Annotated in this window: 53 protein-coding genes, 2 tRNA genes and 1 riboswitch (1 of these 56 running past the window's edge); of the genes, 26 read left to right on the top strand and 29 right to left on the bottom strand. The window is 45.2% G+C overall.

Annotated features, from left to right (window positions below; all coding sequences use genetic code 11):
• From JUB15_RS00275 to JUB15_RS00265, 3 genes are all read left to right on the top strand, one after another.
• Positions 1-239, top strand: the 3' end of a protein-coding gene (locus JUB15_RS00275; RefSeq protein ID WP_207510237.1) for a S9 family peptidase. Its footprint begins 2,143 nt before the window's first position; the window shows 239 of its 2,382 coding nt (coding positions 2,144-2,382); the start codon falls outside the window, past its left edge; its stop codon occupies positions 237-239.
• Between the two features lie 413 nt (positions 240-652).
• Entirely contained in the window at positions 653-2,494 is a 1,842-nt protein-coding gene (glmS, locus tag JUB15_RS00270; protein ID WP_207510236.1) for a glutamine--fructose-6-phosphate transaminase (isomerizing), read from the top strand.
• A 168-nt stretch (positions 2,495-2,662) separates the two neighbouring features.
• Entirely contained in the window at positions 2,663-4,903 is a 2,241-nt protein-coding gene (locus JUB15_RS00265) for a DUF4954 family protein (protein ID WP_207510235.1), read from the top strand.
• A 138-nt stretch (positions 4,904-5,041) separates the two neighbouring features.
• Here JUB15_RS00265 and JUB15_RS00260 read toward each other — a convergent pair whose 3' ends face one another.
• The 3 genes from JUB15_RS00260 to era form a co-directional block, all read right to left on the bottom strand.
• The gene (locus JUB15_RS00260) at positions 5,042-6,904 is read right to left on the bottom strand and encodes a hypothetical protein (RefSeq protein WP_207510234.1); all 1,863 of its coding nucleotides are present in this window, start codon (positions 6,902-6,904) and stop codon (positions 5,042-5,044) included.
• A 182-nt stretch (positions 6,905-7,086) separates the two neighbouring features.
• Complete coding sequence (der, locus tag JUB15_RS00255) at positions 7,087-8,403, bottom strand: ribosome biogenesis GTPase Der (RefSeq protein WP_207510233.1); 1,317 nt, start codon at positions 8,401-8,403, stop codon at positions 7,087-7,089.
• An 18-nt stretch (positions 8,404-8,421) separates the two neighbouring features.
• Positions 8,422-9,291: a GTPase Era gene (gene era / locus JUB15_RS00250; RefSeq protein ID WP_207510232.1), complete on the bottom strand. Its 870-nt coding sequence runs from the start codon at positions 9,289-9,291 to the stop codon at positions 8,422-8,424.
• Between the two features lie 511 nt (positions 9,292-9,802).
• Here era and JUB15_RS00245 point away from each other — a divergent pair.
• From JUB15_RS00245 to JUB15_RS00230, 4 genes are all read left to right on the top strand, one after another.
• Positions 9,803-9,874: transfer RNA gene (locus JUB15_RS00245), tRNA-Met, on the top strand.
• Positions 9,875-9,910: 36 nt separating this feature from the next.
• A complete protein-coding gene (locus JUB15_RS00240) occupies positions 9,911-10,165 on the top strand; it encodes a GIY-YIG nuclease family protein (protein WP_207510231.1) in 255 nt (84 codons plus the stop codon).
• 86 nt (positions 10,166-10,251) lie between these two features.
• Positions 10,252-10,506 (top strand): GIY-YIG nuclease family protein, encoded by a 255-nt coding sequence (locus tag JUB15_RS00235; protein WP_207510231.1) that lies wholly within the window; start codon positions 10,252-10,254, stop codon positions 10,504-10,506.
• Between the two features lie 86 nt (positions 10,507-10,592).
• Entirely contained in the window at positions 10,593-10,847 is a 255-nt protein-coding gene (locus JUB15_RS00230) for a GIY-YIG nuclease family protein (protein ID WP_207510230.1), read from the top strand.
• A 108-nt stretch (positions 10,848-10,955) separates the two neighbouring features.
• On the opposite strand, the gene JUB15_RS00225 is transcribed toward JUB15_RS00230, so the two are convergent.
• The gene (locus JUB15_RS00225; protein ID WP_207510229.1) at positions 10,956-11,663 is read right to left on the bottom strand and encodes a head GIN domain-containing protein; all 708 of its coding nucleotides are present in this window, start codon (positions 11,661-11,663) and stop codon (positions 10,956-10,958) included.
• 104 nt (positions 11,664-11,767) lie between these two features.
• Positions 11,768-11,874, top strand: a riboswitch (TPP riboswitch).
• Between the two features lie 113 nt (positions 11,875-11,987).
• Here JUB15_RS00225 and JUB15_RS00220 point away from each other — a divergent pair.
• Entirely contained in the window at positions 11,988-14,420 is a 2,433-nt protein-coding gene (locus JUB15_RS00220; protein WP_207510228.1) for a TonB-dependent receptor, read from the top strand.
• Between the two features lie 201 nt (positions 14,421-14,621).
• On the opposite strand, the gene JUB15_RS00215 is transcribed toward JUB15_RS00220, so the two are convergent.
• From JUB15_RS00215 to JUB15_RS00195, 5 genes are all read right to left on the bottom strand, one after another.
• Positions 14,622-15,422: a PASTA domain-containing protein gene (locus tag JUB15_RS00215; protein ID WP_207510227.1), complete on the bottom strand. Its 801-nt coding sequence runs from the start codon at positions 15,420-15,422 to the stop codon at positions 14,622-14,624.
• Positions 15,423-15,627: 205 nt separating this feature from the next.
• A complete protein-coding gene (locus JUB15_RS00210; RefSeq protein ID WP_207510226.1) occupies positions 15,628-15,942 on the bottom strand; it encodes a rhodanese-like domain-containing protein in 315 nt (104 codons plus the stop codon).
• An 18-nt stretch (positions 15,943-15,960) separates the two neighbouring features.
• Positions 15,961-16,758: a PASTA domain-containing protein gene (locus tag JUB15_RS00205; protein WP_207510225.1), complete on the bottom strand. Its 798-nt coding sequence runs from the start codon at positions 16,756-16,758 to the stop codon at positions 15,961-15,963.
• Positions 16,759-16,905: 147 nt separating this feature from the next.
• Entirely contained in the window at positions 16,906-17,892 is a 987-nt protein-coding gene (locus tag JUB15_RS00200) for a D-alanine--D-alanine ligase (protein WP_207510224.1), read from the bottom strand.
• 335 nt (positions 17,893-18,227) lie between these two features.
• Positions 18,228-18,575 (bottom strand): 4Fe-4S dicluster domain-containing protein, encoded by a 348-nt coding sequence (locus tag JUB15_RS00195; RefSeq protein ID WP_207510223.1) that lies wholly within the window; start codon positions 18,573-18,575, stop codon positions 18,228-18,230.
• A gap of 146 nt (positions 18,576-18,721) precedes the next feature.
• Between JUB15_RS00195 and JUB15_RS00190 the strand changes: the two genes are divergently transcribed.
• Both JUB15_RS00190 and JUB15_RS00185 read left to right on the top strand, forming a co-directional pair.
• Positions 18,722-19,729, top strand: a complete 1,008-nt coding sequence (locus JUB15_RS00190; protein ID WP_207510222.1) for an acyl-CoA reductase — start codon at positions 18,722-18,724, stop codon at positions 19,727-19,729.
• Positions 19,730-19,987: 258 nt separating this feature from the next.
• Positions 19,988-21,487: a trypsin-like peptidase domain-containing protein gene (locus JUB15_RS00185; RefSeq protein ID WP_207510221.1), complete on the top strand. Its 1,500-nt coding sequence runs from the start codon at positions 19,988-19,990 to the stop codon at positions 21,485-21,487.
• A gap of 84 nt (positions 21,488-21,571) precedes the next feature.
• On the opposite strand, the gene JUB15_RS00180 is transcribed toward JUB15_RS00185, so the two are convergent.
• Positions 21,572-22,843: an alpha-amylase family glycosyl hydrolase gene (locus tag JUB15_RS00180; RefSeq protein WP_207510220.1), complete on the bottom strand. Its 1,272-nt coding sequence runs from the start codon at positions 22,841-22,843 to the stop codon at positions 21,572-21,574.
• 201 nt (positions 22,844-23,044) lie between these two features.
• On the opposite strand from JUB15_RS00180, the gene JUB15_RS00175 reads away from it, so the two are divergent.
• Together JUB15_RS00175 and JUB15_RS00170 are read left to right on the top strand one after the other, a co-directional pair.
• A complete protein-coding gene (locus JUB15_RS00175; protein WP_207510219.1) occupies positions 23,045-24,274 on the top strand; it encodes a 4-hydroxy-3-methylbut-2-enyl diphosphate reductase in 1,230 nt (409 codons plus the stop codon).
• A 159-nt stretch (positions 24,275-24,433) separates the two neighbouring features.
• Positions 24,434-24,724 carry a hypothetical protein gene (locus JUB15_RS00170; RefSeq protein WP_207510218.1) on the top strand — a complete coding sequence of 97 codons (291 nt, stop codon included), beginning with the start codon at positions 24,434-24,436 and terminating at the stop codon, positions 24,722-24,724.
• Between the two features lie 46 nt (positions 24,725-24,770).
• Here JUB15_RS00170 and accC read toward each other — a convergent pair whose 3' ends face one another.
• The 5 genes from accC to JUB15_RS00145 all read right to left on the bottom strand — a co-directional run bounded on the left by accC (position 24,771) and on the right by JUB15_RS00145 (position 29,850).
• Entirely contained in the window at positions 24,771-26,108 is a 1,338-nt protein-coding gene (accC, locus tag JUB15_RS00165; protein WP_207510217.1) for an acetyl-CoA carboxylase biotin carboxylase subunit, read from the bottom strand.
• Between the two features lie 93 nt (positions 26,109-26,201).
• On the bottom strand, positions 26,202-26,699 hold the full coding sequence (accB, locus tag JUB15_RS00160) for an acetyl-CoA carboxylase biotin carboxyl carrier protein (protein ID WP_207510216.1): 498 nt from the start codon (positions 26,697-26,699) through the stop codon (positions 26,202-26,204).
• Between the two features lie 171 nt (positions 26,700-26,870).
• The gene (gene efp / locus JUB15_RS00155; protein WP_207510215.1) at positions 26,871-27,437 is read right to left on the bottom strand and encodes an elongation factor P; all 567 of its coding nucleotides are present in this window, start codon (positions 27,435-27,437) and stop codon (positions 26,871-26,873) included.
• 147 nt (positions 27,438-27,584) lie between these two features.
• Positions 27,585-29,432, bottom strand: coding sequence for a M56 family metallopeptidase (locus JUB15_RS00150; protein WP_207510214.1), 1,848 nt, complete (start codon positions 29,430-29,432; stop codon positions 27,585-27,587).
• Between the two features lie 52 nt (positions 29,433-29,484).
• Positions 29,485-29,850: a BlaI/MecI/CopY family transcriptional regulator gene (locus tag JUB15_RS00145; protein ID WP_207510213.1), complete on the bottom strand. Its 366-nt coding sequence runs from the start codon at positions 29,848-29,850 to the stop codon at positions 29,485-29,487.
• 163 nt (positions 29,851-30,013) lie between these two features.
• Here JUB15_RS00145 and JUB15_RS00140 point away from each other — a divergent pair, with 163 nt between their 5' ends.
• The 6 genes from JUB15_RS00140 to JUB15_RS00115 all read left to right on the top strand — a co-directional run bounded on the left by JUB15_RS00140 (position 30,014) and on the right by JUB15_RS00115 (position 35,067).
• A complete protein-coding gene (locus JUB15_RS00140; RefSeq protein ID WP_207510212.1) occupies positions 30,014-30,520 on the top strand; it encodes a TlpA family protein disulfide reductase in 507 nt (168 codons plus the stop codon).
• 111 nt (positions 30,521-30,631) lie between these two features.
• Entirely contained in the window at positions 30,632-31,561 is a 930-nt protein-coding gene (gene mdh, locus JUB15_RS00135) for a malate dehydrogenase (RefSeq protein ID WP_207510211.1), read from the top strand.
• 257 nt (positions 31,562-31,818) lie between these two features.
• A complete protein-coding gene (locus JUB15_RS00130; protein ID WP_207510210.1) occupies positions 31,819-32,607 on the top strand; it encodes a discoidin domain-containing protein in 789 nt (262 codons plus the stop codon).
• Positions 32,608-32,772: 165 nt separating this feature from the next.
• The gene (locus JUB15_RS00125) at positions 32,773-33,117 is read left to right on the top strand and encodes a YciI family protein (RefSeq protein WP_207510209.1); all 345 of its coding nucleotides are present in this window, start codon (positions 32,773-32,775) and stop codon (positions 33,115-33,117) included.
• Positions 33,118-33,160: 43 nt separating this feature from the next.
• Positions 33,161-34,420, top strand: a complete 1,260-nt coding sequence (locus tag JUB15_RS00120; RefSeq protein ID WP_207510208.1) for an RNA polymerase sigma factor — start codon at positions 33,161-33,163, stop codon at positions 34,418-34,420.
• 164 nt (positions 34,421-34,584) lie between these two features.
• A complete protein-coding gene (locus JUB15_RS00115) occupies positions 34,585-35,067 on the top strand; it encodes a peptidase associated/transthyretin-like domain-containing protein (protein WP_207510207.1) in 483 nt (160 codons plus the stop codon).
• A gap of 75 nt (positions 35,068-35,142) precedes the next feature.
• On the opposite strand, the gene JUB15_RS00110 is transcribed toward JUB15_RS00115, so the two are convergent.
• From JUB15_RS00110 to JUB15_RS00095, 4 genes are all read right to left on the bottom strand, one after another.
• A complete protein-coding gene (locus JUB15_RS00110) occupies positions 35,143-36,159 on the bottom strand; it encodes a glycosyltransferase family 9 protein (RefSeq protein ID WP_207510206.1) in 1,017 nt (338 codons plus the stop codon).
• Between the two features lie 18 nt (positions 36,160-36,177).
• Positions 36,178-37,398: an MFS transporter gene (locus tag JUB15_RS00105; RefSeq protein ID WP_207510205.1), complete on the bottom strand. Its 1,221-nt coding sequence runs from the start codon at positions 37,396-37,398 to the stop codon at positions 36,178-36,180.
• A 3-nt stretch (positions 37,399-37,401) separates the two neighbouring features.
• Positions 37,402-38,382: a DedA family protein gene (locus JUB15_RS00100; RefSeq protein ID WP_207510204.1), complete on the bottom strand. Its 981-nt coding sequence runs from the start codon at positions 38,380-38,382 to the stop codon at positions 37,402-37,404.
• Positions 38,383-38,525: 143 nt separating this feature from the next.
• Complete coding sequence (locus JUB15_RS00095; protein ID WP_207510203.1) at positions 38,526-40,034, bottom strand: dicarboxylate/amino acid:cation symporter; 1,509 nt, start codon at positions 40,032-40,034, stop codon at positions 38,526-38,528.
• Between the two features lie 199 nt (positions 40,035-40,233).
• Here JUB15_RS00095 and JUB15_RS00090 point away from each other — a divergent pair, with 199 nt between their 5' ends.
• From JUB15_RS00090 to JUB15_RS00080, 3 genes are all read left to right on the top strand, one after another.
• Positions 40,234-41,874, top strand: a complete 1,641-nt coding sequence (locus JUB15_RS00090) for an amino acid permease (RefSeq protein WP_207510202.1) — start codon at positions 40,234-40,236, stop codon at positions 41,872-41,874.
• Between the two features lie 266 nt (positions 41,875-42,140).
• Positions 42,141-42,863, top strand: a complete 723-nt coding sequence (locus tag JUB15_RS00085) for a YebC/PmpR family DNA-binding transcriptional regulator (RefSeq protein WP_207510201.1) — start codon at positions 42,141-42,143, stop codon at positions 42,861-42,863.
• A 253-nt stretch (positions 42,864-43,116) separates the two neighbouring features.
• A complete protein-coding gene (locus tag JUB15_RS00080) occupies positions 43,117-43,527 on the top strand; it encodes a thiol-disulfide oxidoreductase DCC family protein (RefSeq protein WP_207510200.1) in 411 nt (136 codons plus the stop codon).
• On the opposite strand, the gene JUB15_RS00075 is transcribed toward JUB15_RS00080, so the two are convergent.
• The 4 genes from JUB15_RS00075 to JUB15_RS00060 form a co-directional block, all read right to left on the bottom strand.
• The gene (locus JUB15_RS00075) at positions 43,528-43,830 is read right to left on the bottom strand and encodes a hypothetical protein (RefSeq protein ID WP_207510199.1); all 303 of its coding nucleotides are present in this window, start codon (positions 43,828-43,830) and stop codon (positions 43,528-43,530) included.
• Between the two features lie 10 nt (positions 43,831-43,840).
• The gene (locus tag JUB15_RS00070; RefSeq protein ID WP_207510198.1) at positions 43,841-44,632 is read right to left on the bottom strand and encodes a PhzF family phenazine biosynthesis protein; all 792 of its coding nucleotides are present in this window, start codon (positions 44,630-44,632) and stop codon (positions 43,841-43,843) included.
• A 61-nt stretch (positions 44,633-44,693) separates the two neighbouring features.
• Positions 44,694-45,059 carry a four helix bundle protein gene (locus JUB15_RS00065; protein WP_207510197.1) on the bottom strand — a complete coding sequence of 122 codons (366 nt, stop codon included), beginning with the start codon at positions 45,057-45,059 and terminating at the stop codon, positions 44,694-44,696.
• Positions 45,060-45,202: 143 nt separating this feature from the next.
• Positions 45,203-47,596: an alpha-ketoacid dehydrogenase subunit alpha/beta gene (locus JUB15_RS00060; protein ID WP_207510196.1), complete on the bottom strand. Its 2,394-nt coding sequence runs from the start codon at positions 47,594-47,596 to the stop codon at positions 45,203-45,205.
• Positions 47,597-47,821: 225 nt separating this feature from the next.
• Here JUB15_RS00060 and JUB15_RS00055 point away from each other — a divergent pair, with 225 nt between their 5' ends.
• The 3 genes from JUB15_RS00055 (at position 47,822) to JUB15_RS00045 (ending at position 50,159) form a co-directional block, all read left to right on the top strand.
• Positions 47,822-48,271 (top strand): DUF1573 domain-containing protein, encoded by a 450-nt coding sequence (locus tag JUB15_RS00055; RefSeq protein WP_207510195.1) that lies wholly within the window; start codon positions 47,822-47,824, stop codon positions 48,269-48,271.
• A gap of 13 nt (positions 48,272-48,284) precedes the next feature.
• Complete coding sequence (locus JUB15_RS00050) at positions 48,285-48,731, top strand: DUF1573 domain-containing protein (protein WP_207510194.1); 447 nt, start codon at positions 48,285-48,287, stop codon at positions 48,729-48,731.
• A gap of 234 nt (positions 48,732-48,965) precedes the next feature.
• Positions 48,966-50,159, top strand: coding sequence for a pyridoxal phosphate-dependent aminotransferase (locus JUB15_RS00045; protein ID WP_207510193.1), 1,194 nt, complete (start codon positions 48,966-48,968; stop codon positions 50,157-50,159).
• 171 nt (positions 50,160-50,330) lie between these two features.
• Here JUB15_RS00045 and JUB15_RS00040 read toward each other — a convergent pair whose 3' ends face one another.
• Positions 50,331-50,561: a hypothetical protein gene (locus JUB15_RS00040; RefSeq protein ID WP_207510192.1), complete on the bottom strand. Its 231-nt coding sequence runs from the start codon at positions 50,559-50,561 to the stop codon at positions 50,331-50,333.
• Between the two features lie 697 nt (positions 50,562-51,258).
• On the opposite strand from JUB15_RS00040, the gene JUB15_RS00035 reads away from it, so the two are divergent.
• A complete protein-coding gene (locus tag JUB15_RS00035) occupies positions 51,259-52,257 on the top strand; it encodes an ARPP-1 family domain-containing protein (RefSeq protein ID WP_207510191.1) in 999 nt (332 codons plus the stop codon).
• 243 nt (positions 52,258-52,500) lie between these two features.
• On the opposite strand, the gene JUB15_RS00030 is transcribed toward JUB15_RS00035, so the two are convergent.
• The 5 genes from JUB15_RS00030 to JUB15_RS00010 form a co-directional block, all read right to left on the bottom strand.
• The gene (locus tag JUB15_RS00030; protein ID WP_207510190.1) at positions 52,501-53,298 is read right to left on the bottom strand and encodes a helix-turn-helix domain-containing protein; all 798 of its coding nucleotides are present in this window, start codon (positions 53,296-53,298) and stop codon (positions 52,501-52,503) included.
• A 32-nt stretch (positions 53,299-53,330) separates the two neighbouring features.
• Positions 53,331-54,215, bottom strand: coding sequence for an oxidoreductase (locus JUB15_RS00025; RefSeq protein WP_207510189.1), 885 nt, complete (start codon positions 54,213-54,215; stop codon positions 53,331-53,333).
• Positions 54,216-54,309: 94 nt separating this feature from the next.
• Positions 54,310-55,056 carry an SDR family oxidoreductase gene (locus JUB15_RS00020; RefSeq protein ID WP_207510188.1) on the bottom strand — a complete coding sequence of 249 codons (747 nt, stop codon included), beginning with the start codon at positions 55,054-55,056 and terminating at the stop codon, positions 54,310-54,312.
• Between the two features lie 65 nt (positions 55,057-55,121).
• A complete protein-coding gene (locus JUB15_RS00015) occupies positions 55,122-55,709 on the bottom strand; it encodes a TetR/AcrR family transcriptional regulator (protein WP_207510187.1) in 588 nt (195 codons plus the stop codon).
• A 57-nt stretch (positions 55,710-55,766) separates the two neighbouring features.
• Positions 55,767-57,086: a UvrD-helicase domain-containing protein gene (locus JUB15_RS00010; RefSeq protein WP_242696147.1), complete on the bottom strand. Its 1,320-nt coding sequence runs from the start codon at positions 57,084-57,086 to the stop codon at positions 55,767-55,769.
• Between the two features lie 420 nt (positions 57,087-57,506).
• Between JUB15_RS00010 and JUB15_RS00005 the strand changes: the two genes are divergently transcribed.
• Positions 57,507-57,580 (top strand) — tRNA-Met (locus JUB15_RS00005).
• Positions 57,581-57,671: the final 91 nt, after the last annotated feature.

Raw genomic sequence — 57,671 nt, 5'->3', positions numbered from 1 at the left:
CACCCATAAACTTTGCATCAGGCTTACAGGATCATTTGCTGATTTGCCACGGAATGATCGATGTAAATGTTCATTTCCAGGATGTTGTGCGTCTCACGCAGCGTCTGATAGAACTTGGTAAAGACAACTGGGAACTCTCCGTATATCCAATGGAAGATCATGCCTTTATTGAGCCTGAAAGCTGGACGGATGAATACAAAAGGATCTTCCGCTTATTTGAAACCTGGCTAAAAAATTAATCCATTTTTCCACTAAAACGCTGAACGCTCAAAGCTCAAAGCTTAACGCTGAACGCTTTACCCGAATGTCGAACTTGCCGAGTTCATTCGGAAAGAACCCATTGCGGAAAGGTGCGTTGAGCGTTAAAACGCCAAATGCTTAATGCAGAACGCCGAACACAAAGTCTGGTATCAAAGCCTGCTTGTCTTCTGGCAGCGTCAAAAATCACGGACACTAGCGTTGAGCGTTAAGCCTTAAGCGTTAAGCGTATATTATGCGTGTTTTTGCGTAGCATATGGCTATTTTTTTGATAATATTGCGCAACCGTTTGCGGAATACGGCAACACAACATATTTAACTCGAAACACATAACTCAAAACACAACAGAAAACTGTTGGCTCAACACTTAATATTAAACTAAAACCCTGTAATTATGTGCGGAATTGTAGCATATATAGGACATAAGCAAGCTTACCCGATCATCCTGAAAGGATTAAAAAGACTCGAATACCGCGGATACGACAGTTCCGGTGTTGCCCTGTTAAATGGCGGTTTGAATGTATATAAGAAAAAAGGTAAAGTAGCCGACCTGGAAGAAACACTGGTTGGTAAAGATCTTCAGGCAAATATCGGGATAGGCCACACCCGGTGGGCCACCCATGGTGAACCCTGCGATCGCAACGCTCATCCGCATGTATCTGAAAATGGTAAACTGGCCATGATCCATAACGGTATCATTGAAAATTATAACCAGTTAAAAAGTGAGCTGCAAAAGAAAGGTTACAATTTCATCAGCGATACCGATACTGAAGTACTGTTGAAATTCATTGAAGACATTCAGTTGAACAACCAATGCAGCCTCGAAGAAGCAGTACGCGTGGCCCTGAAACGCGTAGTAGGCGCTTATGTGATCATCCTCATCGACCAGGACAATCCCGATACCCTTATTGCAGCCCGCAAGGGAAGTCCGCTGGTAATTGGCATCGGCAAGAACCGCGATGAACATTTCCTTGCATCTGACGCTTCTCCCATTATAGAGTACACAAAAACGGTAGTATATGTTAACGACTATGAGCTGGCTATCATTAAACCCGATGAACTGGTTTTAAAGAACCTGGGTAATGAAAAGATAACACCATTCGTACAACAGCTCGACCTGGAACTGGCAGCCATTGAAAAAGGCGGTTACGATCATTTCATGTTAAAAGAGATCTTTGAGCAACCCAGCACGGTGTTCGATTGCTTACGTGGCCGGGTAGATGCAGCCAACGGTACCATCACCATGTCGGGTGTTACAAGCAATATTGACCAACTGAAAAATGCCCAGCGGATTATCATCATCGCCTGTGGCACCAGCTGGCATGCCGGGTTGATAGCAGAATACATCTTTGAAGAATTATGCCGTATTCCGGTTGAAGTGGAATATGCATCGGAGTTCCGCTATCGCAATCCCGTCGTTCAAAAAGGCGACGTGATCATTGCCGTATCTCAAAGTGGTGAAACCGCCGACACGCTGGTAGCTATTGAAAAAGCCAAAGAGCAGGGCGCGCTCATCTTCGGTATTGTGAATGTGGTAGGTTCCTCTATTGCCCGCGTATCACACGCCGGCGCCTATACGCACGCCGGTCCGGAAATTGGCGTTGCCAGTACCAAAGCATTTACTGCACAGCTCGCTGTACTAACCATCATTGCTTTGCAACTCGCTTATGAAAAAGGCACCCTCGACAATAAACGCTACCTGCATTTATTGAACGAATTACAGGCTATCCCTGAAAAAATACCTGCCGCCTTGCAACAGGCAGAAGAAGTTAAACAACTGGCTTATAAATATAAAGATGCGCGTGATTTCCTGTACCTGGGCCGCGGCTACAATTTCCCCATTGCCCTGGAAGGCGCGTTAAAGCTGAAGGAAATTTCATATATTCATGCAGAAGGTTATCCAGCTGCAGAAATGAAACACGGCCCCATCGCACTGGTTGATGAAAATCTGCCGGTAGTGTTTGTAGCCACTAAAGACTCTTACCACGAAAAGATCATCAGCAATATTCAGGAGATTAAAGCCCGGAAAGGAAAAGTTATAGCCGTGATCACTGAAGGAGACGACGTAATTACCAAAATGGCTGATGATGTAATTGAAGTGCCGGCTGCCGATGAGCTCGTTGCCCCCATGCTCAGTGTAATTCCATTACAGTTGCTGGCCTATTATATTGGCGTTGCTAAAGGACTGGATGTAGATAAACCGAGAAATTTAGCCAAGTCGGTAACTGTAGAGTAATCGGTATAAAGAACCATACATGATTATATGAATGAGGCTGGTAGCAAGTAGGGAGTGGCAAGTAGGAATTCCACTGGCTATTTACTACAAACTACTGGCTTCTCATTTTTAACAGGCCTCTTCCTTCCTTACAAATCTCATTAATAGCTATTGCAACAATTATAGTTTATGAATGAAATCAATCGCAAACCGCTCAATACATTAGGGTACGACTTCATTCCGGCACCTTATTTACCCAAGGGAAAAGATGAATATTACCTGCGCAATAAACAGGTAAAGAACGGCATCCACTACCGGCATTTATCAGCGTATGAAATTGAAGTGCTGGTGCGCAACCGCAATACGTCAGACAACTGGAACAACCTGCTGGTATCAAATGCATTCAATCCGGAACTGGTGCAGAACTGCAAGTTCTTTGGCCTGGTACGCATTGGTAAACTGGAACCTTATTACCTCGAATATCATAATCTTCGCCGGCCGGTAGGCTTCTACAACAGCACCGTTATCAGCTGCGACTTTGGCGACAATGTAGTTGTAGATAATGTAAATTATATTTCGCATTATATCATCGGCAACGACGTGATGCTGGTAAACTGTAATGAGATTGCCACTACCGATCATTCCAAATTCGGTAATGGTATCCTGAAAGAAGGGGAACCGGAGAACATCCGCATCTGGATGGAATTATGCAACGAAAATGCAGGCCGCAGCATTCTGCCATTCGATGGCATACTGCCTGGTGATGCTTTTTTATGGACCTACTTCCGCGACGATGGTAAACTGTTAAATCGTTTCAAGGAATTTACAGAAAAGAAATTCGATGCACTTCGTGGTTACTACGGCACTATTGGCGACAGGACCGTTATCAAGAACTGCCGCATTATTAAAGATGTAAAGATCGGGTCCGATGCTTATTTGAAAGGCGCCAACAAAATAAAAAATGTAACCATCAACTCTTCGAGTGAGGCCAATACCCAGGTTGGTGAAGGTTGTGAACTGGTGAATGGAATTATCGGTTACGGATGCCGGCTGTTCTATGGCGTAAAAGCCGTTCGCTTTGTACTGGCCTCGCATTCACAGCTCAAATATGGCGCCCGGTTGATCAACTCGTACCTGGGTGATAACTCCACGATCTCCTGTTGCGAAGTGTTGAATTCCCTGATCTTTCCTTCGCATGAACAACACCATAATAATTCATTTCTATGTGCCGCGCTCATACAGGGACAAAGCAATATGGCAGCAGGTGCAACCGTAGGTTCTAACCACAACAGCCGCAGCCCGGACGGAGAGATCGTTGCGGGCCGTGGCTTCTGGCCAGGATTGTGTGTTAGCCTGAAGCACAACTCAAAGTTTGCCTGCTTTTCAATACTGGCTAAAGGCGATTACCCGGCGGAATTAAATATTCCGATCCCCTTCTCGCTCATCAGCAATGATATCAGCAAAGACCAACTGGTAGTGATGCCGGCCTATTGGTTCATGTATAATATGTATGCGCTGGCCCGCAACTCCTGGAAGTATACGGATCGTGATAAACGCATTGATAAAACCCAGCACCTGGAGTTTAATTTTCTGGCGCCGGATACCATTAACGATGTGTTACAGGCATTGCCTTTATTACAAAAATTCACGGGCAAAGCCTGGTTGAAGCGCGAAGGCAATCAAAAAAAGATGACCGATGATGAGATCATTGCCATTGGTCAGGCACTGCTCGACACGAATGATCCCGTAGTGAACGAGCTGGTTATCCTGGCTGATAATTTCGAAAATACCCGCCGCCCCGTACGTGTGTTGAAAGTGATGCGGGCCTATCACCTGTTCCGGGAGCTGGTAATGTTTTACCTGTCGCAGCAGTTGCTGGAGCACATCAGCCTCAACAACATTAAAACGCATGAGCAATTGATAGAAAGCCTGCCTTCAAAAGCAGCCATTGCGCAGTGGATGAACGTTGGCGGACAATTGATCCTTCGTTCAGAGATCGATAAGCTGAACAAACAGATCGTTGCAGGCAAGATCAAGGACTGGGAAGCAGTACATGCGTTTTATGTTCAGCAAGGCAAAAACTACCCCATGGAAAAGCTGGCCCATGCCATGGCCGCTGTAAAAGAGGTGTTTGATATCAATTTGAAAAAAGCCAGTCCGGCCATCATCAAAAGCCTGTTGCATCAAAGCATTACTACCAAAGAATGGATGGTGAAAGAGATATACGAATCACGCGCCAAGGATTATCGCAATCCTTTCCGCAAGATGGTCTATGAAAATCAGGAAGCCATGAACAAGGTAGTGGGTAAGCTGGAAGACAACAGCTTTATAAAACAGGAACAAAAAGCCCTGGAAGACTACAAGAAAGAAATACAACAGCTGGTTACCAAATTGAAATTAGACAAACCAAATAAATTAAAGGTCGCATAAAAGCACCAGGATGAGACGGGGCTGCATCAAAGCTGATGCAGCCTTTTTTATTTAGGTTCCTGATGGATTTAGGTAGCCATTTCAACGATTTTCCGGGCTGGGATATTCAATGAGTGCTTTCGCTTCTCGCCGGTTTAGCTACTTTATATAAACAAACCGCAATACATTTGAAGATCCTTTAGGCGTAAAAGCACGTATATTATAAACGCCAGCCGGTAATGAGGGCACCTCGAGCGGTAAATAGTTCAGGCCCTTTTCAATGACAACATTCCTTACATTAACAATGACGCCGCTATTATTTACGATATAAACCATTGCCTGCGTTTTATGGGACGCCTCGCACGTAAGTAACTGGGCGTTGGAGAAGTTAACGGCCAGCAATTGTAACGGGCCGGTATTATTATTTATAGCATTATTACGGCTTACCGGCCTTATAATATCGTTCAATGCAAGCGGCCCTTCTACAGGAACACTACTGCCCAGGGTAAAAAGATCGGGAATTGCGTTCCAGGAAGCCACTGTATTACTCACAATGGACCCACGCGAACCGGGCGAACCGGTAAATGCGGTATTTCCAGCATTAATCCAAACTTTGTTATCAAGTTTGGCAACTCTTGCTGTTGTAAGATCGGTTCCCACGCCACTGTTAGGCCCATTAAAAGATAACTCAACCAATGCAGCAGTGGAAGCAGTGGCATCTGCCTGAACTGTCCAGTATCCCATTTGGCTAATTTGACTGATGCCCGAACCATAGGTATTACTGATCTGTTGTGGATTGCTGTTAAAAAATTCCACATTGAAATGGCCGTTCGCATTTTTCAATGCCAGCCATCGCATGGTACCGTCTTTCCCAACAGGAAATAAAAAATGAGTGGCAGCCGACAAACCTTCTTTTCGAAGCGGGCCATCAATAAAGCTGTTGTTCGACAAACTATCAACCACAATACTGCAACCAGCAAGTAAGGTAAGGCTATTAGCAGCCGAGGTAACTATTCTTCCCTTCGTCAGGTTTAACTTATAAGGTAATGACCATGGTGAGCTGAGCGTAGCCATGGCTGCATTATTCATTTTTATGGCAACATTGTCTTTTATAGCGCCTTTACAATCGATCTGTTGGTTGGCATTACCGCTGAATACTATTTCAGGAAAGGAAGTGCCCGTTTCATAAATTAAACCGGTGGCGGATTGCATGAAATGCCGGTTAATAACAGTTACCAGTGAACGGGCTGCGTTGCCTAGGTTGATGGTTCCACCCTGCTGGATCAGATCGCGATCTATAAACAGCGTGTCAGAAAAATTAAGGCTAAGGGTTACTCCGGCCGAAACATGCAGGTCGCTTCTTACCCTGACTGTATTAACTCCTGAAGCGGTGTAGGTTACTGCGCCATTTCTGGCATTGGACGAAAGCATCAGTTTGCCATAGGTGCGCCCGCTCAGTGACAATGTGCTGGACGCGGAAGGGATGTCGAAGTCAAATATTCCCTCTTCTGTACCAGGCGCTCGTGACAAGACCGCAACAATAGCGGCATGACTTCCTGAATTGTTTTGTACATACCGGCCACCATTGTTAATTTTCAGGGAATCGGCGATTTCAACGGGCAAACCGTTGTCAGCGCCTGAAGCATTCCTGAAGATGCCACCGTTGCCGATCACCATTCCGTACATGGCGCCGGAAAGTTTAAAAGCCGGAATGGCTGTATTGGTTGAAGGCAGTACCAATTCAATAGTTTGACCAGCCGCTGGCGTAATAGTTATTGATCTTATGTGAACACTGGTACTATCACCCGGCAAGCTAACCGTATAACCGCCTGCGATAAATGTATTATCCAAGATCACATCATCCGTAATAGCGGGGAGTACATTGCCGGCCCAGTTGCTTGCGGTCATCCATTGGCCGTCGCCGGCCTCGCCATCCCACCGAAGTTGAGCGTATGAAGCATTAATGAGTAGAACAAAAAGAAGCAGTGGCTGCAAAGTAAGCAACAATTTTCTCGTATACATAACAGTAAAGTTTATGCTACTTTGTTGGAGCCAGTAGATCGAAGGTAAATAAATAATTATTTCAAGCAGTAAAATAATTATAATTTTTTCGAATATCTGTTAGGGTAACAAATATCTATAGGCATGAATATAGTTTTGCACCGAAGCCAGTGCTAAAACTATACTCATACTACTGTAATAGCTTATTTTTTTCTAAAGAAAATACGGACAGGCACGCCTGTGAATTTAAAATGCTGCCGCAGCTGGTTCTCGAGATAATTCTTATAGGGCTGCTTTACATCGTCGGGAAAATTACAGAAGAAAGCGAACGATGGCACCTGGGTGGGTAACTGTGTTACATACTTAATACGTATGGGATTACCGCGAACAACAGGCGGCTGGTAAGCGGCTATAGCTTTCAGCATCGTATCGTTCAGTTCTGAAGTAGGCACTTTCCGTTGTTTGTTATCATACACTTCCAGTGCCATTTCAATGGCTTTATGAATACGCAGTTTTTCCAGCGCAGAAATAAAAATGATAGGCACATCGGTGAATGGCGCTATGCGTTTCTTCAATTCATTTTCATAATCGCGGGCTGTATTGGTGGCCTTCTCCATCATATCCCATTTATTCACCAACAGCACAATCCCTTTTCCTTTACGCACGGCCAGACTGAAAATGTTCAGGTCCTGCTGTGTAATGCCTTTCTCGGCATCCAGTAATAACAAACATACATCAGCTTCGTCCATAGCTTTAATGGCCCTGATGACCGAGTAGAACTCAAGATCTTCATGCACTTTGGTCTTACGGCGGATCCCGGCTGTATCGATCAGAATAAATTCTTTCTGGAATAAATTATAATGGGTATGTATGGTATCGCGGGTTGTACCGGCAATATCGCTTACGATGGTACGCTCCTGCCCTATCAACGCATTCAGCAGCGAGGACTTCCCTACATTCGGCTGGCCGATAATGGCAAACTTAGGCAGGGCTTCAGCAGCTTCCACAGCGGCAACCTGTTCCTCTGTGATCAGGGCAGAAACCGCATCGAGCAATTCGCCCGTACCACTACCGCTCATAGAAGAAAGGAAAAAGATATTATCAAAGCCCAGTCCGTAAAACTCGGTAGCTTCGAGCAGCCGTTCATGGTTGTCGACCTTATTTACTACGAGGAATACGGGTTTGGCGGTGCGGCGTAACACATCGGCCATGGATTCATCGAGGTCGGTAATGCCGGTGGCAGCGTCTACCATGAACAATATGGCATTAGCTTCTTCCACGGCGATCATCACCTGTTTGGCGATCTCTTTTTCAAAGACCTCCTCACTTTCGGGAACGAAACCGCCGGTATCGATGATGTTGAACGTTTTACCATTCCAGTCGGCCACACCATACTGCCGGTCGCGGGTAACACCGCTCACATCATCCACGATTGCTTTACGCTGCTCAAGCAAGCGGTTAAAAAAGGTGCTTTTCCCTACATTGGGTCTTCCTACTATTGCTACTGTAAAACCTGCCATAATGTTGCTCAAATATTATTAGTGATAGCCGTATTCTTTTAACATGTAATCATTATCGCGCCACTTAGGCCGCACTTTCACAAACAGTTCCAGAAACACTTTTTGTCCGAGGAACTGTTCAATGTCCTTTCTTGCTTCGGTTCCCAGTTGCCTGATCATTTTTCCACCCTGGCCCAGTAAAATGCCTTTCTGGGTTTCGCGGTTCACTATTATATCTGCACTGATCTTTACCAGCGAAGACTTTTCTTTGAACTCGTTCACAATAACAGTGGTATGATAGGGAATTTCTTCCTGATACAGATAAAAGATCTTTTCCCGGATCATTTCCGCGCAAAAGAAGCGGGTGGGCAGATCGGTCATCTCATCGCCTTCGAAAAAAGGCGGGTTATCGGGCAAAAACTTCAGGATGGCCTGGATGAGGTCCTGCAAGCCGGTTTTCTGGAGGGCTGAGGTGCCGACAATTGCCTTGCAATAAGGTTTGGAACCAAAGAAAGCGAACACTTCTTCTTTCTTACTGTTAGAGGCCTCATCGAGTTTATTGATCACGATGATGGCCGGAACCTTCAAACGCAAGGCTTCAAAAATGGCATTGACTTCTTCATGATTATCATTTACATCGACCATTAACAGGGCCACGTCGGTATCTTCGAGGGCCTGTTTTACGGCCTGCATCATTTTTTCCTGGAGTTTGTATTTAGGTTCAATGATGCCGGGGGTGTCGGAAAAGATGATCTGGTAATCAGGTTCGGTTAGAATGCCTTTGATGCGGTGGCGGGTAGTTTGCACCTTGGGGGATACAATAGCCAGCTTTTCGCCCATCAGAGCGTTGAGCAAGGTGCTTTTGCCCGCGTTGGGGCGCCCGAAAATGCTAACAAAACCCGCTTTCATTTGACATTAAAATTCCTGCAAAGGTAGAAGATTAAAATTTGTTTGGTGGCAATGATTTATATCTTTATCTTTGCAACCCAATTAACGAACAAGGGTCAGCAGCGAAGGGGTGAAAATGAGAAGGTTAATGTTGAAATGCTGAGTTTGAGGTGCGAAAGAAAAGTTAATTGTTAGTTCTTGATTAAAAGTGAAATTATTATATCGCGCGGTAGAGCAGCGGTAGCTCGTCGGGCTCATATCCGCCGGCTGGCGGACGCAAGTTTGAAACAAGTTCTTTTAGATAAAACAGTTAAAAAATATTATATCGCGCGGTAGAGCAGCGGTAGCTCGTCGGGCTCATATCCGCCGGCTGGCGGACGCAAGTTCGAAACAAGTTCTTTTAGATAAAACAGTTAAAAAATATTATATCGCGCGGTAGAGCAGCGGTAGCTCGTCGGGCTCATATCCGCCGGCTGGCGGACGCAAGTTCGAAACAAGTTCTTTTAGATAAAACAGTTAAAAAATATTATATCGCGCGGTAGAGCAGCGGTAGCTCGTCGGGCTCATAACCCGAAGGTCGCAAGTTCGATCCTTGCCCGCGCAACTTTGGAAAGGCTTCTGGTAACAGGAGCCTTTTTTTATGTATATAGTCTACGTTCTATATTCTGTACAATTTGACAAAATCTATGTTGGGTTTACCAACAATCTCGAGAACCGATTTAAATCTCATAACGAACTCGGCACCAAAGGCTGGACAATCAAATTCAGGCCCTGGACAATTCTTCATACGGAAACATTTAACGACAAATCAAGTGCGATGAAGCGAGAGCGGCAGTTAAAATCTGCTGGTGGCAGAGCTTTTATACGCGAACTTCTACAACAACGATCTCAGTAGCGCTCATATCCGCCGGCTGGCGGACGCAAGTTCGATCCTTGCCCGCGCAACTTTGGAAAGGCTTCTGGTAACAGGAGCCTTTTTTTATGTATATAGTCTACGTTCTATATTCTGTACAATTTGACAAAATCTATGTTGGGTTTACCAACAATCTCGAGAACCGATTTAAATCTCATAACGAACTCGGCACCAAAGGCTGGACAATCAAATTCAGGCCCTGGACAATTCTTCATACGGAAACATTTAACGACAAATCAAGTGCGATGAAGCGAGAGCGGCAGTTAAAATCTGCTGGTGGCAGAGCTTTTATACGCGAACTTCTACAACAACGATCTCAGTAGCGCTCATATCCGCCGGCTGGCGGACGCAAGTTCGATCCTTGCCCGCGCAACCTTGGAAAGGCTTCTGGTAACAGGAGCTTTTTTTTATGTATATAGTCTACGTTCTATATTCTGTACAATTTGACAAAATCTATGTTGGGTTTACCAACAATCCCGAGAACCGATTTAAATCTCATAACGAACCCGGCACCAAAGGCTGGACAATCAAATTCAGGCCCTGGACAATTCTTCATACGGAAACATTTAACGACAAATCAAGTGCGATGAAGCGAGAGCGGCAGTTAAAATCTGCTGGCGGCAGAGCTTTTATACGCGAACTTCTACAACAACGATCTCAGTAGCGCTCATATCCGCCGGCTGGCGGACGCAAGTTCGATCCTTGCCCGCGCAACCTTGGAAAGGCTTCTGGTAACAGGAGCCTTTTTTATTACATTTAATAGAAACGAAGCTTATCCTCTTTTTGAAATACTTCCACCGCCACTGGCCGATTTATATTTTATCACCGGGTTTCCCTTGTAGTTCACATCACTGCCGCCACTGGCCTCTGCGGCCATCTCTTTATTAACGGTTATAGTAGCATCACTGCCGCCACTGACTTCCAAAATGGCGTAGTCAGCAATTAAACTGTACCCCTTAAAATCACTGCCACCGCTGGCATCTACCTTTACATTCACGGCACTTCCTTTGATGTGCACGTCAGATCCACCGCTTTGATGAACAGTAAGATCAGTAACCGCCATTTCACCGTTAAAATCACTTCCGCCCGTTAAGGATAGATCCAGTTTATCAAGGGTCAATTTTCCCTTAACAATAATATCCGACCCGCCCGAAGCGCGAAGTTTTGAGATAGTTCTTATCGCCACATACGCGGTCAGTTTCTTATTCCTCCAGTTCCATCCCTTGTCCAAAAAAATCTTCAGCTCCCCATCTTCAACAATGGTTTTTATTCTGGCCCGATCGCCAATCTCAGCTGCGCTTACTGCCACCCCTTCCTCTGTTCCGGGAGACAGGTACAGGTCAATCCCATCTGACACCTTTATGGCCTGGAAACCTCCTACCGTGCGTTTTTCCACGTTGGCGTCATAGATCACCTTCTCCTGGCTAAATGCCACAAGACTGATTAACAACAATGTAGGCGTTAAAAGGGCCTTCAACATAGCGCTCATTTGTTGGTGAAACGGGCAAAGCGGTGAATATGTTACAATATCCTTAAAAAAATAATGTTCGTATCTTTGCCCGCTATTCTTTAAAAATATAGATTTTCAGTTTCCCGGGGTGCTTTCCCGCCGCAGGCGGAGATCGCTGAGAAAATACCCGTAGAACCTGATCAGGGTAATGCCTGCGCAGGGAAGGTAGCTCCGTTATTTGTCTACGCTTCGCTTTCGCAGCATTTCTCTCAAACCATTTTTTCAACAAAGAGATCCGGATGAATGAACCGATACAGGCGCATCGCATATGGATCAAAAACAAGGGAATTACACATGAAAAAAATGCTTTTGGGGATTTGCTATCTGTTGCTAACTCAATGCCTGGTGGCTCAAATCAGTGGAAAAGTTACGGATGCTTCCTCGATGCCTATCGCCGCTGCTACTGTAGAGCTGAGCAATGGAATGAGTACGCTCACCAATGAAAACGGTTTTTTTGAATTCAGAAAGATCAGACCCGGTAATTATACATTGCATGTTACTTCCGTGGGCTTTCAGGGAATTGATCAACAGGTAACTGCTGGTAATACGATTGATATCAAACTGGAAAGGGTCAATCTTTTTTTGCAACCGGTTGAAATAAAAGCCACCCGCGCCGCTGATAAATCGCCTTTCACCAAAAACAATCTTTCAAAAAAAGACATTGAAAAGCTCAACCTTGGGCAGGATCTGCCTTTTATTCTGAATCAAACGCCATCTGTGATCGTTAATTCCGATGCTGGCAACGGCGTGGGTTATACCGGAATCCGCGTCAGGGGTAGTGATGCAACACGCATCAATATGACACTTAATGGCATCCCGTACAACGATGCGGAATCACAGGGAACATTCTTTGTGAATCTGCCTGATTTTACTTCGTCGGTAAACAGCATACAGGTGCAACGTGGTGTAGGTACTTCGTCGAACGGTGCTGCCGCTTTTGGCGCTACCATTAATCTGAGCACCAATGAAACGAATACTACTCCCTATGCGGAAGTAAACAATAGCTATGGTTCCTTCAATACCTGGAAACACACCGTTAAGGCAGGGAGCGGATTGATCAACGATCACTTTACCATCGATGCCCGCGTTTCCAGGATCTCCAGCGATGGCTATATTGACCGCGCCACCAGTTCGCTGAAATCATTTTACCTGTCGGGCGCTTATTTAAACAAGAATACCTCCATTCGCCTGAATGTATTCTCAGGTAATGAAAAGACCTACCAGGCCTGGAATGGTATTCCGGAGGCCAAATTGAGAAACAATGATTCGGCCCTGCTGGCCCATTATTATAACAACCTTGGCCCTGGATATTTATATGTGACTCCTCAGGATTCGGCTAATCTTTTCGCATCCGACCCCAGGAAGTACAATTATTTTACGTATGCCAACCAAACGGATAACTACCAGCAGGACCATTACCAGTTATTCCTTAACCATGATTTCAATGGCAGGCTGGCCGTTAATACGGCCTTCTTCTTAACGCGGGGTAGAGGCTATTATGAAGAATTCAAGCCACAAAGCAGTTACAGCGACTACGGATTGAATGATCTGATATTTGGCAATGACACCATTCGCTCAACGGACCTGGTTCAGCAAAAATGGCTGGATAACTACTTTTATGGGCAGATCTTCTCTGTACAATACAAGGAAGGTAATAACCAACTCATCATTGGCGGCGGCTGGAACCGGTATGATGGCAAACATTATGGCAAAGTGATATGGTCTGAAAAAGGTGGCATTCCCATGGATTACCATTGGTATAATACGGACGCCTACAAAACGGATGTGAACGCCTATGCCAAATACCAAGTGGCATTAAGTGAAAACCTGCAGGGCTTTGTTGACCTGCAATACCGCCGGGTATTATACTATATTGGCGGATTCAGTAAAAATCCGACGCTTTTCTTACGTAATACATGGGATTTCTTTAATCCCAAAGTGGGTCTCGTATATACAAAAAACAACTACCAGTTATATGCTTCCTATTCCCAGGGCAACAAAGAACCCAACCGGAATGATTTTGAAGCCGGCATCGACCAACAGCCAAAACCTGAAAAGCTGCACGATTTTGAATTGGGTGTAGAAAGAAAATCCAGCGATTATAATTGGGCGGCTACCGTTTATTATATGCTGTATAAAGATCAACTGGTGTTAACCGGTAAGATCAATAACGTAGGTGAGTACACCCGCACCAATGTTCCTGACAGTTATCGTATGGGTATAGAACTGCAAGGCGGCATTCGGTTTACTCATTGGCTGAATGCAGTTGGGAATATAACGTTGAGCAAAAATCAGATCAAAGACTTTACTGAGTATTATGATGATTATGATAACGGCGGTCAAAAAGACACTGCACACGGCAATACCGACATTGCATTTTCGCCGGCTATTGTTGCATCGGGTATGTTGAATATTATTCCCTGTGCTAATGTTGAGATCAGTCTGCCCGCAAAATATGCAGGTCGTCAATATCTCGATAATACCTCCGATAAAAGACGCAGCCTTGCTCCTTATTTTGTGCAGGATGCGCGGATCAGCTATACACTGCGTAAAGCCCTGTTTAAAGAAACTACTTTTATTGTTCAGGTGAACAATGTTTTCAATAAGAAATATGAGCCCAATGGCTATACGTACAGTTACCAGTATGGCGGCTCAGTGATCACTGAGAATTTTTATTATCCCATGGCGGGCACCAATTTCATGGTGGGATTGAATGTGAAGTTGTAAGTGCTGAAAAAGCCTGTAAACAAAGAACCCCGACGGTATCGCCGGGGTTCTTTGTTTACATAGATCGCTTTTTGAAGGATGCTGTTTTATCATAAATACACTGTAGACAATAACTTTTTAATCAAATATCTCGAACACAACAGTATATGGAAATTGCTTTAATCTGCCCTGACGAACAGGCTCTTCATAAAAGGTCCCGCGCTACGGCTGTGCAGCCGCACTATCCACCATCTGTCTAACCGGCTTTTCTGCCTGCACCCAAAGATCAATGATCTGGCCCTGGCGAATACGGTTTATATTTCCATTGGGCGTAAAGTGATCGGGCGCCTGCCTGTAAACAAACCAGTTGGGATCTGCACCCTGCGGCTGGGTGGTACCGGTGGTAAATCCGTTTGCCTCCAATACGGTTTTTGCTTCATTTAAAGTAAGACCGATCAGATCAGGTACTTCTAACAGCTCTGAACCGGTACCACGTCCCAATACCAGTACGATGCCGCTGCCCATCGGTATTTTGGTGCCCTCTTTAATTGGCTGCCCTTTATAATGTTGTTCAAGTACCAGGTCGCGGGCAAAATAAGGTGCATAGATCGTGTCTTCCAGTTTCAGCTTTTGTTGCTGTATGGTGATCTGTGCACTGCGAAAGCTTTGTCCGGTCAGCTTGGGCATGTCTATATCAGGCGCTGCATCGCGATTAATGGTCAGGTAAACCGTACGGTTCATCTTTACCTTCGTTTCAGCATTGGGAAACTGTTTTACAACCGATAAAAGCGCAGCGGTATCGTTATAAACAGTATCCTGTATCTCTACTTCGAACCCCTGTCCTTCGAGTAACTTTTTCGCTTCTTCAAATGACTTGCCGGTTACCGATGGTACAGGCAATGTCTTATCATGGCGGGTGATCCATGATAATGACTGAAAGAAAAGAAAGAACAATACTAACAAGATGCCAATACCCAGGAGGATATTCGCCCAAAGCGGTTTTCCGGTAATGAATTTAAACACAGGTGGTATTTGAATGATTATAAATCAGGACACTTAAGGTGAATGGTGAATGGTCAATGGTGAATGGCTCGCGACAGTTAAAACTAACAACTATCTTGCGCCGCTCAAATTCTTTTGCCTGTTTGCCTTGCCCGGCGTAGCCTTGGCGAAGGTAGGCCTTCTGCCCTTTGCCTTCAGCCTTTTGCCTTCTGCCCATTCACATCGCCTATTGATTCGAACCAAATTTCGACTGCCAGGCCAGCATCCCGCCTGCCAGGTTCTTTGTATTGGTAAACCCAAGCGTTTCCAGGATCATGGCAGCCTGACCACTACGGTTACCACTGCGGCAATAAACGATCACTTCTTCATTCTTCAGGTTGTTCAGTTCATCAACCTGCATCATTTGCACCTGTCCCAGGGGCACATGGGCGCCGCCAATATTGAACTCAGCACGCTCATGGGGCTCACGCACATCTACGAGATTCAGTTGCTCGCCTCTGTCAAGACGCTCTTTTACTTCTTCAGGAGTTATATTTTGCATAAACGCTTATTTAAATAATTATTGTTGTTGCGGTTGCTCGCCGGGTGCAGGTACAACAGGCACTTTCATTGGCTTGTCGGCCTGCAGCCACAGGTCAACAGACTGCCCCTGGCGAATACGGTTTACCCGGCCATCAGGGGTCATGTATTCAGGGGCCTGGCGGCCAACATAGGCATTCGGGTCAATGCCCGGTATCACCGTTCCTACATTCAGGCCATTCGACTCCAGCAATACTTTGGCATCATTGTAAGTGAGTCCAACGAGGTCGGGTACACTAAAATCTTCCTGTCCCAAACCGCTGCCAAGTACCAGTACTATTGCACTACCCTGCGGAATTTTTGTTCCGGCCTTAATACGTTCGCCGTTATATTGTTGCTCCAGAACCGAGTTCTTGGCGAAATCGGCGCGATAAACCGTGTCTTCCAGCTTCAACCCGTATTGATTCATTGAGATCTCTGCACTGCGGAAGCTCAGTCCTTCCAGGTTCGGCATTTCAATAAGCGGTGCTACAGCTTTGTTAACAGTGAGATAAACGGTACGGTTTACTTTTACCACCGCTTCGGCTTCAGGGAACTGCCGTAACACTGACAAAGGTTTTGCCGTGTCATTATAAACGGAATCCTGTAATTCTACTTCAAATCCTTTGCTTTCCAGTATTTGGCGGGCTTCTGCAAACGGTTTTCCAGTTACGCCAGGAATGGTAAGGGTTTTGTCATGCCTGGTAATCCAGTGTAGCGATTGCAGGAACACAACTACCAGTAAAATAACAATACCTATTCCTGTTAGTATGTGCACCCAAAGGGGTTTCCCTGTCATGAATTTAAACAAGGTAGTATCTGTTTGTTTTCGTGAATCGTGAAACGGCAATCGTGAAACGTGAAAGGGTACTTCTCTTCTTTCACAATTTAACTGCCTTTATCAACTCTATTAACTTGTCAACTTATAAGTTGTTAACCGGCCAACTCACTTTCTCGCCAACGCATCTTCGATCAATGCCGAATAAAATTCCTTCAGTGTCCATCCCATGGCCCTCACCTGCTGCGGCACTATGCTTGCTTCACTTTGGCCCGGCACCGTATTAATTTCAAGCATAAACGGAGCCTGCTTGGCTTCATTGTATATGAAATCTATCCGAACCACACCCCGGCAGTTCAACAGCTCATAGATCTTTTTGGCTGTACTGCGAACCTTATCTGCAATGGCTTCATCAACCCTGGCAGGCGTGATCTCTTCGCTCAGGCCCTGGTATTTCGCCTCATAATCGAAGAAATCTTTTTTCGAGATCACTTCAGTGATCGGCAGGGTAATGATGCCTTTAGGCGATTTAAACACGCCGATCGTGAATTCGCGGCCGGCAACAAACTCCTCTACCAGTATCTGATCATCTTCTTTAAAAGCTTTATTCAACGCCCCAGCCAGATCTGCCGCATCTGTAACCTTGCTCATGCCTATGCTTGAACCGCCGTTATTCGGCTTTACAAATACAGGCAGGCTGAGCTGATTAAGGATCTGTTCCGGACTAACCGGATTGTCCTTAAAAATATGTACTGATTTGGCAACATTTATGCCAGCAAAGGCAGCCACGGCCACCGTATATCTTTTGTTGAATGTTAGTGCAGAAGTCGCTGAGTCACAAGAGGTATAGGGCAGTCCGGCCAGATCGAAATAGCCCTGTAATTTTCCATCTTCGCCGGGTGTTCCGTGTATCCCGATCAACACAGCATCAAATGTTAATTTTTTACCATCAATGAACAGGGAGAAATCATTGCGGTCGACAGTTATCTTCTGGCCATTGCCGGCCTCATGAAACCAGCCTTGCGGAGTGATATCAATTCTATATACGTTGTACTTATCGGTATCGATATTCTTTTCAATAGTGAGTGCACTTTTGTAGGAGATTTCTGCTTCAGTAGAGTACCCACCGGTAACAAAGGCAATATTGGGCTTCATGTAATGGTTGGAAAATTTTCAGCAAATAAACGAAAAAGGATGGGAAGCCGGAAACTACAAAAGCAGGTATTTGTTAAAACATAACCTAACCGCCTACATCATAGCATTATTACAACCATTCTGCCTCACAGGCATCGGCAACGATACATTTCTTTGTGATTGATCGCATAAAAAAAGGTGAAGGTCGTTAATCCTTCACCTCAATACGGCAGGACATATCACCCGCCACTTACAAGTAGCACAAAGGCTACATTACTATTCTGAAAGAAAGTTAGGAAAAATATCAGCCTGAATCAAATATTTTTTGCCGTAAATAAAGGCCGGCTTCCTACTTTCTATATGTGCAGTTTTTCTTTTTTTGCCATCAGCTCTTCCACTGTTTCAACATACATTTCATCAGGAACACAGCAGTCAACCGGGCAAACGGCTGCACATTGCGGCTCTTCATGAAAACCCTGGCATTCTGTACATTTATTTGGAACTATATAATATGTATCAACACTAATAGGAGCATGGGCAGTGTCGGCATCCGTTACAGTTCCATCCAATAAAACATACGACCCTTTTACAGTAGTGCCATCAGCGATCCTCCACTCTACTCCTCCTTCATATATGGCATTATTCGGGCACTCGGGTTCACAGGCGCCGCAGTTAATACATTCTTCGGTGATTTTTATAGCCATAACTTACTGAATTTAAAGCCTGCTCATTGGCCTTGCTGTGCCCGGTCCTTTACAGCCGGGTAGTGCCACAAATTGGCGGCAATACAAGGTAATAGCAGGCAAATGAATTGAATACATCTATTTTTGCACAACAAATATAAGGTGGAATGAATTTACAACAACGAATCCTTTTATTAAGCCGCTTAGGTGAATATATTTTACAGGACGACGATAACTGGCAGATTGCCAAACAAAAAGCCAATTTGCAGAATAGCTGGTTCACCCCGGAATTCATTGAACTGGCAACCCGTACCATTGCGCTGGAATTTTTACAAAAAGATAAATTAACCGCCTGGGCCCGGCAATACGAGATCCCGGCCGAAAATACCACCCCTAAAAATGTGGGTATAGTCATGGCCGGTAATATTCCCCTGGTTGGTTTCCATGATTTTTTATGTGTATTCATAACAGGCCACCGGCAAACCATTAAACCTTCCTCCAAGGACGACGTGCTCATCAAACACCTGGTACAGCAACTGCATAATTGGGATGAAGCCACCCGCCAGCAGATCGCCTTTGCTGAGATGTTGAAAAATTGTGATGCCTATATAGCTACTGGCAGCAATAATTCTGCCCGCTATTTTGAATATTATTTCAGTAAATACCCCCACATTATCCGCCGCAACCGTACTTCCGTAGCCATCCTTACCGGTAACGAAACACCGGAAGAACTGGATAAACTGGCCGACGATGTGTATCAATATTTTGGTTTGGGCTGCCGCAACGTTACCAAATTGTATGTGCCCGAGCAGTATGATTTCCTTCCGCTGCTCGATGCGTTCAAAAAGTATGACCACCTGATAGATCACCATAAATACAAACACAATTATGACTATATACTGGCTGTACTGATCCTGAATAAACAGTATTACATGACTAATCAGTCGATATTGCTGAATGAGAACAAAGAGCTGTTCTCCCCTATCAGCCAGCTGAATTTTGAATATTATAAAAGAGACAACGAACCGGAAAAGGCGCTTTCAGGCAATTCTGACGTACAGTGTATTGTTGGTAAAAACCACACTCCTTTTGGCCAGGCACAACATCCTTCCCTCACTGATTATGCAGACGGAGTAGATGTCATGAAATTTTTGCTGGAATTACCAAAAAACTGACAAAAGCGCTGGAGTATATGCATCAGGATACACAATGGTTTACTTATAATAATTTTTAACTTTTCACCCTAACGCATGCATTTTTAGCGTTTCATCCTTACTTTTAGTAAATTTGGTAAGCGAAGTACGAAGACTTTAGTAAATTAATTGTTAAACAAAAACAATTCCGCTGGTTTACTATATTTCCTGACGTTAATTTGTTGTGCTGTCAGGCATATATTTTGAAACAAGTATAATCTCATTAAATCTATAACGATTATGAAGTGGAAACAAATTCTGGCTATCGTTCTCATCAGTGCCTCGACTACCGGGGTCACACTGTGGGGCTATAACCAATTTAGGAACGATCCATATGTTTACCAAAAGGATGGAAATGATTCAGGAAAGGTTCCAGCAAATTATGCCGGTTTTAACGGCGTGGTAGGCCAAAACGGCCCGGTTGACTTTTCAGCTGCGGCTGAGGCAGCCATTCCTGCAACCGTACATATTAAAACAAAGGCTACCAGGATGGTTAGCAATAACCTGCCCCGTAATAATCCATTCGGCGACCTCTTCCCCGACCTGGATGATTTCTTCGGTGGCGATAAATACCGCTCCATTCCGCAAATGGCTTCAGGCTCCGGCGCTATTATCAGCGAGGACGGATATATTGTTACCAACAATCACGTAGTGGACGGTGCAGATGATATCACTGTTACCCTCACCAATAAAAAGTCATTTAAAGCTAAACTCATCGCTTCTGACCCAAGCAGTGACCTGGCTGTAATTAAGATCGAGGCGAAAAGTTTACCATTCCTGTTATACGGTAATTCTGATGATGTAAAAGTTGGTCAGTGGGTACTGGCTGTAGGTTATCCTTTGACATTGGAAACAACGGTAACCGCAGGTATCGTAAGCGCCAAGGGCAGAACCCTTGAAATAAACAAACGCCAGAGCGATGCACCGGTTGAATCATTTATTCAAACCGATGCGGCTGTAAACCCCGGTAATAGTGGTGGTCCGCTGATCAGCACCGATGGAAAACTGATCGGTATCAATTCAGCCATCGCCTCTCCTACCGGCGCCTATGCGGGTTATTCATTCACCATTCCAGTTAATATCGTAAAGAAGATCGTTTCAGACCTCATCAAGTTTGGAACCGTTCAAAGGGCTTACCTCGGTATCGAATACCCGAGAGATAATATAACAGAAGATGAAAAGAAACAAAACGGCATCAAAGATGACGGTGGTGTATATGTAATGAGAGCAACCGAAGGGGGTGCTGCCCTGACGGCAGGTATCCAAAAGGGTGATGTGATCACCAAGATCGACAATGTACCTGTAGTAAGCGGCGCCGACCTTATTGGCCAGATCGCCACTCACCGCCCCGGCGATAAAATAACGCTCACTTACCAACGCAATGGCAAGGAGTATACAGTTCCTATCATTCTGAAGAACAGGGGTGGCAATACTGAACTGGTAAAAACATCTGTTCTCGATAAACTGGGTGCCGAACTGGAAACTGTGAATAAAAACGATGCAAAAGAACTCGGCATTAAAGGCGGTGTAATGGTTAAATCGATCGGCAGCCGTGGTTTATTAAGCAAAGTAAGAATTCAGGAAGGTTATACGATCATTAAGGCGAATAACAAAGACATAACCAGTGTTGATGATCTGCGCAAAGTGCTGGAAACTACAACCGGCAGTGTTAAACTGGAAGGTATCTATCCCGGTTACGAAGGTGTATACCCGATCGTTATCAATCTCGATAGCAAATAAAGGGTTACTATATATTTCCTGAAAAAAGCAGGCTGGGTTACCCAGCCTGCTTTTTTTATAATTATTCGTGAAAGGCCGGGTTAGCTACTTAACCAGTACCAGATAGTCCCACGCCTTCATATCGAGTGAAAAGGATGGATTGACGGTTACCGGCTCCCCGGTGAATGCATTGGTGAATTTTCCCTGCACGTGTGAACCTGGCAGTTGTACTGTCATCTCCTGATTTGAAAAGTTCAAAACGACCAGCAGCTCTTTGCCATCATGCCTGCGCACAAAGGCAAGTATCCGCTCATTATCGCTTGTATTCAGCATTTGGGGTGTGGCCGCATCGCCGGCTTTCAGAGCCGGATGTTGTTTCCGCAACTGCAATAATGTTTTGTAGAACGCGTGCAGTTGGGGCGTTCCGTTCCAGTTGATCTCGTCTTTATCAAAAAAAGGCAAGCGTTTATGCAGGGGCAGCTCCTGCGCCGTATAAAGCAGCGGGATCGCATTCCAGGTAAAATTGAACACCGCCAGCGGCGTCGCCATTTCGCCGTATTTCTCATACTCGGTACCGTTCCAGGTATTTTCGTCGTGGTTGCTGGTAAACAGCATGGGAAAGGTATCGGCGGGCAGATCGAAGGTATAGTGATTCAGCACATCTTTCAGCTGGCCAAGTGTTATTTCCTGCCTGAAATATTTTTGCGTGGCCGACATCCACCGCCAGCCATATAAGCAATCAAACACCTGCAAATAAGGAACATCCTGGGTTTCACCCAGCCAGAACAGAGGTTTGATTGCATCCAGTTCCACCCGGGCCCTGAACCAGAAATCGAGCGGCACCAGGTGGCACATATCGCACCTAAAACCGTCAATATCACACTCTTTTACCCAAAAACCCATAGCGTCTATCATGGCCTTGCGCATGCCATGATCGTAGTAGTTCAGGTCAATGACGTCGTGCCAGTTATTGGTGTCGTAAAACTTACCCTCATGGTCTTTTTTATAGTACTCGGGGTTCGATTTTGTCCAGATATGATCCCAACCCGTATGGTTGGCTACCCAGTCAATGATCACCTTCAACCCCAGATCGTGGGCTTTTTTCACCAGGGATCTGAAGTCGGCCAGGGTGCCAAACTCGGGATTGATTGCCTTATAATCTGAGCAGGCATAATAGCTGCCCAACGTTCCCTGGCGTTTTTCCTTGCTGATAGGCGTAATGGGCATGAACCACAATATTTCAACGCCCATCTCCTTTAACCGGGGCAGGTGTGTGGCAAAAGCGTTAAAAGTACCTTCTGGTGTATACTGGCGAACATTTACCTCATAAATATTGCTGTTCAAGCTCCAAGCTACCGGTGAAAATCTTCTCTGCATAAATCTCATTCCTGGTTGGTTTAATCAAAATTACGGGCAAGTATTCAATAAATACGTTACAGGTTCCATGTTTCAGGTTACAGGGACTCTCCTATTTCTCTGAATACTTAAGATCCAGCTTTTACCTTTAAATCCTGTGCCTTCATACCTGCAACTTGTAACCTGTACCCTGTAACCATTTCTTCGTACCTTCGCTGTGGCATGAAAACATTTAATGTACCTATTACCTACCGCAGTCCACTGATCACGGCCATTAAGAACAGCCGCAGGCAGCAGGACAAGATGAAAAAAGATTTTACCCCTACCCTGTTGGCGCTGGACAGTTTGCATATTTATCTCGCCCGCCATTTCGGGTTCTGCTATGGGGTAGAAAATGCCATTGAGATCTCTTTCCGCACCATAGAATCGAATCCCGGCAAACGGATCTTTCTGTTAAGCGAAATGATCCACAACCCACAGGTGAATGCCGATCTGCAAAGCCGGGGCGTACAATTCCTGCAGGACAACTATGGTCATCAGCTTATCCCTTTTGAGGATCTCACCGCCGATGATGTCGTGATCATTCCTGCATTTGGTACAACGCTCGAGATCGAAACAAAATTGAATGCACTGGGTATACCGGTAGAAAAATACAACACCACCTGCCCCTTTGTTGAGAAAGTCTGGAACCGCAGCGAGCAGATCGCTAAAAAAGGTTACACCATTGTAATACACGGCAAACCTAAACACGAAGAGACCAGGGCCACTTTTTCGCATGCAGCCAGCAATGCGCCATCGGTGATCGTAAACGATATGCAGGAAGCCGAAAACCTGGCGAAATATATGACGGGGGAAAAACCGGCCGAACAATTTTATACAGAATTTGCCGGCAGGTTCTCTGTTGGTTTCGATGCTACTGTACACCTGCAACGTATTGGCGTGGTGAACCAGACCACCCAGCTGGCCACCGACACGCAGGCCATTGCAGAGTTCCTGAAGCAGACCATTCAACAACATTATGGCTTATCGCCGGAAAATATAGAGACCCGCTTTGCCGATACCCGCGACACGCTGTGTTACGCGACGAATGATAACCAAACAGCGGTTACCGGTATGTTGCAAACACCGGCCGACATTGCCATTGTGGTAGGCGGTTATAACAGCAGCAATACCACTCACCTGGCGGAACTGTGCGAACAGCAGCTGCCTACTTACTTTATCAACTCACCTGAAAAAATGCTTTCTGCCAAAGACATCCTCCATTATAATTTTCATACAAAAGAGGAACATATTGCAGCAGATTATTTGCCAACCACCAGCCCCGCCCGCATTTTAATAACCAGCGGCGCCTCCTGTCCCGACGCTGTGGTGGAAAATGTTATCCGCAAGCTCGCGTCGTTTTACGGCGTGGAAGACAAACTGGATGCAGTAACCAGTCAATTGGCTGGCTGATCGTTCCCACCTGCTCATTTATCTGTAAAAACGGGTTATTCACCTGATCACTGGCTATGAGTTATTCGCATGGTTAAACCTACTGCCATGTAGCAGGGTCAAATCAAACGCATACGCTACAAATCGGGTATTCGCGTTGAGCGTTTAAATTATACAGTCATGAAATGGGTGACCTACTTATTGACGGGAATGCTGATCGCATGGATAACAACTGTCCGGTCACAGCAACGGCTGCCGAACATCAACGGACAAGACCGCTTGCGGCTGCGTGACCTGAACTTATCAGCAGAGCAAAAAAGAAGACTGGCGCTGCTTATTCAACGCGAGCGTATGCAGTATTATTTAAATCAGAAAGAATTGAACGATATTCTTACGCCTAAACAGAAGGAGCAGTTGATGATGTGGAGGGAGCGCCGGAATAAGAGCGATAGTACGAAAGTAAAGGATTAAAAAGAACGGGTTGACCGGTTAGCCAGTCAACCCGTTAACAGGTATATTACACCATTTTAAATGTTTCGAGGAATTTGGTGTTGAAGTTACCTTTTATAAAGTCTTCGTTGCGCATCAGTTGCTGATGGAAAGGAATGGTTGTTTTCACTCCTTCGATCACATATTCACTTAATGCACGACTCATGGTATTGATGGCTTCTTCGCGGGTACGTGCAACAGCAATGATCTTGGCGATCATGGAATCGTAGTACGGCGGAATTACATAGCCCGCATAAACATGCGAATCGATACGGATGCCATGCCCGCCGGGTTGATGCAAGGTAGTGATCTTGCCCGGGCTCGGACGGAAATCGTTATACGGATCTTCGGCATTGATACGGCATTCGATAGCATGCAATTGCGGTTCGTAGTTCAAGCCGCTGATGGCTTCACCGGCCGCAATTTTGATCTGTTCTTTAATAAGATCGAAGTTGGTCACTTCTTCTGTTACGCAATGTTCTACCTGGATACGTGTATTCATTTCCATGAAGTAGAAATTGCGGTGTTTGTCGACCAGGAACTCGATAGTACCAACACTTTCATATCCAATGGCAGAAGCGGCTTTGATAGCGGCTTCACCCATGCGTTTACGCAGTTCGGGCGTCATGAATGGAGAAGGAGACTCTTCTACCAGTTTCTGGTGGCGGCGCTGAATGGAGCAATCTCTTTCGCTGAGGTGACAAACCTTTCCATAGCGGTCGCCGGCAACCTGTATTTCTATGTGGCGTGGTTCTTCCACAAACTTTTCCATGTAAATGCCGTCGTTCTTGAACGCGGCGCCTGCTTCGGCTTTAGCCGTATTGTAGGCTCTTTCCATTTCCTCTTCATTCCATACCACGCGCATCCCTTTACCACCACCACCGGCAGTAGCTTTCAGAATAACGGGATAGCCTACATCTTTCGCCAGGCTTTTGGCTTCTTCCAGGCTTTCCAGTAACCCTTCGCCACCGGGCACCACAGGTACACCGGCTTTGATCATGGTTTCTTTGGCAGTCATTTTATCGCCCATTGAACGGATCTGATCGGGCGTGGGTCCGATAAATTTAATGTTATGCTCCCCGCAGATCTCCGAGAAACGAGCGTTTTCGGCCAAAAATCCGTAGCCGGGATGAATACCGTCGGCATTGGTGATCTCTGCCGCGGCCATAATATGCGGGATATTGAGATAGGAATCGGAGCTGGCCGCCTTTCCTATACAAACAGCTTCATCTGCAAACCGCACGTGAAGGCTGTCTTTATCGGCGGTGGAATAAACAGCAACCGTTTTGATGCCCATTTCCTTACAGGTGCGGATGACCCGAAGGGCAATTTCTCCACGATTGGCAATTAATATTTTTTTGAACATGGATTTAATTGATAATGTGCTAATGCGCTAATCTGCTGATATGCTAATAAGGTTCATTAGCACACTAGCTAATTAGCAAATCAGCTAATTAAGTTAAGCTGGTTCTACCAGGAACAATGGCTGGTCGTATTCTACCGGCGAAGCATCTTCTACCAGTACTTTAACAATACGGCCTTTCACTTCGCTTTCAATTTCATTAAAGAGTTTCATGGCTTCGATAATGCAAACCACTTTGCCGGGTGTAACATCATCGCCTACTTCTATAAATGCAGGTTTACCAGGTGCAGAGCTGCGATAGAAGGTACCTATCATGGGGCTCTTGATGGTGATCAGATTGTCGGCAACGGCTTCTGCAGCTTTCGGTTTTTCTGCAGCGGGAGCAGTAACATGAGCAGCAGGTTGGGTAGCCGCAGTTTGCTGTGGCATGGCAGTCATCATAGGAGCAGTATGTACAGGAGCTGCAATGACATTCTGAGCCGGTTCTTCTTTTTGCTTGATGGTTAATTTAAATCCCTTTTCTTCTATCGTCACTTCCCCAATATTTGATTTGTTGATCATTTTGATCAACTCCTGAATTTGTTTAAAATCCATCTGTTAAAAATTTTAGTTTGTCGTTTAAGTCCTGTAGAACAGGCGGCTAAGATAAGGATTACACACTAAATTTATCCAAAACCGTTTTTTTTAAATAGTGTTGAAGTCCTTATAAAAAAAGAGGACAATGGATTTAAGTTCCATTGTCCCGTTATAACGTAAATACCGGTATTATTCTTTTACCCGTTCTACATATTCGCCGGTCTTCGTATTTATACGAATCAGCTCACCTTCATTAACAAACAGGGGCACGTTAACAGTGGCGCCTGTTTCAACAGTTGCAGGCTTCAGCGTGCGGGTAGCGGTGTCACCTTTTACCCCAGGCTCGCTGTAGGTTACCTTCACTACAATTTTATCAGGCAGTTCCACGCTCATCGGTTGTTCGGTTTCGGTATTGATGAGTACAGAAACTTCTTGTCCATCTTTCAGGAACTGGGGCGCATCTACCAGGTTTTCGGCTAAGGCTATCTGCTCAAAAGTTTCATTATCCATGAAATTGTAACCGGTATCGTCCTTGTACAGGAACTGGAAAGTTTTGCGTTCAACGCGTACCGGGTAAATGGTATCACCGCTGTTCCAGGTCTTTTCAATACTGCGGCTATTGTCAACGCCTTTCAATTTTGCCCATACCTTGGCAGCAGCCCGGGCAGTTTTATTTTCGCCAAATTCAACCACTGTATATAAGCTTCCATCCAATTTAAGAATCATGCCGCGGCTGATATCTGAGGTATTTGCCATAAATGATAAAAATTTCAAAAGTCAAAAAACAAGTACAGTTCTAAAAAGTGGGAGCAAAATTATGGCAAAATTGGCAGGTTGCAAAATGGTCAGTTGCTATAAAAAGTGGATAAATACTGGTTTTGGTCATAAAGTCAGGCGTCCTGTTTATTGTTCCTCTTCAGGTTGGCCGGCGGCTTGCTTTTTTGGTTCGGCTGCCGGTTTCGCCTTCTCGGCGGTCTTTGCTGCAGCAGCTTTGTTGGTTTTTTCGCTTAGAATGATAACGTCGGGCTTAACCGGAGTTAAGTTTTGTAACTGCACCTCAGATTTCATATCCATGACGCTTTCTGCCTGCACCTTCTTTCCAATAATAACAACTTCGGTTACCGGTTTTGCCTTCACCGCAGTTTTCGCAGTAACGGCGGTCTTTGCATCAATTTTTATATTTTTTACCTCAACATTGCTCACCGGGTTGGCCTCAACCGGTGTTAATTTCAGGGAAGTTACCGTTTTCGGGCGACCGACGACTTTTTTTACAGGTGCGGGGATCCTGGGAATATTGCCATACTTTTCCTCATATGTTTTGTCATTATTCCAGTCTTCCAGCGTTATTGCTTTCAAAATTTTATTGTCCTTGTCCTTTATGATCACAACACATTCGCCGTAATTGTCAACAACGGTGATACAGTATCCCTTTTTATTCAGACAATCCTGTAAAGTAATGACAGGTTTTTCCGGAGCTTCAGGGGCGTCCGGTGCTGTTGGCGGCACAGGAACGCCGGCAGCATCCGGCGTATTTGGCGTTTCTGGTTTGTCAGGTAATCCGGCGGCTTCCGTTTTTTCAGGGGCATCCGGCGCTGCTGGCGCATCCGGCAGTTCTTTATCATCACGCAAAGTAAGCTCCGGAGCTGCTGGTGGCGTAGGCGGTTCTGGCAAAGCACCATATTGCCGTTCAAATGCCTCTTTTTGTTTCGGATTGTTAAGATCGTATTTTTCGATCCTGCCGTTCTTTAACCGCAGCGTTACCAGTTTCTCATCGGTAATATCAATGGTAACAATGTTTTTCCAGCCCGCCGGCGTTTTTACAGCTGCCGGTATGGTATCGGTTAAGAACTGTTTCAAAGGTTCCTGCCGGTCTTTGTGTTGCGTGGCATTGCGAAATGCTAACAGAACGACTAACAATAAAGGTAACAGGAACAGGAATCGGATGAGGTGCACGCGGGCACTCCTGGCTTTGTTCATCATGGCTATTCTTTTTTTTAAGGATGAAAAATTGAAATTGGTGGCTATACTAAATGAATTGACTCCAATGACTTTCAGCAGCAGGTACTGGTACTGTTTGCGGTCTAAACCGGTTTGCAAGACCTGCTGATCGGCAATAAATTCCAGGTTCTGCCTGATATCATGGCGCAGCAACCACGCAAACGGGTTATACCAGTTCAAGATACACAACACTTCGCTCCAGATGATATCGAGTGAGTGCCGTTGCTTTACATGAATGAATTCATGGCGAATGATCTCTTTCAGTTCGTCCTCGCTATGCTGGTACTGGTTCACATAAATGCCCCGCCCGAATGAAAATGGCATTACCGGTGCGTCGATATGGTATAGTTTCACTTTGTCTTCATACAACAGCACGGCCTTCGAGCGCATTTTAAATAATGAATAATACTGCACCACCAGCCGGACCATCATCAATAACATGCCCGCAGCTATTACCAGGGTAGTTACCTGCATCCAATTAATCGTTCCGGCACCCGATTCAACAGTTACGTCTGTGCCGTTGGCCATTTGTGTGATAGCAGGAATGTAATTGATAAGGGCTGATTCCCGCAGGGTCGGTTGCTTCACTATTATGGTAAATACATTTATGAAAGGAATGACAAAACATACCATGGAGTAGATCAACAGGTACCAGCGGTTCCAGTTATAAAAGGTCAGCCTTCGCAGGAACAATTGGTAAAAAAGGTATACTACTGACAGGCTTATCGATAGCTTGATTATATATTGTAGCATCTTGTTGGTTTTGAAGTAACGGCAATCAATTCTGCGATGTATTAGCGAAGTACTAGGTATTGCCCCCGCCCTCGATCATATCAATAATGTCTTTCAATTCCTTCGGGCTTAACTTTTTCTGTTCCACGAAAAAATTCACCAGCTGTTTATACGAATTATCAAAATAATCCTTCACCACCCCGCTCATAAAATGCTTTTTGTATTCTTCTTCGGTGATCGCCGGTTTGTACATATATGTATTGCCTACCAGCCTGCTTTGCAGCAGTCCCTTTTTTTCCAGGTTCTTTACAGTAGAGGCCAGGGTGGTATACGGAGGCTGTGGCGATTCCATATTCTCCAGGAACAATTTAATGTTTCCCTCCCCTGTTTTCCAGATCACCTGCATGGCCTGCTCTTCCTGTATGGTTAACTTTTCCATCTACGAACTTTTCGTAAACCTACGAAATAATCGTAAACTACCAAATCTTTTTTTGTTAAATGAACCGTGAGGCTCTCTATCCTGTTCATTTACTGCTAATTTTGAAAGAAAATAAATGTGAGGCTCGAAATTTGACGGGTCGTAAACCAACAAACATTTACAGATGAGAAACCGGCTATTCCTATTCATTCTGGCTTTTACGGTAAAACTGGCATCGGCACAAACAGTGGCTCCCGACAGTCCGGCCTATAAACGTTTTCCTACCGTACCGCCTTTCACCATTTTACAGGCAGACAGCACCACTTTATCGAAGGACAAGCTGGCCAGGCACCAGCCAACGATCATTATGTATTTCAGTCCTGATTGCGACCATTGCAAACACCAATGGGCTGATATGCAGAAACGGATGAAAGACCTTTCGAAATTCCAGATCATAATGGTTACTTACCAGCCTTTCGAGGAAATGGTGGCTTTTTATAAAGAGCAGAACATTGCAAGTTACCCCAATATTAAAATGGGCCGGGACACCAAATTCTTCCTGCCTACTTTTTATAAGATCCAAAACCTGCCCTTTCAGGCATTATATGATAAAAATGGCACGCTGGTGACCACTTTCCAGGGCAATGTGAAGATCGATAAATTGCTGGCTGCCTTTAACGAAAAGAAATGATTTTTCGAATTTGGGAACAAATGCAGCAGCAGCGATAAATAAAAATCAATATTCTTTCTTCGCGCCCTATTTTTGCGCAAAAATTAGCTCAACACCTTAAATTTTTTTCTGATGAAAGTAACTGTTGTAGGCGCCGGTGCAGTAGGTGCTACCTGCGCTGATAATATCGCCCGGGCCGAACTGGCTGAAGAACTGGTATTGTTGGATATTAAAGAAGGCCTGGCTGAAGGTAAGGCCCAGGACATGATGCAAACAGCCGCTTTACTCGGCTTTGATACCCGCATCACTGGCAGTACCAATGATTACAGCAAAACTGCCGGCAGCGATGTAGTTGTAATTACATCAGGCTTACCCCGCAAACCGGGTATGACACGTGAGGAACTGATCGGAACCAATGCCGGTATCGTAAGAGGCGTTGCGGAAAATATTCTGAAACACTCACCCAATGCCATCATTATTGTTATCAGTAACCCGATGGATACCATGACCTACCTGGCTTTAACCGCTACCGGTTTGCCAAAGAACAGGATCATTGGTATGGGTGGAACGCTCGATAGTGCCCGCTTTAAATATCAACTGAGCCAGCACCTGGGTTGCAGCCCTGCCGACCTGAATGCTGTTGTAGTAGGTGGTCACGGTGATACAACCATGATCCCGCTCATTCGCCTGGCAACCTGGAACAGCGTACCAGTTACAAAATTCCTGAGCGAAGAAAAACAAAAACAAATCGTTGCTGATACAATGGTAGGTGGCGCCACCCTTACCAAACTGATTGGTACCAGTGCCTGGTATGCGCCCGGAGCAGCCGGAGCAGCCCTGGTTGAAAGCATTGTACGTGATCAGAAAAAATTATTTACCTGCTGCGTTTCACTGGAAGGCGAATATGGCCAAAAAGATATTTGCCTGGGTGTGCCCGTTATTATCGGTAAGAGCGGTTGGGAAAAGATCATCGATTTCGGTTTGAATGCTGATGAACAAGCGCTCTTCAACAAAAGCGCCGATGCCGTTAGAAGCATGAACGACGTTTTGAAGACACTGTAAGTATACGAAGTAAGTACTAAGAAGTAGGAAGTAAGAAGATCACACATTTTCTGACTTCCTGCTTTTTTTATTTTCCCCCTCTCTTGTTTGCCTTCAGCGTTGCGCCTTGCGCCTTGAGCCTTCAGCCTTGTGCCTTCAGCCTTCAGCCTTGCGCCTTCTGGCCTTCCCCGGCACCGATTTTGAAGAATTCTACATAAGCCACAACAACACAAGCAAGAAAATGAATCCTTTTACCTCATTAAAAAAATTTGCGTAGTATGAAACAGGTATACCATTGGTGTTGTAGAACAGCCTGTTTAACAGCTGTTTTGTTGGTAAGTCATTTAACAGGGATGAATATTGTGAGCGCGCAAACAGTGCCCGATTATTCCAAAGCCGAATATATTCCAACGAATGTGGGGAAGATCGTCCCCAATGAAAACAGCCAGGAAAGCACCATAAATCCCCGGCAGAGAACAAGGTTTGTATATGAAACGATCAATAACAGCAACAGGCTGCCTGAGCCGGTAGCCATGCGCGAACTATACCTAACACCTACCGCTAACGATGGTATCGTCATCCGCTGGCGCGCTTCGTGGGAACCGGACAATTTGAAACTATATGAAATAGAATACAGCACTGATGGTATTCACTTTCTGCGGGCCGGTGTTTTACCTGCCGGCAATTACCTGAATGGAAGAATTTATGAATTCACCCATTTCCCGGTAAATGCCCGCGACCGAATTTTTTATCGCATCATGATGAAAGATGAAAGCGGTAAATACGATTATTCGCCCATTTTATCACAAGCGGCAACAAGGGCTAGCCAGAATTATGTTTTTCCCACGATTGTCAATGCCGGCATGGTGAGCCTGTATCTGAACGATTCCTTCAGACAATTACAGATCGTAAATTCTCAGGGAAAGATCTTGCAGATACAACAGCTGAATGGAAAAACAGGCCGTATAGACATCCCATTAAATAGTACTGCCCAGGGTATTTGCTTTGTACGGGTACTTGGCCAGGACCGGCAACGGGATATTGTGCAGAAGATATTTATAAGATAGTTTGTTAGTTTTTACCAATTTTCACAAAAAAGCGGTCTGGCCAGTTTTGGCCGGACCGCTTTTTTGTGTGCTTCAATAAATATTTTTCCGGTTTTGTCCTGTGCGTCATTCGCTATTCGTCATTTTCCCGGTAACTTAAATATGTAACCATCAAAATTTACGATTATGAAAGATTTTATGTTCATTTTCCGGGGAGCCACCGAGCAATATGATTTCTCTGCAGAAGAGATGCAGCAACACATGCAAAAATGGTTTGCCTGGGTCGATGATCTGAAAGCGAAGAATATTTATAAAGCCGGCGAACCTTTATTACCGGAAGGTAAAATGGTTAAAGGCGCCAAAGCGCTGGTTACCGACGGCCCTTTTGCCGAAAGCAAGGAATTGGTAGGCGGATTTTTTATCATCAAGGCCGCATCGCTGGAAGAAGCGACAGAGATTGCCAAAGGTTGTCCTGACCTGCCGCTGGATGGCAGTGTAGAGGTTCGTGAAGTGATGAAAATGGATATGTAATAAAACAAAAACTCGTCCCCTGAAAGAGCAGGAACAAAACCGTGTGGCGCAATTGATCGATCATCTTTTCCGGCACCAGTCGGGAAAGATGGTCGCCGTGCTGACCCGCATTTTCGGCATGCATAACCTTGAAATGATCGAAGATGTGGTACAGGAATCCTTTTTGCGTGCCATGCAAACCTGGACCTTCAATCAGATGCCTGATCCCGGCGGCTGGCTGATGCAGGTAGCCCGTAACCGGGCCATCGATATTATCAGGCGGCATCAGCATTTTCAACAATATTCCCGCGAACTGGCCACCGAACTGCAACAGGAAACAGAGAACACCGTGCAACAATTCTTTGGGGAAGCGGAAATTGGCGACAGCCAGTTGCGGATGATCTTTGCGTGTTGTCATCCAAGCTTAAAAGAGGAAGACCAGGTGGCGCTCACCCTGAAAACAGTATCAGGTTTTGGCGTTGCCGAGATCGCCCATGCACTGCTCACCAATGAAGCGGTCATTCAAAAACGCCTGTACCGGGCCAAACAGTTCTTAAAAGACAATCACATCGCCCTCGATATTCCGGTTGGCCAGGAACTGGCCCGCCGGTTGAATATCGTTTACACCGTGCTATACCTGTTATTTAATGAAGGGTACAATTCAGGAAACGCCAATGAACTGATACGAAAAGACCTGTGCGCAGAAGCCATGCGCCTTTGCCTGTTGCTTACAGAACATAAGGCAGGCAAACAACCTACCACCTTCGCTTTGCTGTCATTGATGTGCTTTCAGGCATCGCGATTCGAAAGCCGGATAGATGAGAACAATTCCATTATTTTATTGCAGCACCAGGACAGAAGCACCTGGAATAAAGCGCTTATTCAGAAAGGATATGATTTTCTGAACCTGTCATCACAAGGAGATGAGCTAACAGTCTATCACCTTGAATCAGCGATAGCCGCAGAACATTGCCTCGCCGATTCCTTTGCAGCAACAAACTGGCAACGCATGCTGCAACTGTACGATCTGCTGCTTGAACAAAAGCGAAGCCCGCTGGTGATATTGAACAGAGCGATTGTAATGGCGCAACTGCACCAGACAGCAGCAGCTATGTCGGAGATCTGGCAGATCAGCGGTATTGAACAGCTAATAGACACTCAATACATTTTCAGTGCGGTGATCGGCGATCTATACATTCAACTGGGCGACGATCACCATGCTACCACATTTCTTCAAAAAGCACTTTCCTTAACCACTTCCATCGCGGAGAAAAAGCTGATCACCACCAAACTGGAAACACTCTCCAGGAACAAATTGAATTAAGATAAGTTAGCATATAGAATAAACTGATACCAAAGGGTATATATAGCCGATGAATATTAACCTTTCATTTTGTTGGCTAACATTCCGGGTTTTGTTTTTTCTGACTATTTTGTTTGATCAAAACCCTAACAACAACATTTATGTTAACCCCAACCAAAGCACTAATGCTTGCAGGCCTTATTACATTAAGCTCCTCCTGCGCCACTATTGTTAGTAAATCAAGTTATATGGTTACCGTCGACAGCACCCCACGTGATGCCCAGGTAACCGTTACCAACAGAAACGATGAACAGGTTTACTCGGGCAGAACGCCTGCACTGGTAAGACTTAAATCTGGCGCCGGATTCTTTAGAGCCGCTGCATACGAGATCAAGATCAGTAAAGAAGGCTTTGCTACCCAAACGGTTTCTATAAGGGCCAGCCTGAATGGCTGGTACATCGGCAACCTGTTATTTGGCGGCCTCATCGGTTTCCTGATCGTTGACCCGGCTACCGGAGCCATGTATCGGTTAAAGGAACTTGACATAAATGAAACATTGCACCAGGAAACAAAAACGACAGCAGTGACCCAAACGCCACAACTGCACATCTACGACATCAACAATATCCCTGAAAGCTGGAAAAATAAGTTGGTTGCGATTAAATAACAGCGTTATCGTTCTACAGTAAGCGTAAGCAGTTCCGGCAATCGGTAACCGGTTGCCGGATTCACTTTTGCAGGTTCAGGATTGTTTATTGATCCTGAGATTAACTTTATTGACAATCTCAGCTACGGAGATCTTCTCCATGCATTTAAAATGCCCGAGCGGACATTTATCATAACCGATTTTCGAACAGGGCCGGCAGTACAGGGGCCGTATTTCCATAATATCATAAGGCAGCTTGTCTTTGGGCAGCTGCGGCGATAAAGTACCGTAATAAGGAAACATCCCGAATTGTGGTACGGTATTGCCCCATATAGAAATGATCTGCTTTTTAAAAGCAGCGGCAATGTGCATCAGTCCGGTATCGTGGGTTATAATCAGTTTGGCGCGTCGCACCAGGTCAGCAGATTCATTGATGTTGAACTTGCCGCAGGAGTTATAAATTTTATGCGGATCAACACTGGCAATCTGCTCCCCGTTCTCGCGGTCCTCTTTACCGCCTAACAGAATGATCGGATGTTCGATGGCAGCGCATAATTCCCTGAGTTTGTGAATAGGTAATTTCTTGGTGTTATGCGCAGCGCCGATCACTACGCCAATATAACCGGCCAGGTGGCCGGCAGGAATATCGCTCTCTTTCACTTTGTCTTTCTCCGGAATGAAATAATCCAGTCCGCGGCCATCATTTTTTACACCCAGGGTTTTAACCGTTTCCAGGTAACGGTCTACAATATGTACATCAGGCAGTACATTCAGTTTAAGTGAGGTGTAGATGAATTTCTGAATATTGAGCTTATTGAAGGAAAATGATTTTCTGTCCAATGCTTTTTTTACCCGCATGGTGCGCAGGTTGTGATGCAGGTCGATCACATAATCGAATTGCTCCTGCTGCAAGGTAGTTATCACAGCCTGCAGGTCGTCCTGCAGGAAATGCAGTTTGTCGATATATGGATTGGCCTCAAGCACTGCCCTGAAGCCGGCTTTGGTGAGATAATGTATTTCCACATCCGGCAACTGGTTTTTCAGGCATCGGATAACAGGTGTTGTTAAAACAATATCCCCAATGGAGCTAAATCTGATAATAAGGATCTTCATAATTTTCTACCTACCGGCTCACTGTTCAACGTAATTAAGATCTTTATGAAACGTTTCTTCGGTCAATAATGCAGACACTATCCCGATGACCATGACGATTATACCAGTGATCATGCCGCTGTTTACATACCCGGCCGACCCCTGCAATGAAGTGAACAATATGGAGATCGGGATCAATGCACCGCGTACCATATTGGGTACGGTGGTTGCTGCAGTAGCACGTATATTCGTACCGAATTGTTCCGCTGCCATGGTTACAAAAATGGCCCAGAAGCCGGTACCAAAACCCAGCAGGGCACAGGCAGCATAGAGGCTGCTCACCGGTGCGCCATTCAGGTTAAAGAACCACACTATGCCAATAGCCGTTAAGCCATAGAAAATAAACAGAGCTTTTTTCCGGCTTTTCAACGTCTGGCTCAACAGGCCCACAGCAATATCGCCGATAGAAATTGCCGCATAAGAGAACATCACGGCTTTGCCGGGATCCACTTTGCCTACAACGCCCATTTTTTCGCCAAACTCTTTTGAGAAGGTAACCAGTATGCCGATCACATACCACGTAGGCAATCCTATAAGTATACTGGCCAGGTATTTCTTTAACCGTTTGCCATTATTGATCAGCATGAAAAAATTGCCTTTCGATACATTGCTATGCTGAATATTCTGGAACATACCTGATTCCAGTACACCTACCCGTAGCAGCAATAACATAAAACCAAGGCCACCGCCAATAAAATAGCAGGTGCGCCAGTGAAAGTTCTCCTTGAAAAAGAAGGCGACTACTGCACCGGTTAAACCGATGCCTGCCACCAGCGAGGTGCCGATGCCCCTTTTCTCTTTAGGCAGCAATTCACTCACGAGCGTAATACCGGCGCCCAGTTCACCAGCAAGGCCAATACCGGTCAAGAACCGAACAGCCGCATATTGCTCTACCGTTTGTACAAAACCGTTGGCAATATTTCCCAATGAATATAAAATAATGGATGCGTACAATACTTTCAGGCGGCCTTTCTTGTCGCCGAGAATACCCCACAGAATTCCGCCGATCAGCAGACCAGCCATTTGAACATTGATGATGAACAAACCTTCGGAAGCGATCTGTTCCGGGGTTAGTTTTAGGTCTTTAAGCGAATCAATACGGATAATACTGAAAAGCAGCAGGTCGTAAATATCAACGAAGTAGCCCAGGGCAGCAACTAAAACTGCCAGGCTAAAGACAGATACTGGTTTTGATTGCATTCGTTACTTAGTTGGGGGTTGAGATACCTTTTCTTTTTTTCGTCCGGAAAATAATTTTATCAATACCGGGGCAGTGGTTACGACAACAATGCCCAATACGATTATTTCAAGGTGTTTCTTCAGGTCAAAATCAAATTGGGTAAAGATCCATTTTTGCAGGAAGTGTCCGGCAATGATCATACTGAACACCCAGGCTATACAACCCACCATGTTGAAGAAAGAGAACTTCTTTCTGTCCATGGCCACAATACCGGCAACAATGGGCGCAAAAGTTCTCACGATAGGCAAAAAGCGCGCAAAGATGATGGCGCCGCCGCCATGTTTTTCATAGAAATCATGGGCATCGTACAGGTATTTTTTCTTGAAAAGAAAGCGGTCGCGCCAATGGAACATGGTGGGACCAATCTTCCTACCTGTCCAATAGCCAACGGCATTACCCAGGATGCCGGCCACGGAGATAAGTGCAATGAGGATGAACAGGTCGAGCCATTCATAACGAACCCCCTCGAACCCAAATTTTCTGAACAGGTCATCCACCAGGTTGGTGCTGTATATGCCCGCCACAAACAGCAGGCTGTCACCCGGTAAAAAGAAGCCGACAAACAAACCGGTTTCTGCAAATACGATGAACAGCAGCAGGAATAATCCGCCGTAGACGATATAGAACATCGGATTCAGCAGGTCTTTCCAGGTAAATTTCTTTTCAAGAACGACTACCTGGCCTTCTTTCAGGGAGGCGCCAGCGACTGTTAATGGCTCATGATGAGCGGCATTAATGATCAGGGAATCCGCCGGATCCACGGTAATGGTTGTAAAGCCCAGATTATCGGGAGAATAAGATGTTGTCTGGCCTGCAATCGTCACCGTTAATTTATCAATAGGTGCTTCGTACTGATTGGTACATTGAATTCTTATTTGCTGTTGTGCTATTGCTCCGGATACTATCAACACAGTCAACAATAAAAATATCAGTCGTTTTAACATAAAAAATTTTATGAATTTACTTGTCTCTTTTGTCTCTTGAATTTGAAATTGTTTAACTGTCACCAGTTACCGGTTCCCTGTTACCAGGGTCCTTAAATGCCGATCATTCTCACTGTAATCAGGCGCTCCGATTTTTTTGCTAACTATTCCGCCAATACCGGATCGGTTGCTGCCATTTCTGGTTTCAGTTCACCTTCCCATTTACTTACTACACTCGTGGCCAGCGCATTGCCTACTACATTCGTCATGGTACGGAACATATCACAAAAATGATCGATCGGCAAAATCAATGCGACGCCTTCGGGCGGAATCTTAAACATGGCGCAGGTGGCGGTCACCACCACCAAAGAGGCCCGCGGCACCCCTGCAATTCCCTTGCTCGTCAACATCAGCACCAGCAGCATTGTTAACTGGGTGCCCATGTCAAGATGTATGCCATAAGCCTGCGCAATGGCTAAACTCGCAAAGGTCATGTACATCATACTGCCATCGAGATTGAAACTGTACCCCAACGGCAAAATGAATGAAACTATTTTGTCTTTGCAACCAAATCGCTCGAGTTCTTCGGTCAGTTTCGGAAAAACGGCTTCGCTGCTGGTGGTACTGAAAGCAACCAGCATGGGCGAGGCGATCCGTTTGATCAGAGTGCCTACCCGGTTGCCCAGGATCAGGTACCCTACCGATAACAGGATCACCCATAAAAGCGCGATCCCTATCAAAAAGAACATCAGGTATTTGCCATAGAACACGAACACTTCTAACCCCTTGGTAGCAATTACGGCGGCAATTGCGCCAAAAACTCCCAGGGGCGCAAAATTCATCACATAACCCACCATCTTCAATATAACGTGGGCAACTGCATCCAGCGCTTTTACCAGGGTTTTGGCGTAGTTGCCCAGTGCCGACATTGCTACACCAAAAAAAATACTGAAGATGACGATCTGCAGTATTTCGTTGGTCGCCATCGCTTCAATAACGCTCTTTGGAAATACGTGCTCTACAAATTTAGCCAAAGAGAACTCCTGCGTTTTACCGATGAGGTCTCTGGCGCCCGCAGTATCGGCATTGCTAAGATCAACTGCCTGGCCAGGTTTTGCCACGTTAACAATGAGCATTCCGAGCAGCAGGCTTACCAATGAAGCCGAAATAAACCAGAGCAGTGCCTTGCCACCAACCCGTCCCACCGTTTTCAGATCGCCCAGCTTGGCAATGCCTACGACGAGTGTACAAAAAACAAGCGGTGCAATAATCATTTGAACCAGTCGCAGGAAAATAGTAGTCAATAATTTAATATTATCACTGAACGACTGAATGGCTTTGATGGATGCCAACCCGTGCCTCGGTGGAACCTTGATCTTATTTAAAGTCAGTTCCCTGTTGGTTTCATAAGAAGCATTCGTATTGGCCACTACCAGCCAGGTTCCGGGCGCCACATTTGTTTGACGATAGGTAGCAGAATCTTTAACAACCTCGATCGGCTGTATTACCTCTTTCCCTGACAAAACCAACGTGATCGTGTCTTTTCCCGTATAATCTTTAGCAGGAGAATAGGTAATGCTGTGCCCTGTTCCTACGCGATGCATCAGATAACCCACCAATATACCCGCCGCCATGGCAATCAGTATATAGAGCGTGAGCCTGTTTTTCTTCATGTAGTTCAGTTAAAAAGTAATAGGGTGCAATATAATATTAAAAGCATAAACCTATTTGAGAGTTCATCTTATCTTTTGGCTGGAAATGTGGACTATTTATGAACTCTTTTGGGTCGTAATTTTAAGAAATCCTTATCTTTCCGACCTTATACATGATTACAGAAATACTATTCATTCAAAAAACTTCTAACTCGCTCTTATGAGTTTATTTGTAAAAAAGCCGTTGGATTCATTATTAAATGAAGCTAAGGATACCAGTGGACACACCCTTAAAAAAACACTGGGCGCCGGAGCCCTTGTAGCTTTGGGTATTGGCGCCATCATTGGTGCCGGTCTATTCTCCATCACCGGCGGCGCTGCCGCCAACCAGGCTGGTCCTGCCATTACCATCTCCTTCATTGTGGCCGCTTTGGGTTGCGCTTTTGCCGGTTTATGTTATGCAGAATTTTCATCTATGATCCCCGTTGCGGGAAGTGCCTATACCTATTCTTATGCTACCATGGGCGAATTTGTGGCCTGGATCATTGGCTGGGACCTGGTGCTGGAATATGCCGTTGGTGCTGCCACGGTAAGTATCAGCTGGAGCCGTTACCTGGTAAGATTCCTGGCAGATTTTAACATTCACTTATCCCCTGCCATAACGGCCGGGCCGTGGGATGGCGGAATGATCAATGTACCTGCGGTTTTTGTAGTGATCCTGATGAGTTTGTTATTGGTGAAAGGCACGAAAGAAAGCGCCTTTATTAACGGAATTATCGTTGCCCTGAAAGTAGCCGTAGTATTAATATTTATTTTCATGGGCTGGAAATATATCAACAACGATAACTATACTCCTTACATTCCCGACAATACCGGCAATTTCGGCGAGTTTGGCTTTAGTGGTATCATCCGGGCAGCGGCCATTGTGTTTTTCGCGTACATTGGTTTCGATGCAGTGAGTACGGCCGCCCAGGAAGCAAAGAACCCCAAAAAAGACATGCCCTGGGGTATCCTGGGTTCACTTGCCATTTGTACGGTCCTGTATATCCTGTTTGCGCACGTGATGACCGGCGTAACCAACTATACTTCGTTCAAAGGCCAGGATGGTATTGCCCCCGTGAAAGTTGCTATTGATCATATGGGTACGCCCGATGCCAACGGCGTGGTGCGCCCAGATTATCCCTGGTTGAACAAGGCCATCGTGTTAGCGATCCTCGCCGGTTATATGTCGGTGATCCTGGTGATGCTGATGGGCCAGAGCCGCGTATTCTTCAGTATGAGTAAAGATGGCTTGTTACCGAGAGTGTTCTCGGAGGTGCATCCCAAATTCCGCACACCGGCAAAAAACAACTTGTTGTTCCTGCTTTTTGTGAGCCTGTTCGCCGCTTTTGTACCGGCCCGTGTGGTGGGTGAAATGACCAGTATCGGAACCCTGTTCGCGTTCATCCTGGTTTGTATCGGCGTCATTATCATGCGTAAGACCATGCCAAATGCCCCCCGAGCCTTTAAAACGCCACTGGTGCCTTTGGTGCCCATTTTAGGCGTGTTCACCTGTTTGTTCATGATGGTGTTCTTACCGCTCGATACCTGGATCCGGTTGATCGTATGGATGATCCTGGGACTGGATATATACCTGGCATACAGTGTACGCCACAGCGTTTTATCCGCCAATAACCCGGCCACCATCCCTCAGGGTAACAAAGTGGGCGGAGCCTGCGGCCTGGTGCTTGCCATATTACTGGCCATCATAGCCTTTGTTCATCACATGCTAACACCAGACGACGCAGGTATATTCTATTTTTCACTTGGTTTTGCTTTGCTGCATGCCATCATATTTGGCTACAAAATGGCTAAAAAATAACAATTTCAGCTTATTCTAATATAAACAGCCCCGCCCGACAGCGGGGTTTTGTTTTATATCAGGGTATGTTGGCCACATGCGCCAGTTATTTTATTTTTGCAACCGTTTGAATCAATTGGCAATAGACAACAGACAATTGGTAAAACACAGGCAGCAAGGGAAAATATAGGAGCTGAATAATATGGACACTGGAACCTGTAACTGGCAACCGGTAACAGTAATTAACGATGCAATCACGAATTCAAAAACAAAGTATAAACTAATATATGGGTCGCATATTTGAAGTACGTAAAGCCACGATGTTTGCCCGGTGGGACCGGATGGCCAAACAATTTACCCGTATTGGAAAGGAAATCGCTATTGCGGTAAAAGCCGGCGGTCCTGACCCGAACACCAACCCGGCCCTGCGGCGTTGTTTCCAGAACGCCAAAAGCGTTAACATGCCTAAAGACCGCGTAGAAGCGGCTATCAAGCGTGCACAGGGTAAGGAGATGGAGAACTATGAAGAGATCCTGTATGAAGGGTACGGCCCCAACGGCGTCGCTATCCTGGTTGAAACCGCTACGGACAACCACGTACGTACAGTAGCCAACGTAAAGGCCATCTTCAACAAAGGCAACGGCACCCTCGGTAACAGCGGCAGCGTAAGCTTTCAGTTCAAAAAAATGGGCGTATTCAAACTGAAACCCGAAGGCCTCAGCCAGGACGACCTGGAGCTGGAACTGATCGACGCGGGTTTGGAAGAAATGGGTGAAGGCACTGGCGAGAACGGAGAGACCGTCCTGGTGATCCGCGTAGCGTTCAATGATTTTGGCAATATGCAAAAGGCGCTGGAAGAAAAAAATATAACACCCATCAGCTCTGAAGTAGAATGGATCCCTACTACCACCGTTCAGTTACCGGAAGAACAGGCCCAGGAAGTATTGAAGCTGGTTGACAAACTGGAACAGGATGATGACGTGCAGAAAGTGTTTCATAACCTGCAGTAACTATTGGCAGAGACAATAGACAATTGTCAATATCAATTGTGACATTACCTGCGTAATGCAGCTAATGGGCAATCAAAACAGCCGCGGCAATTGACAAAAAAATATATTTCTCTATAAAAAACCGGATGACAACATCCGGTTTTTTATTTGCGGTTGGAATAACATTTGTAGCTGAAAACAATGTCCAATCTCATAAAAATGCCCGGCAATAAGCGATGCAGATGTTAGCAGGGCCCCTTAATTTTGCTATGTAATGGCCAGTACCTCTTCAAAATACATTGTGCTCTTTGACGGAGTTTGCAACCTGTGTAACAGGACAGTGCAGTTCATTTTAAAAAGGGACAAGAAGAAGCGATTCCTGTTTGGGTCGCTGCAGGGTAAAACGGGGCAGGAATACCTGCACAAATACCATCTGCCTGCTGACCAATTCCATTCTTTCATGCTTATTGAGGGAAATGTATTGTACACACGATCAACCGCTGTGTTACGTTTATTGAAACACCTGGGCCGCGGCTGGCAATTGATGTACCTGTTTATTTATGTACCTCAATCCATTCGCGATGGCGTGTACCGGTTAATTGCCACCAACCGATATAAACTGTTTGGGAAAAAGGAACATTGCCGCGTACCAGCGCCCGGAGAGAGGGAGCGGTTTTTAGACTAATCAATTCCCTTCTTCATCTTTTTTCATTCCGTCCCTGATCTCCCGTTGAATGATCGCTTTGAACCGCTTTTCATTATACCACCAGGAAAAAATGGTAGAAACGGTTACGATCAGGAAGCTGCCAATGATGATCTTCATGAGACTTTGCGGTAGCCCGAATCCCAATACCTGGGTTAGAAAAGCTATTACCAGCGCACAAATGAAAGTACCCATAATAATATACAGCAGGTAATACTTTACCCGGCCGCCGTGGCGCTGTTCTTCCCAGGATTTTATAAATCGTTTTTCGCTTGGTGTTAGCACTTGTTATAGTTTATAGATCAATCTCACCTTTCATATAGAATACACATTGACCGGCAATCGTAACCCGGTCGCCCAGGTATTCGCACCACAATTCACCCCCGCGTTTCGATAACTGGCGGGCATGTAAGGTTTGTTTGTTCAGTTTTTCTGCCCAGAATGGTATCAGCTGCGCATGTGCCGATCCTGTTACCGGATCTTCATCGATCCCTACGGCAGGGGCAAAGAACCGCGATACAAAATCTGCTTTAGTTCCCCGGGCAGTAAGGATCACTTTATGGCCTAACTTCCTCACTAAGGTGAAATCTGGCTGGCAGTGTTGTACGATGGCTTCATCGGCTACTTCTATGAGGTAATCCCGGTGTTTGTGCACACTGGTGAAGGCTATGTTGCCCATAGCAGTGGTCAATTCAGCCGGCCATTCGGTTAGGCGTTCCGGTTTCCAGGCGGGGAAATCCATACTGATCCTGTCGAAGTTCTTGGTAACGGTCAGTAAGCCGCTTTTTGACTGAAAACGGATAGCAGGATAACCATAACCCATTACATGGAACAGAACAAAGGCCGAAGCGAGGGTGGCATGCCCACAGAGATTGATCTCCGATTCGGGCGTAAACCAGCGGATCTCGTAATCGGCATCCGGATTTACCGAGGGCACAAAGAAAACAGTTTCGCTGAGGTTATTCTCCATAGCCAGTCGTTGCATAAGGCTATCACTGATCCATTGATCAAGTGGTATTACCGCTGCGGGGTTTCCTCCGAATAGATGGTTAGTGAATGCATCGATTTGGTAAAGGGTAAGTTTCATAACAAAAGGGCATTGGACAATAAAGAAATAGACAGCAATAGGCAATAGACAAAAAATACAATCAGTATTCATCTGGGTTTTTAATCATGTGCCCTAGTAGCCTGCCTGCTTCCTTATTCTTTTCTGATAAAGCTTTATATTTTTCTGCACTAATATATTTACACGCATACGAAAAATCTAACCATACTCCTGTTTCGCTATTTTCAGTATCCGCATCAGATGATTTTGAAACAAAATGAGCCGGATAAAATTTCTTTCTATATGCTTCAGCAATGTTTGCGCAAACACTGCGTGAAGCTCTTCTTATTTGGTCAGTAAGAGAAAACCGTTCTTCTTTTGGAAATGTTTTTGAAATTTCAAAAATCTCCATTGCCACTTCAAAAGCCAGCTTATATGCTCTTGAATCTCTAATATCCTTAACTCCCATAGTTAGTTGTTTTATATTCCAACTAACCAGAACCTTTTTAAAACCAATAGGCAATTGGCAATGAGCAATAGGCAAGATTCAAAATTCGGCATTTGTCCATTGTCTATTGTCTATTGCAGTTCACTATTTACACTTACACTCACTTATTCACTCATCATTTCTTGTATAACGTCTACAATCTGTTCAACGTTTGGCTTACTGAAGTAGTCGCCATCACTGCCATAGCTGGGTCTGTGCGCCTGACCGGTAATGGTACGGGGCGATACATCGAGCCAGCGATAGCCGCCTTGTTCTTCCAGCACTTTATTATACATATAACCAGCAGCTCCACCTGGTACGTCTTCGTCGATAAACACAATGCGATTGGTCTTTTTCAGTGAACCCAGGATCATGTGGTTCACATCGAACGGCAACAGCGTCTGTACGTCGATGATCTCGCAGCTGATGCCTGATCTCTCCAGAATAGCAGCCGCTTCGCTGATGATGCGCAACACACTTCCGTAAGAAACAATGGTAATATCAGTTCCTTCTTTCAGCACTTCCGGAACACCTAACGCCACTTTGTAATTAACAATATTGGAAGGCAATCTTTCCTTGAGGCGATAGCCGTTCAGGCATTCCACCACCACAGCCGGATCGTTGCCATGTAATAAAGTATTGTACATCCCGGCTGCCTGTACCATATTCCGCGGCACGCAAATGTGCATGCCACGCAGTGAATGCAGCATCATGCCCAGGGGTGAACCGCTGTGCCAGATGCCTTCGAGGCGATGCCCGCGGGTACGTACGATGAGCGGACAACTCTGGCGTCCCTTGGTTCGCCAGTACAAAGTTGAAGCGTTGTCGCTCAACTGTTGCAGTCCGTATAACATGTAATCGATGTATTGAATTTCGGCTATCGGACGCAAGCCACGAATAGCCATCCCTATCCCCTGCCCGATAATGGTAAGCTCACGGATAGACGTATCGAAAATGCGGTTCTCACCATATTTATTTTGCAGCCCGGCAAAACCCTGGTTCACGTCGCCGATCTTTCCAACATCTTCCCCAAATGCCAGTACTTTCGGATTGCTGGCGAACAGCTCATCGAAGTAATGGTTCAAGATCTCATACCCGTTCAGCATGGGTGAATCGCTGGCAAACTCCAACGGCGTGGTAGTAACCTTCAGCGGGCTCTTCGGACTTTCATCGTACAGATAGCTGCCATAGGTAGCATAACCTTCTTTGCGTAACTGCTGGTACATGTCCTTTACCTCAGTGATCAATGGCGAATCACCGGCAGCCTGTATGGCCTTATGTAAAGCCTGAATCGCATCTTTACGCAATGGCTCACGGTTGGAAGCCAGCGTATTCTTCGCAGCAGCAATTTCACCGGAAGTATCTGCGCCCTGGCTGATGAGGGCATCGAGCAGCTCCAGGCATTTTGAAACGATTTGTTTAACAGGCACTATATACTTCTCCCAGGCGCGTTGTTTGCTTTCGCGCACCATGTCCTTTGCCCGGGTTTCAATTTCTTCCAGCTCTTCTTCACTGGCCAGGGTGTTCTCGAGGATCCATTCACGCATTTTTTTGTTCCCATCCCATTCGCGTTCCCAGGCGAGGCGCTCAGGTGATTTGTACCGTTCGTGGCTGCCCGAAGTGGAATGGCCTTGCGGCTGCGTTACTTCCTCTACATGGAAGAGCGCAGGAATATGTGTTTCCCGCATGCGGCGGATCGCCGACTCAAACACTTCACACATACCAGCATAATCCCAGGCTTTTACCTTATATATATCAAAACCATTCGTGTTGTCTTTTTTCTGCATGCCGCGCATGGCTTCTGATATGGAACCCTTGATGGTTTGCATGCGGCGCGGAACAGAAATGCCATAACCATCATCCCATACAAAAACGGCCAAGGGTATTTGTAACACGCCGGCGGCATTCAATGCTTCCCAGAAGTGGCCTTCAGAAGTAGAAGCATCGCCGATCGTGCAGAAACATACTTCGTTACCATTATTACTCAGGTGCGTCAAATGTTTCAGAACATCGGAATGGCGGAATAATTTAGAAGCCAGCGCCATGCCCAATGCACGGGGCATTTGTCCGGCGGTAGGTGCTAAACCCGCGGCAATATTTTTACGGTTAACCAGATCGAGCCATTCTCCCTGTGCATCCACGATAGGTGTGGCAAAATGGGAATTCATCTGACGGCCACCGCTATGCGGATCGTGGGCCGTATCCGGATCGGCGTACAATTGGGAAAAGAATTCTTCAACGGTAGCCTGGCCGGTGGCAAAAGCAATAGTTTGATCACGGTAATAACCCGACAGAAAATCGCCGGGCTGGAAAAATTTAGAAGCCGCAATTTGTGCAACCTCTTTGCCATCACCAAAGATGCCAAACTTGGCTTTACCGGTAAGTACCTCTTTACGACCCAGTAAACTGGCCTCTCGGCTTTCGCAGGCCAGGCGGTAATCTTTTAATACCTCTTCGCGAAATTTATCGAAAGACAGCTTCTCGCCGGCAAGCGATTGATTGTGAGTGCTATTTTCCATGCGACAAAAATATTAATAATCACGCCATTTTGCGGGGTTGTTAAAAAAATGTCACCAGCCAAAAATTTTATTGGCTGGAAGGCCGTTAAAAATGTAATTTTGAACATGTTAGCGTTACAAATGTTATTCCCATCGGTAAGCAATGTAACCATTTTCAACCCCGAAAGTTTGCGGGATATTGTGTAGTTTAGTGATGCGCAACCAAAAACCTTAAATTTTGTACGTATGAAGAGTATGTTATTACTGGTATGTTTTGCTGCTTTTGCATTCGTAACACAAGCCCAAACAGCCGCCAGTACCCCTGCTCCTAAAGCTGAGGAGGTAATTCAGTTAAAAGAAACCTCTTATGATTTTGGAAAAATTCCGCAGGGTCGCCCGGTTACCCATAACTTTGAAATAGTAAACACTGGCAAGGAACCGTTGATGCTCGACAATGTTCAGGCATCCTGCGGTTGCACAACGCCTGAATGGAGCAAAGAGGCTATTCAGCCAGGCGCTACCAGTATTATTAAAGTAGGCTACAATTCGGCTACGGAAGGTGCGTTTAATAAAACCATTACCATTATATACAATACCAATCAGACGAAAACATTGAAGATTACAGGGACTGTTTATAAAGCGCCTACAACCTCAGCACCTGTAAATGCGTCTTTATCGTTATTGAAAAACAATTAAAAAACATAAACTCATGAAAAGATTTGTATTAGCTTTTGCAGCATTGATCCTGACGGCCGGCGTATTTGCACAGACTGCTCCAGCTGCAACCGTAAAGAAAGCTGATAACTTTGTTAAATTCAAAGAATTAGTACACAACTTCGGAAAGATCAAACAAGGTGTGCCTGTTACATACAACTTTGCTTTTTCAAACATATCTGATAAACCAGTAGTTATTGAATCTGCAACTGCTTCCTGCGGCTGTACAACTCCGGTAAAACCTGAAGCTCCTGTAGCAAAAGGTAAAGAAGACAAGATCACTGCCGGATTTAATGCGGCGGCCGCCGGCCCCTTTAATAAAACCATATATGTAAAAGTTGCCGGGGTTGATCAGCCTTTGGAATTGAAAATCACAGGCGAAGTTTTGAATGCAGAAGACTACGCTAAATTCGAAAAAGAAAAAGGAAACAAAAAAGGATAGTTCCTCTTCAGTAGTTGTGATTTCTTTCAAATTATTTGATCCTCATGGCAAACGCCCTGAGGATTTTTTTTTGGACCCGTTGTTCACTATGCCTGTTTGTGCTGGATATAATCCATTGAATGTCATTATACCCGAAAAAAACCAGTCTACCAGAACAGTATTTTGTGTAAATATCACATTCTCAACCAGAAACAAAGCATTTTGAACATAAAAGCAGTACCCTATATTTGCGAAATGCTAACACTTAGTAGTCGCGGCAAACTAATGCCGCCATCACCTATTCGGAAACTGGTGCCTTTTGCCGAAGGCGCCAAGAAAAAGGGTATTAAGGTGTTTCACCTGAATATAGGCCAGCCCGATATTGAAACGCCTGAGCCTATTTTGAATGCCGTGCGCCATGCCGACTTTAAAGTGCTGGAATACAGCCACAGCGCCGGCAATGAAAGTTATCGCCGTAAACTCGTTCAGTACTATAAAAAGAAAGGGATCGAAGTAGATCACACGCAGATCATTGTAACCACCGGTGGTTCTGAAGCCATTTTATTTGGCTTTATGAGCTGCCTCGACGTTGGTGATGAGGTGATCGTTCCCGAACCGTTCTATGCCAACTACAATGGATTTGCCGTAGCTGCAGGCATTAAAGTGGTTCCGGTGACCTCCCATATAGAAAATGGCTTTGCCCTGCCACCTATTTCTGCATTTTCGGCACTGGTTACCCCCAGAACCAAAGCAATACTTATTTGCAATCCCAATAACCCCACCGGCTATTTATACAGCCAGGAAGAAATGGACACGCTGAGGCAGATCGTGCAGGAACACAACCTGTACCTGTTCTCAGATGAAGCGTACCGCGAATTTTGTTATGGAGGCGAACATATTAGCGCCATGCAATTACAGGGCGTGGAAGAGAATGTGATATTGATGGACACTATTTCCAAACGCTATAGCGCCTGTGGCGGCCGTATAGGTGCCCTGGTTACGAAGAACCAGGAAGTGCTGGATTCGGTGATGAAGTTTGCGCAGGCTAGACTGAGTCCGCCCTCGTTTGCACAGATACTGGGAGAAGCAGCTGTTGACCTGCCCGACAATTATTTCGATGCAACCAAAGCAGAATACCAGAAACGGCGCGATGTGCTGGTAAACCGGTTAAACGCTATGAAGGGCGTAACCTGTCCCAACCCCGGTGGTGCATTTTATGCTATGGCTCGTTTGCCCATTGACGATGCAGATGTATTTTGCCAATGGTTACTGGAATCTTTCTCTTATAACGGGCAAACCTTAATGCTGGCGCCGGCCAGTGGTTTTTATGGAACGCCCGGACTGGGTAAAGACGAAGTGCGGCTGGCATATGTATTGAATGTACATGATCTTAACAGGGCCATGGATTGCCTGGAGCAGGCATTGAAAGAATATCCGGGAAAGAAATAACCTAACTAGTACGTATACCACCTAAGGTTGTTCCGCCTGGCGGAGCGGCCTTTTTTTGTGACTAAACTGTTGTCGGAGATCAGATGGTTTATCATAATGATTCCATTTGGTAATTTCATTGTCTAAGCGCGTATGGAAAGACGTGTTATCGGGACTTTAACATTCACATTTTTACGCTGCGCGAATATCTATCTTTCTTCCTAATAAAGTTCCTACGATCTTACTATACCGGAGCGGCGAGATCTCGTTCAGCGAAGTATAATCAGGTAAAAAGCCGGTACCCCGGCACATATCCTGAAAGCATATCATGGCTTCCGGTTTTGTTTTCGAAGCTACCACCAGCTTCCTGCGCCGCCTGGCGCCTGCTTTGCTCTCTTTTACCGTTATAATAAAATAAGGCATCCGTTTTTTTTAAACGTTACTACACATTAAGCAAATTATTCATTAGCCAGCGTTTGATCTTTTCTGCCTTTTTTATTTTCAGGATAATAAGCACTTCCTTTTAGCGGGTGGTAAATAAGATGAGCTTAACGCTAATGAGGTATGCAGCATAAAGTAAAAAGTCCCGCCAATTGGCGTGACCTCTATATTCGGGTATTAAAAATTTTCATAGCAAGGTTAAACGAAGTTGCGGCTGCGAGCGACATGCAGCACAGGGAGCGCAATACGCTTGTCTGCTAAAAACAGATTCAGCGTTTCGCACGTATCCGCTATTGGCGGATCAAGCAATAAAAAACGGTTCATTCATCATGCCCGGCTATTAACCAAGGTTCGGTCATGATGCGGGTACGGATCCAGGAAGTAAGCGTATATATTTTGAAAGGATATTAGTTTTGAAAAGAGGGGGCCAGATAAAAATAACGCCCCCGGTTAAATCCAATATCCTTTGAATATCCTGCTTCTTTTATTACAAATTATATTCCAAGTATGATGCAATTCTACTCTTTCTTTACAGTAAATTTTGGAACCTGTATTTTCTTACAATAACGAACACCTGTTATCGTAATATTACGAAGCGTCCTCCTTTAACAAAACCTTGACTGTATATTTTATGTAGTGCCTGCCGTCGGGCATCCCATTGTACAAACCCTTTTGATGTATGAAACATATAACCCTGGCCATACTATTGGCGCTGCCTTGTATTGTTCTGTCGCAATACACTTACCGCAACCTGGAGGTGGATTACCTGCAAACCGGCACAACCACCCAAACCTTCACCTATCAAAACCTTCGTTTGTATCCCATTTATGCCAAAGAAAGCTTTACCAGTGAATTCAAAAGCATTGGTAAATACATGACCTTGCAGGAAGCGATTGCCAAAAACAAAGTAAAGATCACTGAGAACAGCAATAGCGGAGATGTGAACAAGCTCCGGATCGAGAACATCTCAACTGATACCATCATCGTGATAACGGGCGATGTTGTCAAAGGTGGCAAACAGGACAGGATCATCAACAAGGACCTCCTCCTACAACCTAAAAGTGGCAAGAAAGAGCTGCCGGTATTTTGCGTGGAAAGCGGCCGCTGGTCGGCCGGTGACAGAACCAGTAGCGTGTCGCGTAGTTATACCCCTAATGGCGCAGCTGCCGCTCCTGCTGAGTTTAAGGGATATTATAATAAAGGCAGCATGGGCTTACGCAAAGTAGTGGAAAAAGAAAAAGACCAGGGCAAAGTATGGGAAAAAGTTGATGAGATCAATACCAACAATAAAACCAACACCAGCACTAAAACCTACACCGCCATTACCAACTCCGCTGAATTCAGTAAAAAGCTCGAACAATATATTAGCCACTTTAAAAACAAATTTGGTACAGACCGCCGGGTGATTGGTGTAGTGGTAGTAACAGGCAATAAGGTATTGGGCTGCGATATGTTTGCAACCCACGACCTGTTCATTCAACAATATCCAAGCCTGCTGCACTCTTATGCTACCGAAGCCATTATCAGTGGTAAACCGGTTACCGCCTCTCCTGCTCTTGTGAAGTCATACATGGATAAGCTGTTGAACGATGAGCAAACGCAGCAGCAAACTTTAAAGGCAAAAGGGAATTCTTTTTCAGAGAAAGGAAAGAAATTACGTGTGTCGAGTTTTGACTAAATGAACCTGGTACCAGGTAATACATTTATACCACTCTGATAAATGGCTTTTTCGTCAATAACTGAACTTTCGATTTGTAAGGAACAATTTCAGGGTGGACGGAGATAGCAATAAGGACAAGCAGAATGATACCACCGTAAATGACGGTTCCGCCCCAGATAGATTTTAAATGTATCCAGGCGCGCATTCGAGGGATCCTTAAAATGAGAACATGGTGTCTTTGGCAGGACGTATACCGGTAATCTATATTTTAGAAGGCGCCACTCCAAACGCATTTTTAAATGCATGGGAAAAATGCGACAGGTCTTCAAAACCAACTTCCAGGTATACATCGGAAGGTTTGCTTCCTTTTTCTTTGATGAGATAATGGGCTTCCTGCAGTCTCTTCTGCAACAACCAGTTGCCGGGGGACGTATGAAAGATCTTTTCAAAGTCACGTTTAAAAGTGGCCAGGCTTCTGCCCGTGAGGTAAGCAAACCGGCTCAGGCCCACATTGAACTGATAATTGGTAAGCATGAATGCTTCGAGATCGATCTTGCCTGGTTCTGAAAAATCGAACAACACATTCTTTAGAGCCGGCTGATCACGAAGTAACAGCAATACCGCTTCTCTTACTTTTAATGACAACAATGCTTCATTTTCTTCGGGCGGCAATCCTGCATAAGGGATCAATGAATCCATATACGTTTTGTACAGCGGATGAGGATCGAGCTTCATTATCGAAACAGCTATTTGCTCTTTGGTGGCAGCATACCCATATTCCCTGGCCATATCGCGCAGTGTTTGCTGGTCGATGTAAATGGAAATGGATCTAAACTCGCCGCCTTCGGGTGGCTGCTTTAGGAACTTGGCCAGTTGATTTCTTTTAATGAAACGGAAATCACCGGGCAGAAACCGGTGATCGCTCCTGCCATCATTTATCGTAAGGGTACCAGCTATCTGGTAACTGAAGACATGGTCCTGAATAAATTGTTCACCCCCGCGACTTGTTTTGTAGTAGCAGGAGTAAACAATTTCAGGTTTTGACGGCGGTTGGGCCATAGTATCAGATTATTTCTTCTTTACAACAAAGTTTAGCTTTTTCCGCCAAGAATCGATTTACCATATTCCGTTTCCAGGAAATTCTGGGCAGCATCATGGTCAGTAGAAAGAGTTACCGGTAACCATTTTTCGAATTCCGCTTTCCTGTCTTCATCTGCCTGCCGTAACAAGCCAGCAGCTTCACTGCCCAATACGAGGTGAACCGGCGGCTGTGGATGTTCTGTTATACTGATCATCGCCTGCGCCGCTTTTATAGGGTCACCCACGGGTATAAATTTACCGCTTTGAAAAAATTCAACTCTTTTATTCACCGATTCTTCATAACCTTCAACGGCAGGTGCATAGCTCATAGACGCTCCGGCCCAGTCGGTACGAAAACCGCCCGGCTCTACTGAAGTAACCTTTATGCCCAGTGGGGCAACTTCTTTGGCCAGCGCTTCAGTAAAACCGCCAAGACCGAACTTAGCTGCCTGGTAAATAGAAAGGGCTGCATTACCTACACGGCCGCCCAATGAACTGATCTGTAAAATACGACCACTACGCTGTTTACGCATATAAGGCAAAACCACCCGTGTAATGTTAATAGGGGCATACAGGTTCGTTTCGAGCTGACTGCTCACCTGTTCATCGGTAAATGCCTCTGCAGCGCCAATAATGCCGAAGCCGGCATTGTTCACCAGCACATCTATACGGCCGAACCTTTTAATAGTTTGCTCAACAGCATTGACGATCGCTGTTTTACTGGTAACATCTAGTGGAAGCGGCAGAAGCTGTTGTGGATATTTTTCGGCGAGCTCAGCTAATTGTTGCGGTTGGCGTGCCGTAGCAGCCACCTGATCGCCTTTTGCCAACACAACCTCTGTGAGGGTTCTTCCCAATCCCCGGGAACTTCCTGTAATGAACCAAACCTTTGACATAGTATTCATTTTTTGATACCACAAAGTTGGTGATTGCAGAACTGTTCGGGTTGGCTTAAAAGCTCAAAGATGCTTGGTTTAAAAGCTCACTGGCTTAAACCTCTATCCCATTGAATCTCTTTAAAGTAATCTCTGGTGACTGCAGAAATGAATGATATACTTCCTTCGTTAGCCCCGGTCTTATGGCATATTCATTTTTTTGCAGTGCGTTGTAAATGTCCCCGGCAACTACATCAGGCGATAACTTATCGGCATTGAAGCCTTTGGTCATATCGGTATCAACAAAGGGCGGAAACACTTCGAACAACTGGATATGAGGATGTGTTCTTTGTAGCACCAGTCTTAATGATTGGGAATAGGAATGCAGGGCCGCTTTTGTCGCACTATAAGTTGCTATTACGGCGTTAGGCAAATACGACACAATTGATTCAATATTCACGATAGCTGCTTCTTTACTGGCTTTAAGCAAGGGCAACAGGCGTTCTGTAAGCCTTACTACAGAAAGATAATTCAGGTCCATTTCAAACTTTGCTTTTTCGTAAACGCCCTCTGCACTTTCGAGAGGATAGGCTGTTACCACGCCGGCATTGTTTACCAGGATATCTAAACCACCGAATATAGTACTTACCTGTTGAACCAGGTTCTCAACATCAGTACTATTGGTAACATCCGCAACGATATAAGATGCCTTCGGCAAACGGGCAACGGCCTCTTTTAATTTATCTTCTCTTCTGCCAACCAGAATAAGATCATTACCTTTTAGTGATAATACTTTGGCTATAGCAAAGCCAATACCGGTACCACCTCCTGTTATAAGGATGGTTTTGTTTTCAATGTTCATATTGTTTGTTTTTAATTAGCTGACCATTTTATACCGATCGGTATATTATTGCGTAAAAAAAAGGACTATTGGCAATAGTCATCAATTTCCTGCTTCAGAGAATCAAGAATTACTTGTAATTGTTTGTTGTTCCCCTGCAGGCGGGCGATCCACATACCGCCTTCGATCATCGCAAAGGCTTTTATAGAAAAGGTTTCGGGATCAAAGGATCTTTTGAATTCACCGGCTTCAATACCTGAGCGAACGACTTTTGCTATCAGGTTTTCTGTAGCGAGGATAGCTTTATTAACTTTCTGTTTTACGATGGGATTGGTATCATCTGCTTCGGTACCAAAATTTAACAGTGGGCAACCATAAGTGTTTTCCTGAGAAACGACCGCAAGATAATATTCGAAAAGAGCAAACAGTTTGTCCCTGTTCGAATTTGCACGGGACATGGCCATTACCATAGCGGCCCCTACCCTTTTTGCCAGGTAATCAAAAGCTTCCAGGCAGATCTCGTCTTTACTTTCAAAATTGCCGTAAACACTACCCTTGGTAAGCCTCGTAGCTTCAACAATATCATTGATAGAAGTACCGGCCATTCCTTTCTTATTTATGATCGGGGCCGCTTTTTCAACGATAAAATGTCTTGTACGCTCTGCTTTTGTCATAACACCACAAAAATATACCGATTGGTATAATCTGCCAAATATTTCTTTTGGGTGTATCTATGCAGCACATATGGAGCGGTGAACGGTAGAAAAGATCATTTCTGCTTTGCTTCGATTTTCATCGCCGGTATGCAGTTCTTTCAGGGATTTGATGATGCCATGCACTTCATTACCATATTCCCGAACGATTTCGATCATGGTAGCCAGCTGGTGGTCTTCTGTTTTTTCCACATATTCTTCCAGTTCATCGATATCATTCATAGAACCTACCAATTCGTCGCGGATTCGATCCCGGTTACCATTGTATAAACTCAATACATCATAAAGCGAAGCGCCATCATCGGCATAGGTATAGGAACTGATATTACCTTCAAAGTAAATGTGCTTCACTTTGGGATTGTCGGTAATAAAGTCGATCGCCTTAAGCAGCAGGCCCAGGTTCGTACGGGCAATCGTTGCCTTCACCAGTTCGTTCTTGCCGGTTCCTTTACCAGTAATGGCAACCGGTTTACAGTCGAACAGGTGATCTTTCCAGGTGAGAACAGCAGTAGCCAGGTTGGCAATATCCTGTGTAAATCGAAAACTGGTAGACAACTGTAGAGTATGGTAATTGGCTTTGTCTAACGAATTAACGGCATGCCGCCAGGCATAGATCTGCTGATGCGTGTCGCCAACGATCACCTTGGTCGCTTTTTGCTTCATGAAAACGTCGAGCATGGCAGCAGAAGCGTCCTGCGCTTCATCGAAGAGGATGTAATCGTAAGGCAACGCGGGATTAGACAATTGAAATTTCTTCAGGTAGAAATCGTGGGTGATCTCTATTTCATTCCTGTCCGTTTTAGCGAGCAGCAAACGGGTACCATCCTCGATGAGCTTATAAAAAGAGCGTACAAAAGACCTGGCATTGGGATCAACGATGGTATCGAGGTAATTCAGGTCCTGCACTTTGGCTTTGTCGCTGTTACAGAAGTAAGCAACGAATTTGCTGATATGATTGGCAATTACAAATTCAGCATGTTTTTCCCCATTGCCGCGAATACTTAACAGTTGACATATTTCACTGTTCTTATAGCCCTGTGCTTTTACCTTATAATTATGTTTAAAGACGATATGTTTATAAGCAAGGGAATGGGCTGTTTCGACCTTTGTATTGGTTAAACCGTATTCGGCAAATTTGCGGGTGGCCTCTAATTTTACTGATTTATTGAAGGCGAGGTACAGGATGCGGGCATTGGAAGGACGTGAAGCCGCGTATTCAATGATAGTAGTTGTTTTACCTGAACCAGCAACTGCATTGATGCGGAGATCGCCTTTGGAATGAATGATAGCCGTTTGTTGATCTGTCAATTGCTGTTTACCCCGACCTGACTTTGCCATAAGACCGAAATTAAATATAAAAAGGCTTCAGCACGGAAGCCTTTAACCGGATGCGAAGATGGCCGATTTTTGTAATTTGAACAAGAAATGTGGATAAGGGTTCGGAGTTCAAAGATTTAAGTTTTAAGTTCAAAGTTGTTCGCTGTAATTGGGGCCACGTCGTTGGGTTTTCGATACGATGAAAGCGGGTTCCATCCGTTGGTGGGCATGAAAAAAGCACCGAAATGGCTATTTCTTAAATAATTGTGTCAGAATTGCTTAAGAAAAATTTTCCGAAACACTAATTTTTTCTATTTTTGCACCCCATTATTTCAAACACGATAAAAGTAATAGCGGAGGCGTTGGATTCATATCCGCCGGCTGGCGGACTCCGGTGTAACTCCCGATCCCGCTACAGGGCGGATCGATTTAAAAATAAACGGCGGGATAGCTCAGGTGGTTAGAGCGTTGGATTCATAACCCAAAGGTCTCGGGTTCAACTCCCGATCCCGCTACTAGAAGAAGGCTTCACGAAAGTGAGGCCTTTTTTATTTGGGGTGGGATTCATATCCGCCGGCTGGCGGACCCGGGTTCAACTCCCGATCC

The sequence above is a fragment of the Longitalea luteola genome (genome assembly GCF_017356035.1).
In the GTDB taxonomy this organism is placed as follows: Bacteria; Bacteroidota; Bacteroidia; order Chitinophagales; family Chitinophagaceae; genus Niastella; species Niastella luteola.
Note: the sequence above shows the minus strand (reverse complement) of the source record. Positions and strands in the feature narration are given on the sequence as shown.

Excerpts from the sequence above, each read along its gene's own strand:
- glmS (WP_207510236.1), top strand. The coding sequence starts at position 653 with ATGTGCGGAATTGTAGCATATATAGGACATAAGCAAGCTTACCCGATC.
- JUB15_RS00265 (WP_207510235.1), top strand. The coding sequence starts at position 2,663 with ATGAATGAAATCAATCGCAAACCGCTCAATACATTAGGGTACGACTTC.
- JUB15_RS00260 (WP_207510234.1), bottom strand. The coding sequence starts at position 6,904 with ATGTATACGAGAAAATTGTTGCTTACTTTGCAGCCACTGCTTCTTTTT.
- der (WP_207510233.1), bottom strand. The coding sequence starts at position 8,403 with ATGGCAGGTTTTACAGTAGCAATAGTAGGAAGACCCAATGTAGGGAAA.
- era (WP_207510232.1), bottom strand. The coding sequence starts at position 9,291 with ATGAAAGCGGGTTTTGTTAGCATTTTCGGGCGCCCCAACGCGGGCAAA.
- JUB15_RS00240 (WP_207510231.1), top strand. The coding sequence starts at position 9,911 with ATGTATATAGTCTACGTTCTATATTCTGTACAATTTGACAAAATCTAT.
- JUB15_RS00235 (WP_207510231.1), top strand. The coding sequence starts at position 10,252 with ATGTATATAGTCTACGTTCTATATTCTGTACAATTTGACAAAATCTAT.
- JUB15_RS00230 (WP_207510230.1), top strand. The coding sequence starts at position 10,593 with ATGTATATAGTCTACGTTCTATATTCTGTACAATTTGACAAAATCTAT.
- JUB15_RS00225 (WP_207510229.1), bottom strand. The coding sequence starts at position 11,663 with ATGTTGAAGGCCCTTTTAACGCCTACATTGTTGTTAATCAGTCTTGTG.
- JUB15_RS00220 (WP_207510228.1), top strand. The coding sequence starts at position 11,988 with ATGAAAAAAATGCTTTTGGGGATTTGCTATCTGTTGCTAACTCAATGC.
- JUB15_RS00210 (WP_207510226.1), bottom strand. The coding sequence starts at position 15,942 with ATGCAAAATATAACTCCTGAAGAAGTAAAAGAGCGTCTTGACAGAGGC.
- JUB15_RS00205 (WP_207510225.1), bottom strand. The coding sequence starts at position 16,758 with ATGACAGGGAAACCCCTTTGGGTGCACATACTAACAGGAATAGGTATT.
- JUB15_RS00200 (WP_207510224.1), bottom strand. The coding sequence starts at position 17,892 with ATGAAGCCCAATATTGCCTTTGTTACCGGTGGGTACTCTACTGAAGCA.
- JUB15_RS00195 (WP_207510223.1), bottom strand. The coding sequence starts at position 18,575 with ATGGCTATAAAAATCACCGAAGAATGTATTAACTGCGGCGCCTGTGAA.
- JUB15_RS00190 (WP_207510222.1), top strand. The coding sequence starts at position 18,722 with ATGAATTTACAACAACGAATCCTTTTATTAAGCCGCTTAGGTGAATAT.
- JUB15_RS00185 (WP_207510221.1), top strand. The coding sequence starts at position 19,988 with ATGAAGTGGAAACAAATTCTGGCTATCGTTCTCATCAGTGCCTCGACT.
- JUB15_RS00180 (WP_207510220.1), bottom strand. The coding sequence starts at position 22,843 with ATGCAGAGAAGATTTTCACCGGTAGCTTGGAGCTTGAACAGCAATATT.
- JUB15_RS00175 (WP_207510219.1), top strand. The coding sequence starts at position 23,045 with ATGAAAACATTTAATGTACCTATTACCTACCGCAGTCCACTGATCACG.
- JUB15_RS00170 (WP_207510218.1), top strand. The coding sequence starts at position 24,434 with ATGAAATGGGTGACCTACTTATTGACGGGAATGCTGATCGCATGGATA.
- accC (WP_207510217.1), bottom strand. The coding sequence starts at position 26,108 with ATGTTCAAAAAAATATTAATTGCCAATCGTGGAGAAATTGCCCTTCGG.
- accB (WP_207510216.1), bottom strand. The coding sequence starts at position 26,699 with ATGGATTTTAAACAAATTCAGGAGTTGATCAAAATGATCAACAAATCA.
- efp (WP_207510215.1), bottom strand. The coding sequence starts at position 27,437 with ATGGCAAATACCTCAGATATCAGCCGCGGCATGATTCTTAAATTGGAT.
- JUB15_RS00150 (WP_207510214.1), bottom strand. The coding sequence starts at position 29,432 with ATGCTACAATATATAATCAAGCTATCGATAAGCCTGTCAGTAGTATAC.
- JUB15_RS00145 (WP_207510213.1), bottom strand. The coding sequence starts at position 29,850 with ATGGAAAAGTTAACCATACAGGAAGAGCAGGCCATGCAGGTGATCTGG.
- JUB15_RS00140 (WP_207510212.1), top strand. The coding sequence starts at position 30,014 with ATGAGAAACCGGCTATTCCTATTCATTCTGGCTTTTACGGTAAAACTG.
- mdh (WP_207510211.1), top strand. The coding sequence starts at position 30,632 with ATGAAAGTAACTGTTGTAGGCGCCGGTGCAGTAGGTGCTACCTGCGCT.
- JUB15_RS00130 (WP_207510210.1), top strand. The coding sequence starts at position 31,819 with ATGAAACAGGTATACCATTGGTGTTGTAGAACAGCCTGTTTAACAGCT.
- JUB15_RS00125 (WP_207510209.1), top strand. The coding sequence starts at position 32,773 with ATGAAAGATTTTATGTTCATTTTCCGGGGAGCCACCGAGCAATATGAT.
- JUB15_RS00115 (WP_207510207.1), top strand. The coding sequence starts at position 34,585 with ATGCTTGCAGGCCTTATTACATTAAGCTCCTCCTGCGCCACTATTGTT.
- JUB15_RS00110 (WP_207510206.1), bottom strand. The coding sequence starts at position 36,159 with ATGAAGATCCTTATTATCAGATTTAGCTCCATTGGGGATATTGTTTTA.
- JUB15_RS00105 (WP_207510205.1), bottom strand. The coding sequence starts at position 37,398 with ATGCAATCAAAACCAGTATCTGTCTTTAGCCTGGCAGTTTTAGTTGCT.
- JUB15_RS00100 (WP_207510204.1), bottom strand. The coding sequence starts at position 38,382 with ATGTTAAAACGACTGATATTTTTATTGTTGACTGTGTTGATAGTATCC.
- JUB15_RS00095 (WP_207510203.1), bottom strand. The coding sequence starts at position 40,034 with ATGAAGAAAAACAGGCTCACGCTCTATATACTGATTGCCATGGCGGCG.
- JUB15_RS00090 (WP_207510202.1), top strand. The coding sequence starts at position 40,234 with ATGAGTTTATTTGTAAAAAAGCCGTTGGATTCATTATTAAATGAAGCT.
- JUB15_RS00085 (WP_207510201.1), top strand. The coding sequence starts at position 42,141 with ATGGGTCGCATATTTGAAGTACGTAAAGCCACGATGTTTGCCCGGTGG.
- JUB15_RS00080 (WP_207510200.1), top strand. The coding sequence starts at position 43,117 with ATGGCCAGTACCTCTTCAAAATACATTGTGCTCTTTGACGGAGTTTGC.
- JUB15_RS00070 (WP_207510198.1), bottom strand. The coding sequence starts at position 44,632 with ATGAAACTTACCCTTTACCAAATCGATGCATTCACTAACCATCTATTC.
- JUB15_RS00065 (WP_207510197.1), bottom strand. The coding sequence starts at position 45,059 with ATGGGAGTTAAGGATATTAGAGATTCAAGAGCATATAAGCTGGCTTTT.
- JUB15_RS00060 (WP_207510196.1), bottom strand. The coding sequence starts at position 47,596 with ATGGAAAATAGCACTCACAATCAATCGCTTGCCGGCGAGAAGCTGTCT.
- JUB15_RS00055 (WP_207510195.1), top strand. The coding sequence starts at position 47,822 with ATGAAGAGTATGTTATTACTGGTATGTTTTGCTGCTTTTGCATTCGTA.
- JUB15_RS00050 (WP_207510194.1), top strand. The coding sequence starts at position 48,285 with ATGAAAAGATTTGTATTAGCTTTTGCAGCATTGATCCTGACGGCCGGC.
- JUB15_RS00045 (WP_207510193.1), top strand. The coding sequence starts at position 48,966 with ATGCTAACACTTAGTAGTCGCGGCAAACTAATGCCGCCATCACCTATT.
- JUB15_RS00040 (WP_207510192.1), bottom strand. The coding sequence starts at position 50,561 with ATGCCTTATTTTATTATAACGGTAAAAGAGAGCAAAGCAGGCGCCAGG.
- JUB15_RS00035 (WP_207510191.1), top strand. The coding sequence starts at position 51,259 with ATGAAACATATAACCCTGGCCATACTATTGGCGCTGCCTTGTATTGTT.
- JUB15_RS00030 (WP_207510190.1), bottom strand. The coding sequence starts at position 53,298 with ATGGCCCAACCGCCGTCAAAACCTGAAATTGTTTACTCCTGCTACTAC.
- JUB15_RS00025 (WP_207510189.1), bottom strand. The coding sequence starts at position 54,215 with ATGTCAAAGGTTTGGTTCATTACAGGAAGTTCCCGGGGATTGGGAAGA.
- JUB15_RS00020 (WP_207510188.1), bottom strand. The coding sequence starts at position 55,056 with ATGAACATTGAAAACAAAACCATCCTTATAACAGGAGGTGGTACCGGT.
- JUB15_RS00015 (WP_207510187.1), bottom strand. The coding sequence starts at position 55,709 with ATGACAAAAGCAGAGCGTACAAGACATTTTATCGTTGAAAAAGCGGCC.
- JUB15_RS00010 (WP_242696147.1), bottom strand. The coding sequence starts at position 57,086 with ATGGCAAAGTCAGGTCGGGGTAAACAGCAATTGACAGATCAACAAACG.